The 56,855-nt window shown below is 65.4% G+C and carries 50 protein-coding genes (2 of these 50 cut by a window edge); 40 read left to right on the top strand and 10 right to left on the bottom strand.

The window, feature by feature from the left end:
• The 6 genes from AC27VE_RS10000 to AC27VE_RS09975 form a co-directional block, all read left to right on the top strand.
• Positions 1-1,114 carry the 3' portion of an amine dehydrogenase large subunit gene (locus tag AC27VE_RS10000; protein ID WP_006227549.1) on the top strand. It extends 80 nt beyond the left edge of the window, so only the last 1,114 of its 1,194 coding nucleotides appear in the window; its start codon lies beyond the left edge, outside the window; its stop codon occupies positions 1,112-1,114.
• On the top strand, positions 1,111-1,665 hold the full coding sequence (locus AC27VE_RS09995; RefSeq protein WP_006227548.1) for a MauE/DoxX family redox-associated membrane protein: 555 nt from the start codon (positions 1,111-1,113) through the stop codon (positions 1,663-1,665). The genes AC27VE_RS10000 and AC27VE_RS09995 overlap by 4 nt, the downstream gene beginning before the upstream one ends.
• Before the next feature lie 11 nt (positions 1,666-1,676).
• Positions 1,677-2,312 (top strand): methylamine dehydrogenase accessory protein MauD, encoded by a 636-nt coding sequence (mauD, locus tag AC27VE_RS09990; RefSeq protein ID WP_315136645.1) that lies wholly within the window; start codon positions 1,677-1,679, stop codon positions 2,310-2,312.
• The gene (locus AC27VE_RS09985; protein WP_006227546.1) at positions 2,296-2,829 is read left to right on the top strand and encodes a methylamine dehydrogenase light chain; all 534 of its coding nucleotides are present in this window, start codon (positions 2,296-2,298) and stop codon (positions 2,827-2,829) included. The genes mauD and AC27VE_RS09985 overlap by 17 nt, the downstream gene beginning before the upstream one ends.
• The gene (locus AC27VE_RS09980) at positions 2,826-3,359 is read left to right on the top strand and encodes a cytochrome C (protein WP_488703737.1); all 534 of its coding nucleotides are present in this window, start codon (positions 2,826-2,828) and stop codon (positions 3,357-3,359) included. Before AC27VE_RS09985 ends, AC27VE_RS09980 begins: the two co-directional genes overlap by 4 nt.
• Before the next feature lie 150 nt (positions 3,360-3,509).
• Complete coding sequence (locus tag AC27VE_RS09975; RefSeq protein ID WP_088590931.1) at positions 3,510-4,463, top strand: AraC-like ligand-binding domain-containing protein; 954 nt, start codon at positions 3,510-3,512, stop codon at positions 4,461-4,463.
• Positions 4,464-4,496: 33 nt separating this feature from the next.
• Here AC27VE_RS09975 and AC27VE_RS09970 read toward each other — a convergent pair whose 3' ends face one another.
• Both AC27VE_RS09970 and glnE read right to left on the bottom strand, forming a co-directional pair.
• Positions 4,497-5,171 (bottom strand): epoxyqueuosine reductase QueH, encoded by a 675-nt coding sequence (locus AC27VE_RS09970; RefSeq protein ID WP_006227543.1) that lies wholly within the window; start codon positions 5,169-5,171, stop codon positions 4,497-4,499.
• 54 nt (positions 5,172-5,225) lie between these two features.
• Positions 5,226-7,991 (bottom strand): bifunctional [glutamate--ammonia ligase]-adenylyl-L-tyrosine phosphorylase/[glutamate--ammonia-ligase] adenylyltransferase, encoded by a 2,766-nt coding sequence (gene glnE, locus AC27VE_RS09965; protein ID WP_488703736.1) that lies wholly within the window; start codon positions 7,989-7,991, stop codon positions 5,226-5,228.
• A 90-nt stretch (positions 7,992-8,081) separates the two neighbouring features.
• Here glnE and AC27VE_RS09960 point away from each other — a divergent pair, with 90 nt between their 5' ends.
• Positions 8,082-11,771: a YhdP family protein gene (locus AC27VE_RS09960; protein ID WP_488703735.1), complete on the top strand. Its 3,690-nt coding sequence runs from the start codon at positions 8,082-8,084 to the stop codon at positions 11,769-11,771.
• Between the two features lie 64 nt (positions 11,772-11,835).
• Here the strand turns inward: AC27VE_RS09960 and rho are convergent, their stop codons facing one another.
• Together rho and trxA are read right to left on the bottom strand one after the other, a co-directional pair.
• The gene (rho, locus tag AC27VE_RS09955; RefSeq protein WP_006218533.1) at positions 11,836-13,095 is read right to left on the bottom strand and encodes a transcription termination factor Rho; all 1,260 of its coding nucleotides are present in this window, start codon (positions 13,093-13,095) and stop codon (positions 11,836-11,838) included.
• A gap of 117 nt (positions 13,096-13,212) precedes the next feature.
• Entirely contained in the window at positions 13,213-13,539 is a 327-nt protein-coding gene (gene trxA, locus AC27VE_RS09950) for a thioredoxin TrxA (RefSeq protein WP_006218534.1), read from the bottom strand.
• Positions 13,540-13,866: 327 nt separating this feature from the next.
• Between trxA and parE the strand changes: the two genes are divergently transcribed.
• The 5 genes from parE to AC27VE_RS09925 all read left to right on the top strand — a co-directional run bounded on the left by parE (position 13,867) and on the right by AC27VE_RS09925 (position 20,783).
• Positions 13,867-15,828 (top strand): DNA topoisomerase IV subunit B, encoded by a 1,962-nt coding sequence (gene parE / locus AC27VE_RS09945; RefSeq protein ID WP_088590933.1) that lies wholly within the window; start codon positions 13,867-13,869, stop codon positions 15,826-15,828.
• Entirely contained in the window at positions 15,828-16,424 is a 597-nt protein-coding gene (locus AC27VE_RS09940; protein WP_006227539.1) for a YcxB family protein, read from the top strand. The genes parE and AC27VE_RS09940 overlap by 1 nt, the downstream gene beginning before the upstream one ends.
• A 45-nt stretch (positions 16,425-16,469) precedes the next feature.
• The gene (gene parC, locus AC27VE_RS09935) at positions 16,470-18,800 is read left to right on the top strand and encodes a DNA topoisomerase IV subunit A (protein ID WP_088590935.1); all 2,331 of its coding nucleotides are present in this window, start codon (positions 16,470-16,472) and stop codon (positions 18,798-18,800) included.
• A gap of 139 nt (positions 18,801-18,939) precedes the next feature.
• Positions 18,940-19,584 (top strand): TetR/AcrR family transcriptional regulator, encoded by a 645-nt coding sequence (locus AC27VE_RS09930; RefSeq protein WP_488703734.1) that lies wholly within the window; start codon positions 18,940-18,942, stop codon positions 19,582-19,584.
• The gene (locus AC27VE_RS09925) at positions 19,581-20,783 is read left to right on the top strand and encodes a DUF418 domain-containing protein (protein WP_488703733.1); all 1,203 of its coding nucleotides are present in this window, start codon (positions 19,581-19,583) and stop codon (positions 20,781-20,783) included. Before AC27VE_RS09930 ends, AC27VE_RS09925 begins: the two co-directional genes overlap by 4 nt.
• On the opposite strand, the gene AC27VE_RS09920 is transcribed toward AC27VE_RS09925, so the two are convergent.
• The 4 genes from AC27VE_RS09920 to AC27VE_RS09905 all read right to left on the bottom strand — a co-directional run bounded on the left by AC27VE_RS09920 (position 20,784) and on the right by AC27VE_RS09905 (position 27,027).
• The gene (locus tag AC27VE_RS09920; protein ID WP_488703732.1) at positions 20,784-23,447 is read right to left on the bottom strand and encodes a TRAP transporter permease; all 2,664 of its coding nucleotides are present in this window, start codon (positions 23,445-23,447) and stop codon (positions 20,784-20,786) included.
• An 85-nt stretch (positions 23,448-23,532) separates the two neighbouring features.
• A complete protein-coding gene (locus AC27VE_RS09915) occupies positions 23,533-24,537 on the bottom strand; it encodes a TAXI family TRAP transporter solute-binding subunit (protein ID WP_488703731.1) in 1,005 nt (334 codons plus the stop codon).
• Between the two features lie 158 nt (positions 24,538-24,695).
• A complete protein-coding gene (locus AC27VE_RS09910) occupies positions 24,696-26,036 on the bottom strand; it encodes an aspartate aminotransferase family protein (RefSeq protein WP_488703730.1) in 1,341 nt (446 codons plus the stop codon).
• A gap of 58 nt (positions 26,037-26,094) precedes the next feature.
• The gene (locus tag AC27VE_RS09905) at positions 26,095-27,027 is read right to left on the bottom strand and encodes a MurR/RpiR family transcriptional regulator (RefSeq protein ID WP_488703729.1); all 933 of its coding nucleotides are present in this window, start codon (positions 27,025-27,027) and stop codon (positions 26,095-26,097) included.
• Between the two features lie 257 nt (positions 27,028-27,284).
• Here AC27VE_RS09905 and AC27VE_RS09900 point away from each other — a divergent pair, with 257 nt between their 5' ends.
• The 20 genes from AC27VE_RS09900 (at position 27,285) to AC27VE_RS09805 (ending at position 48,692) form a co-directional block, all read left to right on the top strand.
• Entirely contained in the window at positions 27,285-27,836 is a 552-nt protein-coding gene (locus AC27VE_RS09900; protein ID WP_006227529.1) for a MarR family winged helix-turn-helix transcriptional regulator, read from the top strand.
• Entirely contained in the window at positions 27,833-28,393 is a 561-nt protein-coding gene (ectA, locus tag AC27VE_RS09895; RefSeq protein ID WP_006227528.1) for a diaminobutyrate acetyltransferase, read from the top strand. The genes AC27VE_RS09900 and ectA overlap by 4 nt, the downstream gene beginning before the upstream one ends.
• A gap of 124 nt (positions 28,394-28,517) precedes the next feature.
• Positions 28,518-29,825 (top strand): diaminobutyrate--2-oxoglutarate transaminase, encoded by a 1,308-nt coding sequence (ectB, locus tag AC27VE_RS09890; protein WP_006227527.1) that lies wholly within the window; start codon positions 28,518-28,520, stop codon positions 29,823-29,825.
• A complete protein-coding gene (locus tag AC27VE_RS09885; protein WP_006227526.1) occupies positions 29,822-30,226 on the top strand; it encodes an ectoine synthase in 405 nt (134 codons plus the stop codon). The genes ectB and AC27VE_RS09885 overlap by 4 nt, the downstream gene beginning before the upstream one ends.
• A 19-nt stretch (positions 30,227-30,245) precedes the next feature.
• Positions 30,246-31,172 (top strand): ectoine hydroxylase, encoded by a 927-nt coding sequence (gene thpD, locus AC27VE_RS09880; protein WP_006227525.1) that lies wholly within the window; start codon positions 30,246-30,248, stop codon positions 31,170-31,172.
• A 214-nt stretch (positions 31,173-31,386) separates the two neighbouring features.
• Positions 31,387-32,259: an MOSC domain-containing protein gene (locus AC27VE_RS09875; protein WP_488703728.1), complete on the top strand. Its 873-nt coding sequence runs from the start codon at positions 31,387-31,389 to the stop codon at positions 32,257-32,259.
• A 178-nt stretch (positions 32,260-32,437) separates the two neighbouring features.
• Positions 32,438-32,806 (top strand): aspartate 1-decarboxylase, encoded by a 369-nt coding sequence (gene panD, locus AC27VE_RS09870; protein WP_006224022.1) that lies wholly within the window; start codon positions 32,438-32,440, stop codon positions 32,804-32,806.
• A gap of 70 nt (positions 32,807-32,876) precedes the next feature.
• Positions 32,877-33,923 (top strand): CDP-6-deoxy-delta-3,4-glucoseen reductase, encoded by a 1,047-nt coding sequence (locus tag AC27VE_RS09865; RefSeq protein ID WP_488703727.1) that lies wholly within the window; start codon positions 32,877-32,879, stop codon positions 33,921-33,923.
• A 178-nt stretch (positions 33,924-34,101) separates the two neighbouring features.
• Positions 34,102-35,358: a D-amino acid dehydrogenase gene (locus AC27VE_RS09860; protein WP_488703726.1), complete on the top strand. Its 1,257-nt coding sequence runs from the start codon at positions 34,102-34,104 to the stop codon at positions 35,356-35,358.
• Positions 35,359-35,362: 4 nt separating this feature from the next.
• Entirely contained in the window at positions 35,363-36,703 is a 1,341-nt protein-coding gene (locus tag AC27VE_RS09855) for an extracellular solute-binding protein (protein ID WP_088590943.1), read from the top strand.
• 214 nt (positions 36,704-36,917) lie between these two features.
• Complete coding sequence (locus AC27VE_RS09850) at positions 36,918-37,733, top strand: TrbG/VirB9 family P-type conjugative transfer protein (protein WP_488703725.1); 816 nt, start codon at positions 36,918-36,920, stop codon at positions 37,731-37,733.
• Entirely contained in the window at positions 37,730-39,343 is a 1,614-nt protein-coding gene (locus AC27VE_RS09845; protein WP_488703724.1) for a hypothetical protein, read from the top strand. The genes AC27VE_RS09850 and AC27VE_RS09845 overlap by 4 nt, the downstream gene beginning before the upstream one ends.
• Before the next feature lie 9 nt (positions 39,344-39,352).
• Positions 39,353-40,672 (top strand): type IV pilus inner membrane component PilO, encoded by a 1,320-nt coding sequence (locus AC27VE_RS09840; RefSeq protein ID WP_488703723.1) that lies wholly within the window; start codon positions 39,353-39,355, stop codon positions 40,670-40,672.
• Positions 40,659-41,156, top strand: a complete 498-nt coding sequence (locus AC27VE_RS09835; protein WP_488703722.1) for a hypothetical protein — start codon at positions 40,659-40,661, stop codon at positions 41,154-41,156. The genes AC27VE_RS09840 and AC27VE_RS09835 overlap by 14 nt, the downstream gene beginning before the upstream one ends.
• The gene (locus AC27VE_RS09830) at positions 41,153-42,889 is read left to right on the top strand and encodes an ATPase, T2SS/T4P/T4SS family (protein ID WP_488703721.1); all 1,737 of its coding nucleotides are present in this window, start codon (positions 41,153-41,155) and stop codon (positions 42,887-42,889) included. The genes AC27VE_RS09835 and AC27VE_RS09830 overlap by 4 nt, the downstream gene beginning before the upstream one ends.
• A complete protein-coding gene (locus AC27VE_RS09825) occupies positions 42,886-43,977 on the top strand; it encodes a hypothetical protein (RefSeq protein WP_488703720.1) in 1,092 nt (363 codons plus the stop codon). The genes AC27VE_RS09830 and AC27VE_RS09825 overlap by 4 nt, the downstream gene beginning before the upstream one ends.
• A gap of 46 nt (positions 43,978-44,023) precedes the next feature.
• Positions 44,024-44,641: a type 4 pilus major pilin gene (locus AC27VE_RS09820; RefSeq protein WP_488703719.1), complete on the top strand. Its 618-nt coding sequence runs from the start codon at positions 44,024-44,026 to the stop codon at positions 44,639-44,641.
• Positions 44,638-45,720, top strand: coding sequence for a prepilin (locus tag AC27VE_RS09815; RefSeq protein ID WP_488703718.1), 1,083 nt, complete (start codon positions 44,638-44,640; stop codon positions 45,718-45,720). Before AC27VE_RS09820 ends, AC27VE_RS09815 begins: the two co-directional genes overlap by 4 nt.
• Positions 45,721-45,798: 78 nt before the next feature.
• Complete coding sequence (gene alaS / locus AC27VE_RS09810) at positions 45,799-48,423, top strand: alanine--tRNA ligase (protein WP_488703717.1); 2,625 nt, start codon at positions 45,799-45,801, stop codon at positions 48,421-48,423.
• Positions 48,423-48,692, top strand: coding sequence for a sulfurtransferase TusA family protein (locus AC27VE_RS09805; protein WP_006224009.1), 270 nt, complete (start codon positions 48,423-48,425; stop codon positions 48,690-48,692). Before alaS ends, AC27VE_RS09805 begins: the two co-directional genes overlap by 1 nt.
• Positions 48,693-48,782: 90 nt before the next feature.
• Here AC27VE_RS09805 and AC27VE_RS09800 read toward each other — a convergent pair whose 3' ends face one another.
• Positions 48,783-49,364: a hypothetical protein gene (locus AC27VE_RS09800; protein WP_088590953.1), complete on the bottom strand. Its 582-nt coding sequence runs from the start codon at positions 49,362-49,364 to the stop codon at positions 48,783-48,785.
• 436 nt (positions 49,365-49,800) lie between these two features.
• On the opposite strand from AC27VE_RS09800, the gene rpsP reads away from it, so the two are divergent.
• From rpsP to AC27VE_RS09760, 8 genes are all read left to right on the top strand, one after another.
• Positions 49,801-50,061, top strand: a complete 261-nt coding sequence (gene rpsP, locus AC27VE_RS09795; RefSeq protein WP_006224007.1) for a 30S ribosomal protein S16 — start codon at positions 49,801-49,803, stop codon at positions 50,059-50,061.
• An 84-nt stretch (positions 50,062-50,145) separates the two neighbouring features.
• Positions 50,146-50,763, top strand: a complete 618-nt coding sequence (rimM, locus tag AC27VE_RS09790; RefSeq protein ID WP_006224006.1) for a ribosome maturation factor RimM — start codon at positions 50,146-50,148, stop codon at positions 50,761-50,763.
• Positions 50,763-51,611, top strand: coding sequence for a tRNA (guanosine(37)-N1)-methyltransferase TrmD (gene trmD / locus AC27VE_RS09785; RefSeq protein ID WP_488703716.1), 849 nt, complete (start codon positions 50,763-50,765; stop codon positions 51,609-51,611). Before rimM ends, trmD begins: the two co-directional genes overlap by 1 nt.
• Positions 51,612-51,718: 107 nt before the next feature.
• On the top strand, positions 51,719-52,405 hold the full coding sequence (locus tag AC27VE_RS09780; RefSeq protein ID WP_427958685.1) for a helix-turn-helix domain-containing protein: 687 nt from the start codon (positions 51,719-51,721) through the stop codon (positions 52,403-52,405).
• A gap of 99 nt (positions 52,406-52,504) precedes the next feature.
• Positions 52,505-53,260, top strand: a complete 756-nt coding sequence (locus tag AC27VE_RS09775; protein ID WP_006224003.1) for an ABC transporter substrate-binding protein — start codon at positions 52,505-52,507, stop codon at positions 53,258-53,260.
• A gap of 122 nt (positions 53,261-53,382) precedes the next feature.
• Positions 53,383-54,036 carry an amino acid ABC transporter permease gene (locus AC27VE_RS09770; protein WP_006224002.1) on the top strand — a complete coding sequence of 218 codons (654 nt, stop codon included), beginning with the start codon at positions 53,383-53,385 and terminating at the stop codon, positions 54,034-54,036.
• Positions 54,033-54,764 carry an amino acid ABC transporter ATP-binding protein gene (locus tag AC27VE_RS09765; protein WP_488703715.1) on the top strand — a complete coding sequence of 244 codons (732 nt, stop codon included), beginning with the start codon at positions 54,033-54,035 and terminating at the stop codon, positions 54,762-54,764. Before AC27VE_RS09770 ends, AC27VE_RS09765 begins: the two co-directional genes overlap by 4 nt.
• Before the next feature lie 12 nt (positions 54,765-54,776).
• Positions 54,777-56,066 carry an NAD(P)/FAD-dependent oxidoreductase gene (locus AC27VE_RS09760; RefSeq protein WP_488703714.1) on the top strand — a complete coding sequence of 430 codons (1,290 nt, stop codon included), beginning with the start codon at positions 54,777-54,779 and terminating at the stop codon, positions 56,064-56,066.
• Positions 56,067-56,149: 83 nt separating this feature from the next.
• Here the strand turns inward: AC27VE_RS09760 and AC27VE_RS09755 are convergent, their stop codons facing one another.
• Positions 56,150-56,855: the 3' end of a valine--tRNA ligase gene (locus AC27VE_RS09755; RefSeq protein ID WP_424626173.1), read on the bottom strand. 2,189 nt of this gene lie beyond the right edge of the window; 706 of the gene's 2,895 nt are visible here — the last part of the coding sequence; its start codon lies beyond the right edge, outside the window; it ends in the stop codon at positions 56,150-56,152.

Here is a 56,855-nt window from a genome sequence, read left to right as displayed (position 1 = left end):
CCTGGCCTGGGCGGACCTGCCCGTGGAAGAACTCAAGGGCGGCACCCGCTTGCCCCCGGCCACGCCGCACCGGCTGTACGTGATGGATGCGGCCTTCAACCACCTGGTCGACAGCCGGGTCAACATTTACGACGGCGATTCCGGGAAATTCCTGGGGCTGGTGCCCACGTCATTCAACGGCCACATGACGGTGTCGGCAGACGGCCGCGATATTTATGTCATGACGACCTATTACGAACGGCTCAACCGGGGCAAGCGCACCGACGTGATCGAGGCCTGGGACGCCGAGACGCTGACTCCCAAGTACGAAGTGCCGATTCCGCAGAAGCGCGCGCAGGCGCTGAACTACCGCAACTACCTGCGCCAGAGCACCGACGGCGAACTGTTGTTCGTGCAGAACGCCACGCCTGCGACATCGGTCACGGTGGTGGACTTGAAGACCCGCCAGTTCGCCGACGAGGTCACGGCCGCGGCAGGGTGCTGGAGCATCATCCCGCTGCCCTCGCGTCCGCGCAGCTTTGCCACCATCTGCGGCGACGGCGGCCTGCTGACCATCGACCTGGATGCCGCCGGCAAGCCCGCCGGCCAGCAGCGCAGCAAACCGATGTTCGAGCTTGAGAAAGACCCCATCTTCACGCATACCGAGAACGTGGGCGATACCTTCTATTTCGTGTCCTACAACGGCAACGTCTACAGCGCCGACTTCAGCGGCAAGGAAGTCAGCTTCGGCGCCCCGTGGTCGCTGCTGGACGCGTCGGGCAAGGACCGCGGCTGGCGGCCCGGTGGCTACAACCTGCTGGCCATCAATCGGGCGTCCAAGCGGCTGTACGTGGGCATGCATCCGAATGGCGCGGAAGGCACGCACAAGACGCCCGCCGCCGAGATCTGGGTGTACGACCTGGCCACGCACAAGCGCCTGGCGCGCGTGCCCGGCAAGAACGCCTTGTCGATGTCGGTCTCGCAAGACGACAAGCCGCGCCTGTTCACCATCGACGGGGGCAACGTCAACATCTATGACGCGGCGCCCGTGGCCCCCGTGTTCAAGACCACGATCCAGGCGGCGGGCGAGACCGCGTTGCAAGTCGAACCGCAACCCACAGGAGGCCCGAAATGAACGATCCGGTCCTGCTCTATGGCGCTAGCGCCGCGTTGGCGTGCGTGCTGCTGCTGGGGGCGCTTGAAAAGCTGAAAGACCTGGCGGGGTTCTCCCGCGCCGTCGCCGCCTACGAGATCCTGCCTTCCAGCCTGAGCGGCGCGTTCGCGCGTGGGTATGCGCTGGCGGAAGCCGCGGCGGGCGCCATGTTGCTGATGCCCTCGCTCCAGGCTTGGGGCGCGGCGCTGGCCTTGCTGGTGTTGCTGGTGGCGACGCTGGGGCTGGCCTACAACCTGGCGCGCGGGCACCGCGACATCGATTGCGGCTGCGGCGGCCCCGCCTCCCGGGGGCGCGACGGCGCGCAGGGCGGCGGGCTGTCGTGGTGGCTGGTGCTGCGCAATGCGGTGCTGGCGCTATGGACGGCACCGGTGCTGATCGCGGCGGCTGGGCAATCGCGCCATCTGCAATGGGCGGACGCCGCTGCGGTTTTCGGCCTGGCGATGACCGCCGTGGGCCTGTACTTCACTGCCAATCACCTCTTGGCCTCGCATCTCAAGCTGCGGAATCTTTGAAGGAGTTTCATATGGATGCCTTGATCATTTCCAATTTCCTGTTGTGGGGCGTGGTGCTGTGCCTGGTGCTGGTCATCCTGGCCCTGTCGCGTCAGATCGGCGTGCTGTACGAACGCGTGGCGCCGATGGGGGCGCTGACGATGGACAAGGGGCCCGCTGTGGGCGAGGCCGCACCGCGCTTTGCGCTGCCCGACCTGCTGGGGCGCCGCATCACCATCGGCGAACGCGGGCAGCACAGCCAACTGCTGTTCTTCCTGTCGCCCACCTGCCCCGTGTGCAAGAAGCTGCTGCCCATCCTCAAATCGGTGGCCAGTACCGAAAGCGCCTGGCTGCGCATCGTGCTGGCCAGCGACGGCGAAATGCCCGAGCACCTGGCGTTCTACAAGCAGGCCGGGCTGGAACGGTTCCCGTATCTGCTGTCGACCGAACTGGGCATGAAGTTCCAGATCAGCAAATTGCCGTACGCGGTGCTGATCGACGAGTCGGGCGTCTTGCGCGCCAAGGGCCTGATCAATTCCCGTGAGCAGCTGGAAAGCCTGTTCACGGCCAAGGAACTGGGCGTGGCGTCGGTACAGGATTTCCTGGCCGCGGGCATGGACGAGACCCGGATTTCCCGCAAGGAGAGCGGCAATGCATTGGCTGGATAAACTTGGCGAGCGCGCTACGCGCTCCGTCGCGCACACCACGTCGCGCCGCAGCGTGCTGAACCGTATCGGCAAGCTGCTGGTGGGAACCGCGTTCCTGATGCCGGTGCTGCCGGTGGCGCGTTCGGCCCCTGCGGCGGGCAAGAAGCCGCAGATGGACGACACGGCCTGCGATTACTGGCGCTACTGCGCGGTGGACGGCTTCCTGTGCTCGTGCTGCGGCGGCAGCATGACGTCATGCCCGCCCGGCACGTCGCCGTCGGCCGTGTCATGGGTGGGAACGTGCCACAATCCGCTGGATGGCAAGGACTACCTCATCAGCTACAACGACTGCTGCGGTAAGACGGCTTGCGGCAAGTGCATGTGCGCGTCGGCCGAACGCGAACGTCCGGGCTACCAGATGTTCCTGCATAACGACGTGAACTGGTGCATGTCCAACGAGTCGTCGATCTTCCACTGCACGACCTCGGTGATCGTGGGGCTGGCCAAGCCACAACCCAAGGCAGCGCCCAAGCCATGAGGCCTTGGGGGCGGCCGTCGGCAGGATGGCGCGGGGGAATTTCCCTTGCCGTCCTGCTGTGCGCGATGCAGGGCGCGGCGGCGCAGGAAGGCGGCATTGCCGCCCGGGACGCCGCCGATGCTGAGCGTCTGCGGCAAGCCGTGCGCGCCGACTATGTGCTGCAGTGCGCAGGCTGCCACCGCGTGGATGGCCGGGGCAGCAGCCCGCATGGCATACCGGACTTCCGCCAATCGGTCGGCGCGTTCACGCATCTGCCGGCGGGCCGCGAATACTTGATTCGCGTGCCGGGCGCCGCGCATTCGCAACTGAGCAACGCCGAGCTTGCGGCGGTGCTGAACTGGGTGCTGGGCGAATTCAGCAGGGCCCAGTTGCCGGCGGATTTCAAACCCTATACCGAAGCGGAGGTTGCGGCAGCGCGGCCGAATCGCTACGACGACGTGGTGCCGGTGCGCCACGAACTGGCTGAAAAGCTCACGTCGATGGGATTCACGTTGTCCGAATACTCGTATGGCAGCGACAGGAAACCGTAGACCGGCAGGCAGTTAGGGGTTGTCACCGATACTCCCTCCCGACGCGCAGTGCTAGAAAGAGGCAGCATTTCCATTCAACGCTGTAGCTGTGCCGCCGGGCGGGCTGTCCACGGCACAAAAGGCACGCCGTTTCGAGACGCCGGAGTCGCCATGTCATCATCCCTTTTGCACAGCGCGCCCAGGCACTTCCTGGATTGCGCCAGCTGGCAGGAAAGTATCAGCAGCACGTTCGTGCCACTGGAAGTATCCGCTGTATTCCCCACGCGTTTTCGCAACAGCGTGGCGGTGGGCTGCCTGGGCTGGATGCAGGTCAGCGAATTGCACAGCAGCGCGCAACGCGTACGTCGCAGCAAATTGCTTGCGGCCCGTGCCGAGGAAGCCGGCTACAAGGTCACGCTGCAATTGGCGGGCCGCAGCGAAATCCGCCAATCGAATCGCACCGCCTTGCTGATGCCGGGGGAGTGGAGCATTTACGACACCACCCGGCCGTACGAGGTCGATGTGGATGACGGCGCGCATTTTTTGGTGATGCAGGTGCCGGGCAAGCAGACCGAGGCCTGGCAACCGTATATGCAGAACGCCGTGGCCCGCAATTTCAGCGGCCAGCATGGCTGTGGCCGCATGGCCATGGACCTGTTGCGCGTGGCGTTGGGCGAACACGCCCACTTGTCCGAAAGCGCGGCGCGCGATGCGGCCAATGCGGTATTGCAGATGATGGGGCTGGATATCAGCGAGCGGGCCGGGGGGCAGGCCGAGCAAGACCAGGCGGGCCTGAAGCAGGCGCAGTTGCGCCGCGTCCAGCAGCACATTCTTGAAAACCTGCACGATCCGGCCTTGTCGCCGGCATCCGCGGCCGCGGCGTTTCGGATGTCGCGGCGCTATCTGTACAACCTGTTCGCGCTGGCAGCCACCACGCCTGCCGATTTCATCCTCAGCGCCCGGCTGGAGCGCAGCCGGGAGGCGCTGTGCGACGCGACGCAGTCCGTGAGGCAGATCGGCGATATCGCCTACCGGTTCGGGTTTTCGGACGCAGCGCGATTCAGCCACGCGTTCCGCAAGCGGTATGGCGCGTCGCCCTCGGAATACCGCCGGCAGGCGCGCTAGGGTCCACCCGGCCGGATCACTGCTGCGCTGGGCTCAGAGCAGCTCTTCGTTGATCAGGTCTTCCTTGCCGTAGAACTTCACGCCGATATGGATGCGGTCGCGGCCTTGCGAACGGCGGTGGCGGTTGGTGTCGCGCAGGGAATAGACGCAGCCGCAGTATTCCTGCTGATAGAAGTTCTCGCGCTTGCTGATTTCGATCATGCGGGCGGAACCGCCGCCCTTGCGCCAGTTGTAGGTCCAGTAGACCAGGTCGTCGTAGCGGGCGGCGGCGCGTTCGCCGCAGCCGTTGATCTGGTTCATGTCCTTCCAGCGCGAAATGCCGAGCGAGCTGGTGATGGTGTCGAACCCGTGCTCGTGCGCGTACAGCGCGGTGCGCTCAAAGCGCATGTCGAAGCAGGCGGTGCAGCGTTCGCCGCGTTCGGGGGCGTTTTCCATTCCCTTGACGCGGTCGAACCAGTTGTCCATGTCGTAGTCGGCATCGATGAATTCGATGCCGTGCTGTTCGGCGAAGCGGATGTTCTCCTGCTTGCGGATCTCGTACTCTTTGACCGGATGGATGTTCGGGTTGTAGAAGTAAATCGCGTAGTCGATGCCGGAGGCCGTCATGGCTTCCATGACTTCGCCGGAACAGGGCGCGCAGCAGGAGTGCATCAGCACCTTGCTGCGGCCAGCGGGGAGGTCAAGCTTGGGGCGGACGAGTTCGGACATGGCTTGCAGGCAAAAAAGGCGGAAAACCCCTTATTTTACCGCGAGTTGCCGGGCTTAGCCCAGCACCGCGTCCCAGAGCTCGCGCACCGCAGCGCGTTCCTCCACCAGCTGTTCCGGCCCCACGCGCGCTTTCTCCACCCCCTGCATGCGCAGCTGATGCTGCACGCGGCGCAGGGTGCGGTAGGCGTCGGCGGCACGCGTGGCCAGTTCAGGCGCGATCAGGCCGGCCTCGCTGGCCAGGCGCAGCAGGGTGATGTTGCCCAGGTTACGCACCAGCACCGGGTGCGTTCCCGCGTAGCACAGCACCAGGTACTGCGTGACGAATTCCACATCGACCATGCCGCCCCGGTCATGCTTTAAGTCGAACTTCTGGCTGGTGTTCGGGTGGCCGGCATTGATTTTTTCACGCATGGCCAGCACTTCAGCGCGCAGCGCCGCCTGGTCGCGGGGCTGCACCAGGATGGCTTCGCGGATCTTCTCGAACCGGGCGCCCACGTCGGCATCGCCCGCAGCATGGCGCGCGCGGGTCAACGCCTGATGCTCCCAGGCCCAGGCATGCTTGTTCTGGTATTGCTCGAAGGCTTCCATCGAAACCGCCAGCAGCCCGGCATCGCCGTCCGGCCGCAGGCGCAGGTCCACCTCGTAGAGCCGGCCAGACGAGGTCATGGTCGACAGCCAGGACGTCATGCGCCGGCCCAGTTTCGCGTAGACCTCGGCCGCGTCCTCGCGCGGATCGTCAAACAGGAAAACCAGATCCAGGTCCGAGGCATAGCCCAGTTCCTTGCCGCCCAGCTTGCCATAGGCGATGACGGCGAAATGGGGCAGGGCGCCCGGCACCTTGTTCACGAGCGGCCAGGCGCGGCGGATGGTTTCGGCCAGCAGCAGGTCGGCTAGCGCCGACAACTGGTCCGCCAGTTTTTCGACGGTGAGCTCGCCTTCCAGATCCTGCGCCAGCAATTGGAAGCTGGCCTGGCGCTGCACGTCGCGCATCAGGTTCATCTGGCGCTCGATGTCGGGATCGCCGTCGGGCAGCTTGCAGGCGTCCAGGTCGGCGGTCAGTTGCCGGGCGATCTGTGCGAAGTCCAAGGGTTCGAACAGCGTGCGCCAATCGATCAGACTGTCCAGCAGCAAGGGATGCTGGGTCAGGTACTGCGCGGCCCAGGGGCTGGCGGCGACCATGCGCGCCACGCGCGCCAGCGTATCCGGGTATTCGGCCAAGAGCGCCAGGTAGGCGCTGCGCTGCGCGATCTTTTCGATCAGGTCAAACAGGCGGACGGCCGCGTCCAACGGCGCCGGGGTCTGGCGCGCGGCGCGCAGGGCGGCCGGCAGCAAGGCTTCCATGCGGCGGCGGCTGCTGTCGGGCAGGCTGCGCACGCGGTGGCTGCCCAGCAGGGTTTCGGTTCGGCGCAGCAGGTCTTGCGCTTCGTCGCCGAAGGCCTGTCGGATCTGTTCGGCAAGCTCGCATTCGTTGTCGGGCGTTTCGGGAGCGTCGTCGGCCGGCATGCTGGTGTCTTCAGCGTCGCCCATGCCCACCATGCGGAACACGTTGCGGAAGGTCTGCGAGACGAACTTGCGGTGCGCGGCAAGCGTGCTTTCGAATGCTTCCGGGCTCATGCCCAGGGCGGCGGCCAGCGCGGCGCGCTGGGCCGGATCGCCGGGCAGCAGATGGGTCTGCTCGTCTTCGCGGTACTGCAAGGCATGTTCGGTGCGGCGCAGGTAGCGGTAGGCTTCCTCCAGCCTCCGCGCGTCGTCTTCCGGTACCAGGCCCGCCAGTTGTTCGGCGTGCAGCGCTTCAAGCAGGCCGCGCTTTTGCAGCGCGGGCATCCGGCCGCCTCGGATCAACTGGGCCAATTGCACGACGAACTCGATCTCGCGGATGCCGCCGTCACCCAGCTTGATGTTGTTGGCGCTGTCGATGCCGTTGCGCGCCATGGCTCGCCGTTGCCAGTCCTGGCGGATGCGCTCGCGCAGCGCGCGCAGCGCGGCCAGCGCGTCGAAATCGAAATATTTGCGATAGACGAACGGCACGCGCAGGCTTTCCAACTGCCGGGCCTGCGGCGCGCTGTCGCTGCCTTCGAAGGCCTGGGCGGGCATCAGGCGGGCCTTCAGCCAGGCATAGCGTTCCCACTCGCGGCCCTGGCCAATCAGATAGTGCTCAAGCGCGTCCAGGCTCCAGGCCAGCGGGCCGGAGTCGCCGTCGGGGCGCAGGCGCAAGTCGGTGCGGAATACCTGGCCGTTGGCGTCCACTTCGGAAATGACCGGCATCATGCGCCGCGTCAGGCGGCCGTAGAACTCGTGATGGCTGATGCGGCGCGGGCCGTCGGTTTCGCCTTCTTCGCCGTACAGCATGATCAGGTCGATGTCGGACGACACGTTCAGTTCGCAGCCGCCGAGTTTGCCCATGCCGACGATCAGCATTTCCTGCGGCTTGGCGGTAGCCGGATCGCGCGGCACGCCGTGCACGGCCGCCAGCTCCGCCGCCACGCTGCGGTAGGCTGCGGCCACCGCGATATCGGCCAGCGTGGTCATCGCGCCGACCACTTCCTCCAGGTCTGCCTGGCCCGCCAGGTCGCGCACGATCAACGTGCTGAACACGCGCTCGCGCAGCTTGCGCAGCACCATGCGGCAGGTGTCCACGGGCAGCGTAGGGGTGGCGTCAGGCCCGGCCAATTCAGCCTGCCATTGCGCCAGGCGGGCCGGAGTAACTGGCTCTTGCACGGCGTCCGTCAGCCAGGCGGCCAGATCGGGATGGGCATCCAGGCGGCGGCGCAGGTGACCGGACCAGGCAAGGGCGGGGGCAAGCATAGGAGACGATGACATGGCGTAAGGGCGGGAGACGAATGGGCGCGTTTCAGGTATAAGTGGGGACGATACCGCAAGACATCTTCTCCTGCCCACCACACACGATCCGTGTCTGTTTCAAACACCGTCCCCACGCCGCACGCGCGTCGCGTGCTCTGCTGCCTGTTTTGGGTCGCGCTGACTATTTATGGCGTGGTGGCCATCGGTCTCCTGGGCGTACGTTACTGGGTTTTGCCGCGCGTGGATCAGTGGCGTCCGCAGATAGAGGCGTACGCCAGCCAGACGCTGGGCGCGCGCGTCACCATCGGCGGCATCCAGGCCAACTGGCAGGGGCTGAATCCCAAACTCGATCTTACTGCCGTACAGGTTTACGACGACGAAGCCGCACCGGTCCTGACCCTGCCTTCCGTCTCGGCCGTGCTGGCGTGGCGCAGCATCCTGGCGTTGTCGCCCACGCTGGTGCGCTTGCGGGTGGAAAAGCCCGAACTCACCCTGCGGCGCGACACCGCCAATCATCTGTGGGTGGCCGGGCAGGACATCGACCTGAATGCCAGTGACCATGAGTCCGACCTGAACCATCCGGCCCTGCGCTGGCTCGTTGCCCAGCGTGAACTGCTGATACGTGACGCGACCGTCGTCTGGCAGGACGATTTGCGTCAAGCGCCGGCGCTGACCTTGAACAGCGTCGATTTCCTGATGCGCAATGGCAGCCTGTCGCACCGCTTTGTGCTGCAGGCCTCCGCCGGCGAGGCCCTGGCCCGCAAGGTGGAGCTGCGTGGGGAATTCAACCGCAGCCTGTTCGCCGCGAACGCCGCCAATCCCGCAAACTGGAGCGGTCAGCTTTACGCCGAAGCCGATGACGTGGAGCCGCTGGCCTGGGCGCCATGGGTAAAGCCGCCCCAGGTTGCTGGCCGGATCGCGGGCCGGGCCTGGCTGCAACTGGACCGGGGTAAATTCACCGAATTGACCTCGGACATCGCCGTCAGGGGCGTGAACTGGTCGGCGGGCAAGGACGGCCCCGCGGTAAGCGGCGCTTCGGGCCAATTTCGCATACAGGGCCTGCCCGGCGACTTCATGCAGATCGACGACTTGCCGCTCGCACGCAGCCCGGGCGCGGCGGACGCGTCGATCAAGGGCGCGGTGCAGCAGCTGCGGGTGACGCTGCCGGGCGTATTCGAAGAACCCACGCTGGCGGCGCGCGAGCTGGCGCTGGATGCCCAGATCAAGGGGCCGGACGCCCAGAACTGGTTCGTGGACGTGGCGCAATTGCATGTGGTTAACGATGACCTGGAGGTGCGCTTGCAGGGTCAATGGCGGCGCGAGGGCAAGACGGCGGCGGGCAGCGCCGACATGCGCGGCACGATGGTGCGCGGTTCGATGCCGTCCATACACCGCTACCTGCCCCTGGAGGTTAATGCGGACGCCCGCGAGTGGCTGGCTACCGGCTTGCCGGCGGGCGAAATGCGTTCGGCCGCCATCACGCTGAAAGGGGACCTGGACGACTTTCCGTTCAATTCGCCGGGCGTCGCGGGTGAATTCGTGATCGCCGGCGCCTATGCCGGCGCCAAGGTCGACTATGCGCCGGCCCGGCCGCACCGCAAGGGCTGGCCCATGCTGGAGAACCTGTCCGGCAGTTTCCGCATCGACAAGGTAAGCCTGACGCTGGACAGCCCGGGCGGCGCCCTAATGCGCACTGGGGCGGGCCAGACGGTCAACCTGGGTGCCGTGACGGCGACGATTCCCGATATGGACCACAACGCTGAGCTGCTGCTTGATGGCGAGACCTCGGGCCCCGTTCCGGCCTATTTGGCGGTGGCCGCGAATTCCCCCTTGGGCGAACTGCTGGACGGCGCTTTGGACGAGGCTCGCGGCACGGGTGACTGGCGCCTGCCGCTGAAGCTGAAAGTGCCGCTGCTCAACACGGACGACACCCAGGTTCAGGGACGTATCGTGTTTTCGGAAAACACCTTCACCTTCATGCCCGAAATGCCCTTGCTGAGCCAGATGCACGGTGATCTGGAGTTTTCGGAGAAGGGCGTCCAGGCCAAGGATATTCGGGCGCAGTTCCTGGGCGGGCCGGTCAAGATTTCCGGGACGCTCGCGCAAGGGTCGGATGCCCTGCATTTCGACGGCACCCTGGCCGGCTCGGGCTTGTCGCAATTGAGCAATACGCCGTCCATGGCGCGTTTCAGCGGCAAGGCCGCTTACAAGGGCCGCGTGGGATACCAGAAGGGCGGTTCGGTCGAGATATCGATGGAGTCCGACCTGGCCGGCATGGCGATCGATATGCCGGCGCCAGCGGGCAAGCCCGCCTCGTCGTCCCAGTTGCTGAAGCTGCAATGGGGCGCGGCGCAGGACCGCGGCACCAAGGGCCGGCGCTGGTTGACCGCAAGCCTGGGCGAAAACGTCAATGCGCTGTTCGAGCGCGATCCGGGCGATGCAGCACCGTCTTACTTTGCGCGGGGCGCACTGGGCATCGGCCGGCCAGCCAGCTTGCCCGAGCGCGGAATGAGCCTGAACGCCAGCCTGCCGGAACTGGACATGGACGGGTGGGAAACCGTGCTGGATGGCTTTGACGCGCCCGCCGGCAAGAGCGGGGCCAAGAAAACAGCGGCCAAGCCGGTGTTCCCGGAACCCGAGCGCGTCAGCCTGGCGACCGGCCTGCTGCGCGCCAGCGGCTACACGCTGAACGACCTGACGCTATACGCGACCCGGCCGGGGCCGGCGCAGTGGCGGGTGGATATCCAGTCGCGGCAGGCGACGGGGTCGCTGGAGTGGCGGGAAGCCTCGGGTGCGATCGCCGGCCAGATCACCGCCCGCCTGAAGCACCTGTCATTTGGCGGCGCCGACGACACCAACGAGGCCGACAAGGCCCTGGCGTCCGGCAACGACTTGTCGGATATCCCGGCGATCGACCTGCAAGCCAAGGAGTTCTTCCTGTATGGCAAGAACGTGGGCGAGCTTCAAGTGGTGGGCACCAATCTGGAACGCGGCCACCAGTGGCGCCTGGATAAATTGTCGATCACCAACGACGCGGCCAATCTGAACGCCACGGGCAACTGGCGGCTGGAGGGGCCGGATCGGGGACTGACGGTGGATGCCACGGCCAAATTCGTCGACCTGGGCAAGTTCTTGAATCGGATCGGCTTCGAGAACATGGTGTCCGGCGGCGAAGGCTCGGCGGTCGGCAAGGCGACATGGCGGAATCTGCCCTGGACCCACAACATCGCCGACGTGGCGGGCGAAGTCGATGTCAGCCTGGACAAGGGCCGTTTCATGCATGTGAACTCCCGCACGGCGCGGCTGCTGGAGTTGCTGTCGCTCCAATCGCTGCAGCGGCTGGCCCGGCTGGACGTGAACCCGACCAACCTGCTGCGCGACGGCTTTCCGTTCGACACCATCCGGGGGCGCGTGAAGATGGCGGACGGGCAAATGTCCACCGAAGGCTACAAGATCACCGGCCCCGTGGCCACGATCGTCCTGGCGGGCGGGGTCAATATCATCCGCGAGCGCTGGGACCTGAAGGCAGTGGTGATTCCGAACCTGGACGCCAGCGGCGCGGCCATGGTGACGGCGCTGGCCGTGAACCCATTAATCGGCCTGGGTGCGTTCGTCACGCAATGGCTGCTCAAGCAACCGTTGGCGCGGGCGATGACCATGGAGTATTCGGTGACGGGTAATTGGGACGATCCCCGGATCGAACCGATCGACGGGTCGGGCAAGGAGCCCGACAAACAGACGCCGCGGCCGGCCGATGCGGCGCCCCGCGGCCGCATGCCCCAATACATCGAGCACTGAGCCAGCCATTGGCCAATAAAAAAACCGCCGGATGGCGGTTTTTTCATGGCGGGCAAGACCTGTCTTACTTCTTCTTCATCATGTCGAAGAATTCGGCGTTGGTCTTGGTGGCGCGCATCTTGTCCAGGATGAATTCCATGGATTGCACTTCGTCCATGTCGTGGATGAACTTGCGCAGCACCCAGACCTTTTGCAGCAGGTCCGGGGCGATCAGCAGTTCTTCGCGGCGGGTGCCCGACTTGTTCAGGTTGATCGACGGGTAGACGCGCTTTTCAGCCAGACGACGCTCAAGGTGGACTTCGGAGTTGCCCGTACCCTTGAATTCTTCGTAGATGACTTCGTCCATGCGGCTGCCGGTTTCGATCAGCGCGGTACCCAGGATGGTCAGCGAACCGCCTTCTTCCAGGTTACGGGCTGCGCCGAAGAAGCGCTTGGGGCGTTGCAGAGCGTTGGCGTCCACACCGCCGGTCAGCACCTTGCCGGAGGCCGGCACCACGGTGTTGTAGGCGCGGGCCAGACGGGTGATCGAGTCCAGCAGGATCACGACGTCCTTCTTCATTTCGACCAGGCGCTTGGCCTTTTCGATGACCATTTCGGCCACTTGCACGTGACGGGTAGCGGGTTCGTCGAAGGTCGACGCCACCACTTCGCCACGCACCGTGCGTTGCATTTCCGTCACTTCTTCCGGGCGCTCGTCGACCAGCAGGACGATCATTACCGCGTCGGGATAGTTGGTGGTGATGGCATGCGCGATGTGCTGCATCATCACCGTCTTGCCCGACTTGGGGCTGGCGACGATCAGGCCGCGCTGGCCCATGCCGATCGGGGCGAAGACGTCGAGGATACGGCCCGTCAGGTTCTCTTCGCTCTTGATGTCGCGTTCCAGACGCATCGTCCGGTTCGGATGCAGCGGCGTCAGGTTTTCGAACATGATGCGATGCTTGATCGCTTCGGGCGCCACGCCGTTGACCTTGTCCACCTTGACCAGCGCGAAGTAGCGCTCGCCGTCTTTCGGCGTGCGGACTTCACCTTCGATCGAGTCGCCGGTGTGCAGGTTGAAACGGCGGATCTGCGACGGCGAAATGTAGATGTCGTCCGTGCTGGCCAGATACGAGGTCTCGGGCGAGCGCAGGAAACCGAAGCCATCGGGCAGGACTTCAAGGACGCCGTCGCCAAAGATCTGCTCGCCTTGCTTGGCGCGCCGTTTCATGATGGCGAACATCAATTCCTGCTTGCGCAGGCGGTTGGCGTTCTCGATTTCCAGGCCAGCGGCCATTTCCAGCAGCTGCGAGACATGCAGCGCCTTCAGTTCGTTGAGGTGCATCGCGGTGATTGGTGGGGGAAAAGTAAAGGAGGGCTCTGGCGGCGCGCCACGGACGGGCTCGCGCGGTATTGAATGAGCGCCGCCTCCAGGGCGGCGCCTTCGTTCACAGCACGCAGTTTACAACGCGCCGTCCAGGAATGCGGTGAGTTGCGACTTCGACAGCGCGCCAACTTTGGTGGCGGCGGCTTGGCCGTCTTTAAAGAGCATAAGGGTCGGAATGCCGCGAATGCCGTATTTGGTGGCGGTACCCTGGTTTTCGTCCACGTTCAGCTTCGCGATCGTCAGGCGACCTGCGTACTCGGTGGCGACTTCTTCCAGGATCGGGGCAATCATCTTGCAGGGGCCACACCAGGCAGCCCAGTAGTCCACCAGCACCGGCTGGCCGGATTTCAACACATCGGCATCGAAGCTTGCGTCACTGACGTTCTTGATTTGGTCGCTCATGATGGTGATTCTCGGTTCGGCAGCAAAAGGCGCGAAAAAAAGGACGCGCCTTGCCGTTGTTCTTGTATGTGGAATGGATTAAAGCATACCACTGTCAATAACAACAGGCATACCACTGTTAATAACAACAGGGTTTGCTGGTTTTGTGTAGGATGTTGCGGCGCAGTCGTCGTGATCCGGGTGATTGAACCCTGACGCGCGGGCTGTGACTGTCATCATCCTACCGAATTCGAGGCTGGTCAGGTCGTGCGCATCCTACTGGGAGCCGCGCAGAATCTAGGCTTATCCGTAAAATGTCGGTTTTTTTCCACAGATGTTGGGGATAACTTGGCCACTCCACGTTACACCGAGGCGTCCATTCGCGTCCTGAAGGGGCTGGAGCCCGTGCGCCAGCGCCCGGGCATGTACACCCGCACCGAAAACCCGCTGCACGTTGTGCAAGAGGTCATTGATAACGCCGCAGACGAGGCCTTGGCCGGCTACGGCAAACAGATCCAGGTCACGCTGCACATTGATGGCAGCGTGTCCGTCGAGGACGACGGACGGGGCATCCCCGTCGGCCTGCATCCCGAAGAAGGCGCTCCCGTTGTGGAGCTGGTCTTCACCCGCCTGCATGCGGGCGGCAAGTTCGACAAGGCAGGCGGCGGCGCCTACGCCTTTTCCGGCGGCCTGCACGGCGTGGGCGTGTCCGTCACCAACGCGCTGGCCACCCGGCTGGAAGTGGTGGTGTGGCGCGACGGCGCGGTCAACCGACTGGTGTTCAAGGGCGGCGATGTCGCCGAACCCCTGGCGCCGTACGCCGAGGGCGGCCGCAAGAAGTCCGGCACCCGCGTGCGCGTCTGGCCGGATGCGAAATACTTCGACAGCCCCAACATCCCGTTGGGTGAACTGACGCACCTTTTGCGCAGCAAGGCCGTGCTGTTGCCGGGCGTGAAGGTCACGCTGATCAACGAGAAATCCGGCGACACCAAGACCTGGCAATACCAGGACGGCCTGCGCGGCTACCTGGCTGAAGCGCTGACCGGCGCCGAGCTGATGGTGCCGTTCTTCGAAGGCCAGCAGTACGCCGGCGCCGACCACGAGAACTTCGCCGAAGGCGAGGGCGCGCAGTGGGTGGTGGCCTGGACCGAAGACAGCAACGCCGTGCGCGAGTCCTACGTCAACCTGATTCCGACGCCTGCCGGCGGCACCCACGAATCCGGCTTGCGCGAAGGCCTGTTCGGCGCGGTCAAAGGCTTTGCCGAACTGCACAGCCTGCTGCCCAAGGGCGTGAAGCTGCTGCCTGAAGACGTGTTCGCGCGCGCCAGCTTCGTGCTGTCGGCCAAGGTGCTGGATCCGCAATTCCAGGGCCAGATCAAGGAACGCCTGAACAGCCGCGACGCGGTGCGCCTGGTGGGCGGCTTCTCCAAGAGCGCGCTGGACCTGTGGCTGCACAGCAATGTGGAATACGGCAAGAAGCTGGCCGAATTGGCGATCCGCCAGGCGCAGGCGCGCCAGCGTTCCGCCCAGAAGGTCGAAAAGCGCAAGAGTTCGGGCGTGGCGGTGCTGCCCGGCAAGCTGACCGACTGTGAATCCAGTGACGCGACCCGTACCGAAGTCTTCCTGGTCGAGGGCGACTCCGCAGGCGGTTCCGCCAAGATGGGCCGCGACAAGGAGTTCCAGGCCATCCTGCCGCTGCGCGGCAAGGTGCTCAATTCCTGGGAAGTGGATCGCGACCGGCTGTTCGCCAACAATGAAATCCATGACATCTCCGTTGCGATCGGCGTGGATCCGCACGGCCCCGGCGATACGCCGGACCTGTCGGGCCTGCGCTACGGCCGAATCTGCATCCTGTCGGACGCTGACGTCGACGGCTCGCACATCCAGGTGCTGCTGCTGACCTTGTTCTACAAGCACTTTCCCAAGCTGGTCGAAGCCGGGAACGTCTATGTCGCCAAACCGCCGCTGTTCCGCCTGGACGTGCCGGCGCAGGGCAAGCGCCCGGCCCGCAAGATCTATTGCCTGGACGAAGGCGAGCTTGAGGCCGCGCAGGACAAGCTGCGCAAGGAAGGCGTGCGCGAAGGAGCCTGGGCGGTCAGCCGCTTCAAGGGCCTGGGTGAAATGAACCCGGAACAGTTGTGGGAAACCACGATGAATCCGGACACGCGCCGCTTGCTGCCCGTGGGCTACGGCGATCAGACGCCGGAAGACACCACCCGCATGTTCGACATGCTGATGGGCAAGGGTGAGTCCTCGCAACGCCGCGCCTGGATCGAAGAAAAGGGCAACCTGGCGGAGCTGGATATCTGATGACGTCCGCCACGCCCGGCCAAGCCCGGATGACCGTCGACATGACGGCCGACGACTACGCGGAGTTCGCGGCGTACGTATACAAGCGCCCTGAACTGCGCCGCCGCCGCTACCGTTCCCACCTGCGCTTCGCGGTCCTGATGATCGTGGCCTTGCTGGCCTATCTGATCTGGCAGACCTGGGATGGCAAGGGGCCAGACTGGGGACGGATACTGCCCGTGTATTTCCAGGGCCTGGCCGTGGGACTGGGCATCCTGGCGCTGCTGGCGCTGGCCTACGAGTTCGCCTTGCCGCCGCTGGTCAGGATGAACACGCGGCGCATGCTGAAAAAGCAGCCTGACGACCTGTTCCTGGGCCGGCATCAGCTGGACTTCGGGCCCGAGGGCATCTCGGACACGACCGCAACCGCCTCGGGGCGCATGGAGTGGTCCGACATCCGCCGGGTGGAAGAGACCCCGCAGCACCTGTACGTCATCCTGGGCACCTTGCAAGGCGTGATCATTCCCAAGCGCGGCCAGGACGCCGCTACGTTGGAGGCGGTGCGCGCCCAATTGCGCGCGCACGTCGACGATACGCAGCTGGCGCCGTCCGCCTGAGGCGCATTGACGCCGTTTCGATGAATTTGTCTACCTGAAACCATCATGACCGACAGCAATCAACCCGGCTTGTTCGACCCCACTCCGCCTGACGGCGATGGCGACGCCAACGCGGCCATCACGCTGGCGCGCTATGCCGAACAGGCCTATCTGGACTACGCGGTTTCCGTCGTGCGGGGCCGTGCCTTGCCCGACGTCGGCGACGGGCAGAAACCCGTGCAACGCCGCATCCTGTTCGCCATGCAGGCGATGGGGCTGGCCGCAGGCGCCAAGCCCGTGAAGTCCGCGCGCGTCGTGGGCGACGTGCTGGGTAAATACCACCCGCACGGCGACCAGGCCGCCTACGACGCCATGGTGCGCATGGCGCAGGATTTTTCGCTGCGCTATCCGCTGATCGACGGCCAGGGCAACTTCGGTTCGCGCGACGGCGACAACGCCGCGGCGATGCGATACACCGAAGCGCGCCTGACGCCCATCGCCAAGCTGCTGCTGGACGAGCTGGACGAGGGCACCGTGGACTTCGTGCCCAACTACGACGGCAGCCAGCAAGAGCCGCAGATGCTGCCGGCGCGCTTGCCCGTGATGCTGCTGAATGGCGCCTCGGGCATCGCGGTTGGCATGGCCACTGAAATCCCGTCGCACAATCTGCGTGAAGTGGCCCAGGCCTGCGTGGCGCTGATCAAGCATCCGCAATTGCCGGACGAAGAACTGCACGCCATGATCCCCGGCCCGGACTTCGCCGGCGGTGGCCAGATCATTACGCCCGCCGCCGATATCGCGCAGATCTACCGCGCGGGCCGCGGTTCGCTGAAGGTGCGCGCCCGCTGGCAGTTCGAGGAAATGGCGCGCGGCCAGTGGCAACTGGTGATCACCGAGCTGCCCCCGGGCACGTCGGGCCAGAAGGTCCTGGAAGAGATCGAGGAAATCACCAACCCGAAGGTCAAGTCCGGCAAGAAGAGCCTGACGCCCGAGCAGACGCAGGCCAAGGCGGTCATGCTGAACCTGCTGGACGCCGTGCGCGACGAATCCGGCAAGGACGCCGCGGTGCGCCTCGTCTTCGAACCGAAGACCTCGCGCGTGGACCGCGACGAATTCGTCAATACGCTGCTGGCGCAGACCAGCATGGAAAGCAGCTCGTCGATCAACCTGGTGTGCATCGGCACCGACGGCCGGCCGCGCCAGAAGGGCCTGCGCGACATCCTGGTCGAGTGGGTGGCGTTCCGCACCAACACCGTGGTGCGCCGCACGCGCTTCCGCCTGGATAAGGTCACCGACCGCATCCACGTGCTGGAAGGCCGCATGCTGGTCTACCTGAACGTGGACGAAGTCATCCAGACCATCCGCGAATCGGACGAGCCGCGCGCCGCGCTGATGGAACGCTTCAAGCTGTCCGAACGCCAGGCCGAAGACATCCTGGAAATGCGCTTGCGTCAATTGGCCCGTCTTGAAGGCTTCAAGATCGAGCAGGAACTGGCTGACAAGCGTAAGGATCAGATCTCGTTGCAAGAGCTGCTGGACAACCCAAACACGCTCAAGCGCCTTTTGATCAAGGAAATCGAGGCTGACTCCAAGCAGTATGGCGACGACCGCCGCACCCTGATCGAGACGGCCGAACGCGCTGTGCTGGAAACCAAGGTGCTGGACGAGCCGGTCACGGTCATCGTGTCGCAAAAGGGCTGGCTGCGCGCCCGTCAGGGACATGGCCACGACGCCTCGCAATTCGGCTTCAAGCAGGGCGACGACCTCTACGGCGCCTTTGAGTGCCGCACCACCGACACGCTGATTGCAATGGGCGACAACGGCCGGGTGTATTCCGTGCCGGTCGGGGGGCTGCCTTCGGCGCGTGGCGACGGCCAGCCGGTCACCACCATGATCGACCTCGAGTCCGGCACGCGCATCGTGCATACCATTGCTGCGGCGCCGGACACGCGTTGGCTGTTGGCCACCCGCGGCGGCTACGGCTTTGCCGCCAAGCTGTCCGACATGGTCAGCCGCCAGCGCGCCGGCAAGCAGTTCATCACCCTGGAAGAGGGCGACGAGATGTTGCGCCCGGTGCCGTTGTTCGACGGCGCCACGCAATTGGCCCTGCTGTCTGCCAAGGGCAAGTTCCTGGTCTTCGGCCTGGACGAGTGCAAATCCCTGTCCGGCGGCGGCCGCGGCACCATCCTGATGGGCCTGGACGCCTCGGACAAGCTGGACCAGACGGTGCCGATCGGCGCCCGCGGCCTGCGCGCCACGGGCATCTACCGCAATAAGCTGACCGAAGACATCCTGGTCGGCGACGCGCTGGCGCCCTATGTGGGCAAGCGTGCGCGCAAGGGCCGGCAGTTGGACGTGCGTCCCAAGCAGCCGGTGCTGTCGCCCGTACTGGGGTGATGGCGGGCCGGCAGGGAGCGAATCCGCTCTCCGCCGCCTGGCGACAAGGAAGGGCGGGCCGCAGGGCTCGCCTTTTTTTCTTGACCGGATCCAGGGTGCTGCTATTTAATAGATAGATCAGTCAGTCTATTAATTATCCATGCGCAAAACAGATCCCATCAAGCAGCAAGAACGCCGCCGCCATATCCTTGACGCCGCGGCGCATTGTTTTGCGGAGCACGGTTTCCACGCGACCTCCACTGCGCAGATCTGCGAGCGGGCGGCGATGAGCCCCGGCAATCTGTTCCATTACTACGCCAGCAAGGCCGACATCATCGAGGCGCTCGTCGCCTCCGACACCGACGACATCCGGTCCCGCATGCAGGCAGCCAGCGCGGCGCCCGATGCGCGCCAAGCGCTGCGTGAATGGGTCGACGGTCAACTGGCGCTGTATCAGGACCCGGTGTTTGTGCGCCTGGGCATGGAGGTGCTGGCCGAGGCAGTGCGCAATCCGCGCGTGCACGCATTGGTGATGGCAAACGAGGCCGAGCGCAAGACTGGCCTGCTGACCCTGCTGGAGGCGGTCTGGATGGGGCAGGCTGCCCCGCAGCCGCTGGCGGCCATGGCAGACGTGTTGTTGCTGCTGTTGGACGGCGTCTTCAGCCGGTCGGTGGTGGATCCCGCCTTCGGCGCCCGCGCCGCAGCCGACCTGTTGGGCGAGGCCGTGGAACGCAGCCTGCCGCCAGCCGCCTCGGCGGGCAACCGCGCCCCGCGCCGCCCGCAAGCGGGAAGGGGCCGAGCATGAGCGCCGCCCGTCAGGACCCCGGCCGCCTGGCCCACGTGGACGCACTGCGCGGCTTTGCGCTCTTTGGCATTTTGATCGTGAACATCGGCGTTTTCTCGTCGCCGTTCTACGGCGCAGGAATGGCCGATCCGGCCTATTCCCGCCCGGTGGATCTGGCGGTGCGCTGGCTGATCGCGTGGCTGTTCGAAACCAAGTTCTATCTGCTGTTCTCGTTCCTGTTCGGCTATAGCTTCACCTTGCAGATGTCGGCGGCCGAACGCAGCCAGGCGGCGTTCGCGCCGCGCTTCCTGCGGCGGCTGGCGGGGCTGGCGCTGCTGGGCCTGGCGCATGCCGTGCTCTTCTATCAGGGCGACATCCTGCTGACCTACGCGCTGTTGGGCCTGGGGTTGCTGCTGTGCCGCAGGATGGACCCAAAACGCGCCTTGCGCGCCGCATTGTGGTTGATCGTACTGGCCGCGTCGGTCTGGGCGATTCTGGGCTTCTTGAGTTTCCTGGACCCGGTGCCCGCCGGCTACCAGGCGCTATACAAGGCCGAGGCGCTGGCCTCCATCGAAGCCTACCGCGGCACCATCAGCACGACCATCGCGCAGCACATCAAGGAACTGACCGAGAGCGTCTGGTTCATGGTGCTGTTCGTGCAGGGGCCGTTCGCTTTTGCGATGTTCCTGGTCGGCTATGCGTTGGGGCGTCGCAATGCGCTTGCGGATCCCTGGCAGCAGCCGCGCGCTCTGGGGCTGTTGTGCGCATTGGGGGTGTTGCCGGGTCTGGCCGGGTCAGCGCTGTATGCGACGTCGTCGCTGCCGTTCGCTGGCGCAGCCTGGGAGCTTCCAGGACTGGCGGCGGACCTGCTGACCGCACCGTTGCTAAGCATGTCCTACGCCGCCGCCTTCTTGCTGGCCCTGCGGACAAGGGTTTTCGGGGCCGTGGGCGCATGGCTGGCGCCTGCCGGCCGGATGGCGCTGACGAACTATCTGATGCAGTCCGTCGTTTGCGCCTTCCTGTTCACGGGCTGGGGCCTGCGCCTGTTCGCGTCGGTGTCGCCCTTGGCGGCAACCGGCATCGCCGTAGCCATCTTCGCCGCGCAATTGCCCTTGTCCGCGTGGTGGATGCGCCACCACGCCTATGGCCCGGTGGAGTGGTTCCTGCGCGCGCTCACCATCGGGGCCGTGCCGCCTTGGCGGCGCGCGCGTGCAGGCTGATCAGGCCGTTCCCGGCCGCAACCGGCCAACCGGGGAGCCGCCGTCCCGGCGCCCCTGCCGCATCCACATGCCTGCCAGCAACAGCAGGGCGGGCAGGTAGACCCAGTGGTCTGACCAGCGCTGCGGGTTGGGCGCTTTGACTTCCAGCACGTCCCAGCCTTGCTCCCAGCCCGAGCGTTGGGCGCGGCTGCCGAAACGCACGCCGCCGATCTGGGTCTGGTCGCCCAGGCTCATCAGCGTCAGCCCGGCATCGGCCAGGCGCTGGCGTCCAACGGCAGGCGATGCGACCTCAGGCGCGTCGGCGCTCGACGCAGCGGCGCCCGACGCATCGGCGCCTGGCTCCAGCGCGGGCAGCGCCACGGCGACGGTCTTGGTCAGCTCGTCGCCTTCCAGGTTGATCCCCCGCAGCACCACGGTCAGCCGGCCGTTGTCCGGCATGGCGGCGGCGATCGTCAGCATGTCGGAGGCGGGACGGCTTTCGTATTGCGGAGCAAAATGGTCCATGAACCAGTCCGGGCGGAACAGCATGAACGTCGCCAGCAGCAGCACGCCGACTTCAGCCCACGTGCAGCGCGAGCGGAACCAGCGCATGGTGGCCGCGGCAAACGTCAACGACGCCAGGGTGGCGCCGGCCACGACCAGCGCCAACTCCCATCCGTAATTGACGTCGATCAGCAGCAGCGCAGGATTGAACACGAACATAAACGGCAGGATGGCCGTGCGCGCCGCGTAGGTGACGCCCTGGATGCCGGTCTTGATCGGGTCTTCGCCCGATATCGCCGCCGCGGCGAACGTGGCCAACCCGACGGGCGGCGTGATGTCGGCCATGATGCCGTAATAGAACACGAACATGTGCACGGCGATCAGGGGGATGACCAGGCCGTTCTGCGCACCCAGCTCCACCACGACCGGCGCCATCAGCGTCGCCATCAGGATGTAGTTTGCGGTCGTCGGCATGCCCAGCCCCAGGATCAGGCACACGAGCGCGGTGAAGATCAGCATCAGCAGCACGTTGCCCATCGACACCAGTTCGACGAATGCGGTCATGCGCAGGCCCAGCCCCGTCAGCGTGATGGCGCCGACGATCAGGCCGGCGGTGCCGCAGGCGATCGCGATACCAATCATGTTGCGCGCGCCGTCCTGCAGGCCGCCGATGGCGTCGCGCCAGCCCTGGCGCCAGGCCGGCGCCGCGTCCTGCTTGCGGAACCAGGCCATCAGCGGGCGCTGCGTCACCATCTGGAACAGCATGGCCATCGCCGCCCAGAACGCCGACAGGCCCGCGGACAGTTCCTCCACGCTCAGGCACCACACCAGGATGCCGATGGGGATCAGGAAATACAGTCCGGCGCGCACCGTGGGCCAGGGTTGCGGTCGCACGGGATGATTGATGTCGATGTCCTGCGGCAGGTCGGGATGCGCGGCGGCAACGCGCAATAGCCACAGGTAGAGCGCCGCCAGGATCGCCAGCAGCACCCAGATGGCCGCGGCGCCCGCCACGGCCTGTACGCCGGTGCCGATCCAATAGGCCGCGCCCATCACCAGCAGCGTGCCGCTGATCCCCATGCCCCAGCCCGCCAGTTTCTGCAGCGGCGTGCGAGCGGGGCCCGTGGCCATCATCGGCTGGATGCCCAGCTTCAGCGCTTCAAGGTGGACGATATAGAACAGCGCGATGTAGGAGATCGCCGCCGGCAGGATCGCGTGGCGGATGATGTCGGTGTAGGGGATGCCGACGTACTCGATCATCAGGAAGGCCGCGGCCCCCATGACCGGGGGCATGATCTGCCCGTTGACCGAGGATGCGGTCTCGATCGCGCCGGCCCGCACACCGCCATAGCCGGCCTTCTTCATGAGGGGGATCGTGAAAATCCCGCCGGTGACCACGTTGGCCACCGACGAGGCGGACACCAGCCCGTTGACTGCCGAGGACACCACGGCCACCTTGGCCGGTCCGCCGCGCAGATGGCCCAGCAGCGCGAACGAGACCTGCATCATGTAGTTGCCCGCACCGCACTTGTCCAGCATCGAGCCCAACAGCACGAAGATGAAGATGTAGGACACCGAGACGCCCAACGCCACGCCATACACGCCTTCAGTCGTCAGCCACATGTGCGACATCAGGCGCTCAAGCGACGCGCCGCGGTGGGCCAGCACGTCAGGCAGCCACGGACCCGCCAGCGCATAGGCGACGAACACCAGGCCGAGCACGGTCATGGGCAGGCCGAGCGCGCGGCGCGTGACTTCCAGCAGCAGCGCCAGGCCAATGACGGCCGTTGCTACATCCATCGGCGTGGGCTGTCCGGGGCGGCCGGCCAATTCGTTATAGAAGACGTACAGGTAGCTGCCGCAAAACCCGGCGGCCAACGCCAGGATCCAGTCGTACCAGGGCATGCGGTCGCGCGCGGCGCGTTTGCTGGCCGGATACGCCAGATACCCCAGGAACATCGCGATGCCCAGATGCAGCGCGCGGGCTTCCGTGTCGTTGAAGATGCCCCAGTTGAACGAGAACGGCAGCGGCGATGCATACCAGAGTTGGAAGATCGACCAGATCAGCGCGCCGGCCGCCAGCGTGGCGCCGGCGACGCCGCCCACGTTGCGGCCGCCGCGGTCGGTGTCGGCGACAAGCTGTTCCAGGTCCGGGGCCGGCGTGTGCGGCGCTTTTGTCATGAAATTCCCCTACGAGTCATGGCGCGCGCCGGCTAAGCGGCGCGCGTTGAATGCTGGCGCGCGGCGAGCGCGCGCTGGCCAGGCCTTAGAGCAGGCCCTTTTCCTTGAAGTACTTCTCGGCGCCCGGATGCAGCGGCGCCGACAAGCCGTTCTTCACCATGTCCGCCGGCTTCAGGTTCGCAAACGCAGGGTGGAGCTTTTTGAAGTCGTCGAAATTGTCGAACACCGCCTTGACCACGGTGTAGACCGTGGCGTCGGGCACATCGGCCGATGTGACGAAAGTGGCGGTGACCCCGTACGTCTTGGTTTCGCCGGGGTTGTTCGGATACAGCCCCGCGGGAATCGTGGCGTGGGCGTAGTAGGGGTACTTTTCCACCAGCTTGTCTACCGCGGGCCCGGTCAGCGAAACGAGCTTGGCGCCGCAGCTCGTGGTGGGGTCCTGGATGTTGGCCGAAGGATGGCCGACGCCGTAGAAAAAGCCATCGATCTTGCCGTCGCACACGGCGGAACCGTGTTCGTCGGGGCGCAGTTCCGATGCCAGTGAAAAGTCCTTCAGCGTCCAGCCCATTGTTGCCAGCAGTTCCTCCATCGACGAGCGCGTGCCCGAGCCCGGATTGCCGACGTTGAAGCGCTTGCCCTTCAGGTCCTCGAAGCTCTTGATGTTCGCGTCTTTGCGCGCAACGACGGTGAAGGGCTCGGGGTGGATCGAAAACACCGACCGCAATTTCGGATAGGGTCCGGCCTGCTTGAACTGGCCCTCGCCGTTGTAGGCGTTGAAGCCGACGTCGGACTGCACCACGCCCAGGTCAAGTTCGCCGGCCTTGATGGTGTTGGCGTTGAATACCGAGCCGCCGGTGGATTCGACCGAGCAGCGGATGCCGTGCGTGGCTCGGTCTTTATTGACCAGGCGGCAGATGGCGCCGCCGGCGGCATAGTAGACGCCGGTGACGCCGCCCGTGCCGATGCTGACGAACTTCTGTTGGGCGGCGGCGGGTGCCGGCGCCATGGACAGCAATGCCGTGGCCACGCTGGCCGCGGCGAGCGTCCAGGCGTTGCGATGGCCCAAGGGATGTTTGACGGACGTGGTCATGCAAACTCCTTATGGGGTTTTTCCCCGTGATTTGCCGGTCTTTGCCGGCGGTTGGTCCACCCCGCGAGCCTGCGAGGCGTCCTGTACGAATCATCACGTGCCCGTGGGTGGCGGGCGGCGCGCGGCGGATCCCCTCGCTGCGCGCATGCAGGCCGGCGCTAGGCGCGGGCCTGTGCAATGGCGGCGTCGATGGCGCCAGCCAGGCGTTCGGTCAATTGGTCCAGTTCGTCGTTGGAAATGATGAAGGGCGGGGCAAGCAGCACGTGGTCGCCCTGGCGGCCGTCGATCGTGCCGCCCATCGGGTAGACCATCAGGCCGCGGGCCATGGCTTCGCGTTTGATCCGCGCATGCAGCGTCAACGCAGGGTCGAAGGTCTGCTTGGTCTCGCGGTCTTGCACCAGTTCGATGCCCATGAAGAGGCCCCGGCCGCGGATGTCGCCCACGTGCGGATGCGCGCCCAGCGCCTGTTCCAGCCGCTGTCGCAAGCCTGCGCCCTGTTCGCGCACCCGCGCCAGCAGGTTGTCGCGGCGGATCACGTCCTGCACGGCAAGCGAGGCGGCGCAGGCGATGGCGTGGCCCAGGTAGGTATGGCCGTGCTGGAAAAAGCCGCTGCCTTGCTGCATGGCGTCCACGATGCGCTGTTGCGCCATCACTGCGCCGATGGGCTGATAGCCGCCGCCCAAGCCCTTGGCGATGGTGATCAGGTCCGGCACGATGCCTTCCTGCTCCACCGCGTAGAGCGTGCCGGTGCGGCCCATGCCGCACATCACTTCGTCGGCGATCAGCAGTACGCCATGGCGGTCGCAGACTTCACGGATCCGGCGGAAATAGCCGGGCACGGCCGTCACGGCGCCGGAGGTGGCGCCCACCACCGGCTCGGCTACGAAAGCCATCACGGTGCCGGCGCCCAGCTTTTCAAAGGTCTGATCCAGTTCCAGGGCCAGCCGCTCGCCGTACTGTTCGCCGCTTTCGTCCGGGCGCTGGTCGCGATAGGCGTAGCAAGGCGAGACGTGTTCGACCTCGATCAGCAGTGGCGCGAATTGGGCGCGGCGCCAGGCGTTGCCGCCCACGGCCAACGCGCCCAGCGTATTGCCGTGGTAGCTCTGGCGGCGCGCCACGATGTGGCGGCGTTCGGGCTGGCCGGTTTCCACGAAATACTGGCGCGCCATTTTCAACGCGGCCTCGACGGCTTCGGAGCCGCCCGAGACGAAGTAGGCGTGCGAGATGCCGGAGGGCGCGTCGGCGACCAGGCGGTCGGCCAATTGCTCGGCCACTTCGGTCGTGAAGAAGCTGGTGTGGGCGTAAGCCAGCGCGTCGATCTGTGCGTGCATGGCGGCCTGGATGTCGGGGTGGTTGTGCCCCAGGCACGACACGGCGGCGCCGCCCGACCCGTCGAGATAGGCGCGGCCCGCGCTGTCGTGGATCCACACGCCCTGGCCGCGTACGGCGACAGGCGGCGTCTGGCGTAGGGAACGATGCAGGACGTGGGTTTGGCTCATGGGGATTCCGGGATGCGTGAGTGGGCGGTGGGAAATGGCGATGGTTGGACGGGAGCGCTCAGCCGGGCCGCCGCGCTGCAGGGGCGGTCCAGTAGACGTTGTCGGTGCGCAGGCGCGCTTCGACTTCCGTCAGGCGGTTCAGCACGTCGGCGCCGCCGCGGGCGGTCAGGCGCGCGATCAGGTGCTCGGCCAGGCCCAGCAGGCCTGCAGTGGTATGGAAGAACGAGCCGGGCCCTTGGCGCGCCGGGCGCGCCTGGACGCCATCGCGATCGGGCGGCGCGAAACGCAGCGTATGGCGGGCTTCCACGGCTAGCGGCGACAGTGGGTCGTCGGTCAAGGCGATCAGTGCGACGCCGCGCTGTGCGGCCTGGCGGGCCAGTTGCACGGTGGCCGTGGGGTAGGGCGCCTGAGAAATCACGATCAGCGCGTCGCCGGCGTCCAGGTTGTCGGCCTGTTCGGCGGGGGCGCCGCCCAGGCCGTCGATCAGCACGCTGTTGCGGCGCACCAGCTGATACGCATAGCGCATCTGGAACGCGATGCCGAACGCCGAACGGGTGCCCAGGAATCCGACCTGGCGGGCGTTCAGCAAGGTCTGCACCGCGGCGTCGAATGCGCTCGACGGGTTCAAGGCGCATACCGAGCTCATCGCCTGGATCTGGTATTGCGTCAGCACGTCGTGGCCGGGCGCCCCGGCGGTGCCCTCGGCAGCCTGCAAGGCGGCTGCACGCTCACGCAGTCCGGGGTTGTGCGGCCCCGCAAGGGCCTGCTGGAACGGCTGACGGAAATCCTCGTAACTGGAATATCCGATTGCCCGCGCCAGCCGCAGCATGGTGGCGGGCGCCACGCCCAGCGCCTGGGCTTGCCGGCGCATGGACCACAGGCCGACTTCAGCAGGATGCGCCACCACCCAGTGCGCTGCGCGTTGCAGCTCGGGCGGCAGGGATTCCAGCTTTTCCTGCAGGTTCAGGATGACGTCGGTGGGCAGGGGCATCGTGGGTATCGGCAAAAAAACAAATGATAAATCCTGATAAAAAGAAAAAACATATGTTTTATCTAAGGATTTCCACTAGTCCATCCGGTGCGCGCACCCCCTTGTGAGGCCGCCGCCAAGTCCAGCAATCCTGCGGTCATCTTCTGCAATTCCGTGTTTATTTATTTACATCATGCAGGGGGTTTTTGTTTGACTCGAATAAATCGTGCGCATATCATTTGTGTAGAAATCAATTTTGATCGAACCTTTTAATTTCCATGAACAACGCCGCGCAATCCGATCCGACACAGCAGTACGACCTGCGCATTTTGCGAGCCCTGCGCCGCATCACGCGCTCGATCGCATTGCATTCGCGCCAGTTGTCCGCGGTCAGCCACATCACCGCGCCCCAACTGATGTGCTTGCGCACGGTGATGGCCAATGGCCCCATGACGGCCACCGCCATCAGCCGCGAGATGCACGTCAGCCCCAGCACGGTAGTCGGCATCCTGGACCGCCTGGAAGACAAAGGGTTCATCCGCCGCGAGCGCGGCCGTGAAGACCGCCGCATCGTCTTTGTCACGGCCACCGACACCGGCCGTGAACTGGCGCAAGGCGCGCCGTCGCCGTTGCAGAAGCACCTGGCCGACGCGCTGAACGCCTTGCCTGAACTTGAGCAAGCCACGATCACACTGTCGCTGGAACGCATCGTGGCGCTGATGGAGCAAGAAGGCCAGGCAGTCGCCGCGGAAGCGCACGGTGACGTGTCGTCGCCCATCCTTGAAGTGCCCACGGGCGGGGCACCCCCAGAATCGGGAATCGTTGCATGAAGACAATCGAACTGGATACAACAACTCTCTCAAGTGCCGTGGCGCCGGCGGTTCGCGCGCAGACCCATACGATGCGTCTGCCCGACCGCAAAGACGGCGCCGCCATTCACCGCCTCATTTCCGAGTGCCCGCCGCTCGACCTGAATTCCCTCTACGCCTACTTGCTCCTGTGTGAGCATTTCAGCGACACCTGCGTCATCGCCGAAAGTGCCGGCGGACGTATCGACGGTTTTATCTCCGCTTATGTGATCCCGACCCGGCCCGACGTGTTGTTCGTCTGGCAGGTCGCGGTGCACGCCCGCGCACGCGGCCACCGGTTGGCCCGCGCCATGCTTCGCGAACTCTTGCAACGCAAGGGGCTCGCGCATGTTCGTCATCTTGAAACCACGGTGGGGCCTGACAACCAGGCATCGCGCCGCAGCTTTACCGGCCTGGCCGGCGAGCTGGGCGCCCACGTGTCCGAACAGCCGTTCTTCGACCGGCAATTGTTCGGGGGCGCGGACCATGACGACGAGATGCTGTTGAGGATAGGCCCGTTCGCATTGCCTGCCCCGTAGGGCGGCGCAACCCCAGCGGACTTATCGAAATACCGGGATGGCTTTGCCGATCCGAATGCGACCACGCATCCGGAGGGGAGCTGGCCGTCTGTCAACTTATGAGATGAAAGGGAGGATTAATCATATGGACTTGAAAATCTTTGACCGGATGGAGTCGGAGGTGCGGGGCTACATTCGGTCGTTTCCCGTGATATTCAGCCAGGCCCGAGGCTCGACGCTGATTGATGAGGACGGCACCGAATACATCGATTTCTTCAGCGGCGCAGGCACGCTGAACTACGGCCATAACAATCCTGTTCTCAAGGAAAAGCTGCTGGAATATGTACAGTCGGACGGCGTCGTCCACGGACTGGACATGGCCACCAGCGCGAAGAAGCGTTTCCTGGAGACGGTGGATCGCGTGCTGCTCAAGCCGCGCAACTGGCAATACACGCTGCAGTTCACCGGCCCCACCGGCACCAATGCCGTGGAAGCCGCGCTGAAGATCGCGCGCCAGGTCAAGGGCCGCCCCAATGTGATTTCGTTCACCCATGGTTTTCACGGCGTGAGCGGCGGTTCGCTGGCCGTGACGGCCAACATGAAGTTCCGCGATGCCTCGGGCTACGCGCTGGGCAACACGACGTTCATGCCCTATGACGGCTACTTCGGTCCGGACGTGGACACCATGGCGTATCTGGAACGCATGCTGGAAGATCCCAGCAGCGGCATGGACAAGCCCGCCGCCGTCATCGTGGAAACGGTGCAAGGCGAGGGCGGCGTCAACGTGGCGACGCTGCGCTGGCTGAAAGAGCTGGAAAAGCTGTGCAAGCGCCACGACATGCTGCTGATCGTGGACGATATCCAGGTCGGCTGCGGCCGCACCGGTACGTTCTTCAGCTTCGAGGCCGCCGGCATCCGTCCGGACATCATCACGCTGTCGAAGTCGCTGTCCGGTTTCGGGTTGCCGATGTCGCTGGTGCTGATGAAGCCCGAGCTGGACATCTGGAAGCCGGGTGCCCACAGCGGCACGTTCCGCGGCAACAACCTGGCCTTCGTCACGGCGACGCAGGCGCTGGAAACCTATTGGGCCAACACGGCGTTCACCGCCGAGATCCAGCGCAAAGAGCGCCAAGTTCGCGATTGGCTGGAAAACCTCGTCCACAGCTATCCCAATGCCGGCTTGTCGGTGCGCGGCCGCGGCCTGATCCAGGGGCTGGTGTGCAACACGACGCCCGCCCTGGCCAACCGCATCGCGCAGAACGCTTTCAAGAAGGGCGTCGTCATCGAGACCTCGGGCGCGCACGACGAAGTGCTGAAGCTGCTGCCTGCGTTGACCATCGAGGAGGAGCTGCTCAGCAAGGGCCTGGACGTGATCGAGGCCAGCGTGGCTGAAGCGCTGGCCGAAGAGGGGCAGTCTGCCCGCATTCTGAAATTTGGAGGAAAACGCCAATGATCGTACGCAACGTCAAAGATGTGATCGGCACCGCCGACGAAGTCCGCACCGACACCTGGGTCAGCCGCCGCGTGCTGCTGAAGAAGGACGGAATGGGCTTTTCCTTCCACGAGACCACCATCTTCCCGGGCGGCCGTACGCACATCCACTACAAGAACCATCTTGAAGCGGTGTGGTGCATTGAAGGCGACGGCTCCATCGAGACCATCGCCGACGGCAAGAAGTACGACCTGGGCCCCGGCGTGGTCTACGCCCTGAACGACAACGACGAGCACTGGCTGTGCGGCGGCAAAGAGCCGCTGCGCGTCATCTGCGTCTTCAACCCGCCGCTGACGGGTCAGGAAGTGCATGACAAAGAGGGCGTCTACGCCCTGCCTGAAGCCCAAGCCAAAGCGGCCTGAACAAGACAAGGAGGTTCGCATGATCTCACCTGCACAGGATCCGTACGCCTCCCGTACGGATCGAAGTTCCGCCATCATCGCCCGTCAGGATCCGGTGGTCTACGAAGACGGCCAGTACGCCAACGCCCTGTCCGGCGAGCAAGTTGGCCAGTACGAGCGCGACGGTTTCCTCTTGCTTGAAAACCTGTTCTCGGAAGCCGAGATCCGCGCCTTGTCGTCCGAGGTCGAGCGCATGACGCGCGACCCGTCGATCATCCGGCGCGAAGAGTCCATCACCGAGCCCGGCAGCAATGCCGTGCGTTCCATCTTCATGGTGCATGTGCTGAACCCCGTGCTGTCGCGCCTGGTGCGCGACCCGCGGCTGGTCAATGTGGCGCGCCAGATCCTCGGGTCCGAGGTCTACATCCACCAATCGCGCGCCAACATGAAGCCGGGCTTCAAAGGCAAGGAGTTCTACTGGCACTCCGATTTCGAGACCTGGCACGTCGAAGACGGCATGCCCTCGATGCGCGCGCTCAGCTGCTCGGTGCTGTTGACCGACAACAACGAGTGCAACGGCCCGCTGATGCTGGTGCCCGGTTCGCATCGGCAGTTCATTTCGTGCGTTGGCGAAACCCCGAACGAGCATTACAAGCAATCGCTGAAGAAGCAGGAGTATGGCGTGCCGGACCCGGTCAGCCTGCAATTGCTGGTGGAGCAGGGCGGCATCCGCTCCATGACGGCCAAGGCCGGTTCGGTGGTGTTCTTCGACTGCAACACGATGCACGGCTCGAACAGCAACATCTCTCCGTGGCCGCGCGCCAACGTGTTCATGGTCTACAACAGCATGGAAAACACCTTGAATCCGCCCAAGTACGGGCTGACGCCGCGTCCTGAACATATCGCGACGCGCAAGGGGTTCAAGGCGGTGACGCCGCTGGATACCTTGAAGCTGGTCGGCGGCTAGGCTGTACAGCCTGCCGGCGCATTCGGAACCCGGGCCTGTGCGCCCGGGTTTTTTCATTGCCGAGCCGCCTCAAGATGGAAACGCCCCCTGGGGCCGCAAACCGGAGGCGCAGCATGGGGGCATTTTTCCTGCCCGCGCCTGGGGCAGATCCCAGGGCGAAGGGGGGACGCTCTCTGCTATCCTTTCGCGCATTCTTCGCTGACTTTTCGCCGCCATGTCCGCCCGTATCCTCAGCTTGCATATCTACCCGATCAAATCCTGCGCCGGCATCAACCTGGCGGAATCCCCCATCGACCGGGCGGGCCTGGCCCAAGACCGCCGCTGGATGCTGATCAGCGCCGACGGCCAATTCATGACCCAGCGGCAATGGCCCGCGATGGCGCTGATCCGCACCGCGCTTACGGCCGACGCGTTGCGCCTGTCCGCGCCGGGCATGGCTGACCTGGATGTGCCGTTGGATGGGTCCGGCCTGGAGCCGGGGGTGGAAACCGTGGCGGTCTGGAGCGACACCATTTCCGCCCAGCGCGAAAGCGCGGCAGTCGGGCAGTGGTTTTCCGATTTCCTCAAGACGCCTTGCCGCCTGCTCAAGGTGGACACGGCTGCCCAGCGCAACGCCAAGCCCGACTGGGTGTCCCGCTGGGTCGACGCGCATCCCGATCTGGCGGAGACGTTCGCCGGGGAACACCACTTCGGCTTTGCCGACGGCTTTCCCCTGCTGATCGCCAACCAGGCCTCGCTTGATGATTTGAACGTCCGCTTGCAAGCCAAGGGCGTGGCGCCCGTGCCGATGGACCGTTTCCGGCCCAATATCGTGGTCGAGGGCGAATGGGAACCCTTCGAGGAAGACCATACCGCCATGATCACCGCCGGCGGGGTCCGGATGGCGTTCGTCAAACCCTGCACGCGGTGTTCGATCCCCGATATCGATCAGCGTACAGCCCAGCAGTACGACGAGCCCGGGCGCACGCTGGCGGGCTACCGGAATCTGGAAATCGGGGTGGTGTTCGGCCAGAACGCCATTCTGGATGCGCCGGCCGGCGCGCGTCTGAAGGTCGGCGACGCGGTCGAGATCGAACTGGATTTCTAGGCGCGTGGGCGGGCGCTGTTTCCGCCTCTGCTGCGAAGTCCGCCGCCAGCGCGGTGGCATGGCGGACGTCCCGGTGCGGCAAAAATTATAGAATACCGGGTTCCAACGGCAATACCGGATGCCGGGCATCACTTAGCAACGCTTCGCGGACCGGGCCGCGAACCAGGATATTTCTATCATGCAACGCATCATGCTGCGGGCAAAGCTGCACCGCGTCACGGTCACCGAAGCCGACCTTCATTACGAAGGGTCTTGTGGCATCGACGAAGACCTGCTGGACGCTGCCGGCATGCGCGAGTTCGAACGCATCGAACTCTACAACGTCACCAACGGCGAACGTTTCGACACGTACATCATCAAGGCGGCCCGCGGTAGCGGCGCCATCTCGCTGAACGGCGCAGCGGCCCGTCGGGCCCAGGTCGGCGATCTGCTGATCATCTGCACCTACGGCCCGATGTCCGAAGCCGATTCCGCCACGCATAAGCCGCAAGTGGTGCTGGTAGACGACGCAAACCGCGTCAAGGAAATCCGCAAGTTCCCGGCCTGACGCCGGGCCGGGCGCAGCGCCGCTTCCGGTCAGGCCGGAAGACGCTGCGTCAACTCAGAACCGTTTCATCATGAGCTTCCAGGTCACCATTCAACCCAGCAAGCATCAATTCCCGGTCGAGCCCGGCCAGACCGTGCTCGACGGCGCCTTGGCTGCCGGCATCGTGCTGCCTTACAGCTGTCGCAACGGCGCGTGCTCCACCTGCAAGGGCAAAGTGGTGTCCGGGGAGTTCGACGCCGGGCAATATCCTGCCCAGATCCTGTCGCCCGAGGAACTGGCCGACGGCTATACGCTGTTCTGCCAGGCCCGTCCCGGGTCGGACATGGTGGTCGAATCCACCGAAGTCCGCCTGGCCAGCGACATCCAGATCCGCAAGCTGCCGTCGCGCGTGCAGACGCTTGAGCGCGTGGCGCCCGACGTCACCGTCATCAAGCTGCAGCTGCCGGCCTCGGAACAGTTCCGCTATTACGCGGGGCAGTACATCGAAGTCATCCTGAAGGACGGCCGCCGCCGCAGCTATTCCATGGCCGGCGCCCCGCACACCGGCAGCCCGCTGGAACTGCACATCCGGCACATGCCGGGTGGGCTGTTCACCGACCACGTCTTCGGCGCGGGCGACACGCAGATGAAAGAGCGCGAGATCCTGCGCCTGGAAGGCCCGTTCGGCTCGTTCTTCCTGCGCGAAGACAGCGACAAGCCGATCGTGCTGCTGGCCAGCGGTACGGGGTTCGCCCCGGTGAAGGCCATCGTGGAGCACATGATCCACAAGAACATCAGCCGCCCGGTCACCCTGTACTGGGGCGGCCGCCGTCCGCGCGACCTGTATATGGACGCGCTGGCGCAATCCTGGTCGAGCCTGCTGCCGTGGTTCACCTATGTCCCGGTCGTGTCCAACGCGCTGCAGGAAGACGGTTGGACGGGCCGCACCGGTTTCGTCCATGAGGCCGTCATGCAGGACATCGCCGACATGTCCGGGCACCAGGTCTACGCCTGCGGCACGCCGCTGATGGTTGACGCCGCCCGCCGCGAGTTCAGCGCGCAGAACGGCCTGCCGCCGGAAGAGTTCTACGCGGACGCCTTCACGTCCGAAGCCGACCTGGCGAAAGCCGCGTCGTAACTGGACCAGCACGAAGCAAGGGGGTGGAATTCACAAGCGGAAAAGCTTCGTGACTTCCGCCCCTTTTTTATCCATAGGCGAAGGCAAATCGGCGGGGTAAACTGCCCTGGCAGCGGCTTGCCAAGGGGGCGGACATCGGGTCCGTGAGCCGATTTGGCACGCAAGGAGCAATGCGGGCATGAAAGTAGCGGTATTGGGTAGCGGCATTATCGGAATCTCCAGCGCCTGGTGGCTAAGCCAGGCCGGCCATGACGTCGTGGTCATTGATCGCTGCACCGGTCCCGCGCAGGAAACCAGCCTGGCCAACGGCGCGCAGATCTCGGTCTCGTATGCCGAACCCTGGGCCAATCCGCAGGCTCCGCTCAAGCTGCTCAAATGGATGTTCCAGGATGACGCGCCGTTGCTGTTCCGCCCGCAACTGGATTGGCGGCAATGGATGTGGGGCTTGGCGTTCCTGCGCGAATGCCTGCCCAGCCGCCTGGCGCCGAATATCCGCGCCATGGTCCGCATGGCGGAATACAGCCGCGCCACCCTGCGCGGCATGCGCGCCGAGCTGGGCATCGAATACGACCACCTTGAACGCGGCATCCTGAATTTCTACCGCGACCCGCACGAATTCGAAAATTCCCAGCGCGCCGCCGGGCTGATGCGCGATTTCGGCGTCGAGCGCCGTGTGGTCTCGGCCGACGAGGTCATCGCCATCGAACCCGCCCTGGCGCCGCATCGGCAAACGATCGTCGGGGGCGACTACACCCCCGAAGACGAAAGCGGCGACGTGCACCTGTTCACGGTCGCGCTGGCCGAACGCTGCGCCCGCGCCGGCGTCGAATTCCGCTACAGCACGCGGGCGACCCGCCTCTTGACCCAGGGCGGCACCGTGCAGGGCGTCGAGGTCATTGAACCCGATGGCCGCTACGGTTCGGTCTTGGCCGACGCCTACGTCGTAGCCATGGGCAGTTTCAGCCCCAACATGCTGCGTCCGCTCGGCATCCCCTGCAACGTCTATCCCGCCAAGGGCTATTCGGCGACCTTCCCGGTGTTGAAACCGGAAGCCACGCCCACGGTCAGCCTGACGGACAGCAGCCACAAAATCGTGTTCTCGCGCCTGGGCGACCGGCTGCGCATGGCCGGCACGGCAGAGCTCTCGGGATACTCCCGGGGCCTGAACACCAGCCGTTGCGAAGCCTTGACCCGCCTGGCGCAAGAACTCTTTCCCGACGCGCTCGATTTCGGGCGCGTCAGCTATTGGTCGGGCTTGCGCCCGTCCACTCCCTCGAATGTGCCCATCATCGGCCGTAGCCGTATCCCCAATTTGTATATCAATACGGGACACGGTACGCTTGGCTGGACGATGGGTGTTGGCTCGGGCCGGGCATTGGCCGATCTGCTTAGCGGACGGCGGCCAGAACCGGAATTCCCTTTTCTTGGTCTGTGAACCTATGAAGAATCTGCAATTGGCGGGCGTTGCCCGCGCGATGTTCGCCAGCCGGCGTGCATGGGTGTTTGGCGCCGCCATGGCAATGGCAGGCGTGGCGAACGCCGCTCCCGTGGAAATCCAAGTCTGGCACACGCTGTCCGACGCGAATAAGGCCGAGTTCGAAAAGCTGGCCAAGCAATACAACAAAGAGCAGGACCAGGTCAGCGTCAAGCTGCGCGGGTTCAACTCGCAGGACGCGCTTGAGCAAGAGGCCGCTACGGCCGTCAAGGCCAAGAACGCTCCCAATTTGGTGCAGCTGACCGATAACCACTCGCCGGAAGTCGTGGCCCAGCACAAGGCCATCCTGCCGATGTACGAACTGCTGGCCAAGTACCCGATCAAGGACCTGAACTGGTTCGTGCCGGCCACCAGCAGCTTCACGCGCGACGGCAAGGGCCGTCTGCTGGCCTTCCCCTGGATGGCCGAGGTGCCGGTGATGTTCTACAACACCGCCGCCTACAAGAAGGCGGGCCTCGATCCCAACAATCCGGCCCGCACCTGGAACGGTCTGCAAGCCGAACTGCTGAAGCTGCGCGACGTGGCGGATATCGATTGCCCCTACGCCTCCAGCGATCAGGTCACGGTGCACCTGGAGAACCTGGCGCCCATCAACGGCCAGCAATTCACCAGCAACAACAACGGGTTGGACGCGGTCACTAAGAAGAGCGCGGCGCCTGCCATGCAGTTCGACACGCTCTACATGCGCCACATTTCGCTGATGGTCAGCTGGAAGCGTTCGCTGCTGTTCATGGCGCACACGGGCGACGCCTCGGCCGACAAGCTGTTCGCCAAGGGCGAATGCGCCGTGCTGACGGCCAATTCGGGCGCCTTCGGCACCTTCCTGACCACCAAGTCGCTGTCGTTCGGCGTGGCGCCGGTGCCTTACTACGATCAGGCCACGAAGACCGCCGGCCAGCCGTTTGTCAGCGGCTCTGCCCTGTGGGCGCTTGAAGGTCGTCCGCAGGCCGAAGAAAAGGCCACCGCGCAATTCCTGGCCTGGCTTTCCAAGCCGGTGATCGCCGCGGAATGGCATCAGCGCACGGGGTTCCTGCCCCTGACGGAAGCCGCATTCCGCGCGTCCGACGTGTCGTTCTACAAGAGCATCCCGGGCGCGCAAGCCGTGATCGCTTCGATGAGCTCGCGTCCGGCCAGCAACAGCCGTGGCTTCCGGATGGCGAACTACAACCGCATCGAGCCCGTGCTGAACCAGCAACTGAACGATGCCTTTGAAGGCAAGGTGCCGCCCGTGTCGGCCCTGAACAATGCGGCGACGCAAGCGCGCAGCATCGCCACGCAACGTTGATCCTCCTGGCTTGAACCGGCAGCGCTGACGCCTGCCGGTTTCGCCCGCAAGAACCCGGTCCCACGACCGGGTTTTTTTTCGTCCGCAGATCGGGTTGGCGCAAGGTGGATCAAAGCATCCATGCGTACATGCCAGTCTGGCGGGGCGCCCGCCCGTCGTCCACCATGCCGTTCACGCGTACCGCTTCGGGTGCGCCCTTTGCTTGCGGTGAGGCATGGTTCGAATCTTCTTCCTGGTGGCAAGCCTGTCCGGCCTGGGCGCTTGCACAAGCTGGCCAGCCAATGGCGGCCCTGGCGCGTCGTGGCAGGCGGCTGAGCCCGCCGCAGGTGGCTTCCGATTTGACTGGCGCCTGTCGGGCGATCCCACGGTTGCGCCCGTGCAGGTGTTCGATAACGGCCGGGAAGTCTGGCTGCAGTTTGCGCCGGGCCAGGCCTTGCCCGCCGTTTTCGGCGTGCGGGGCGACGGCGAACATGCCTTGCCCTATATGCGCCGCCATCCTTATGTGGTCGTGAAAGGCGAATGGGCCGTGCTGCGCTTTCGCGGGGGCCGCTTGGCGGCAAGGGCAGAGCGTGAGGACGACTTGGCGAACATGGCAGCAGTGCCCGCGCAATCCGAGCCGGTGGCGATGCCCGGCGTCGGTGCGTTGGCCGCTGAGGGGCCGCTGGCCGTCAATGGCCCGGCGGCGGTCGCTGCGCCGGAACCTGTGATTTCCCCGCCGCCTGCCGTGTTGGTTCCGCAATTCCGGGCGGCCCCGCCGGACGCCACGCTTCGCGCTGTGCTGGCGCGTTGGGCGGAGGGTTCGGGGTGGACGTTCCAGCCGCAGCATTGGGCGGTGGACGTCGACATTCCGTTGTCCGCATCGGCGGATTTCTCGGGCGACTTCAAGTCCGCCGTCCGCGAATTGCTCGGTGCAACCGAACTGGCCGAGAAGCCCTTGCAACCTTGCTTCTACGGCAACCAGGTGCTGCGCGTGGTGCCGCTCGCCCAGTCCTGCTCTCGCACGGCATCACTGCAAGGGGGCGGAGCATGACGATCAAACGCGTGATGTGCGTGGCGGCGTGCGGGATGCTGGGCGGGGCGTTGAGCGGGGTGTTGAGCGGTTGTGCGGCATCGGACCAGGCGGCGGATCTGACCCGGGCCGCGAACCAGCGGCATGCGGTGCTGGCTGGCCGCCACCAGGCATTCGCGGACCGCTTGACGGACCGCCAGGCGCGCATCGCCGCGCAGGAAGTCGCTGCGCCCTGGATCGCGGGCAAGCCGCAACCGCTGGCGCGCGCCGTGTCTTTGCCGCCTGCGTTGCGGGAAAACGTGCCCACGACACTGATGCTGGCCGACGAGGCGGATCTTTCCTCCCTGGCTCAACGCCTGGGTGCCGCCACCGGCATCCCGGTGCGGGTGCGGCCCGACGCCTTGCTCCCGCTTGAGCAGTTCCTACCACGCCTTGCCGTGGATACGGGGCTGGCAGCGCCGTCCCCGGTACGGCTTGAAGTCCGGGAAGGGCCCTTGCCGCTGGCCGATCTTTTGGATGCGTTGGCTGCCCGGTTCTCGGTGCACTGGCGCTATGTGCGAGATGCGCTGGAGTTCTACCGCACCGAAACCCGCGTGTTTGATGTGCGGGCGCTGTCGTTGGCCAGTGCCGTCGATGTGCGCTTGGGCCGCTCGGGTAGCGAAGACGGCGAGGGCTTCGAAAGCACCTCCAACACCACCTTGTCGGCGAAGGAGCACAACGCGTTAGCGGTTCTGCGCGCCAGCATCGTCCCCTTCCTGACACGCTCGGGCCTCGTCGCGGATGCCGTGGACGGCGCGTCGTCACTGGTGGTCACGGACACGCCCGAGGCCCTGGAACGCGTCGCGCACTATCTGGAGCGCGAGAACAAGGCGATGACGCGCCGCGTGCGGCTCGTCTTCGAGGAAATCACCGTCATCCTCAAACAATCGGCGTCGGGCGGCGTGGACTGGAATGCGCTCTACGCCGCGGCGGGCGCATCGGCGCGCCTAGCCTTGCCCGGGGCTGCCCCGCTAGGCGCGGGCATGCTCGAGGCCGATGTCGATCGGGGGCCGTTCGACGGATCGCGCGCGGTCGTCTCCGCGCTCAGCACGATGGGCGCGATCGTGCGCCACCGCAAGGTTCCCGTCCTGACCTTGAACCGCCGGCCGGTCACGCATGCGATCCGAACCACGTTTTCTTATATCGATCGGGTGCAGAGCACCGCCGTCCCGGGCACGACGGCTGGCGGTGCCAATGGTTCGCTGCCCGCGGTGTCGATCACGCAGAAGGAGGAAACCGTCGGCTCGTTCCTGACGCTGTTGCCTGACATCCAGGAAGACGGGCAGATCCTCTTGTCCGTCGCCTATGACAACGCCGTGGCGCAACCGCTGAAGACCATTACCTTCGGAGAGCGCGGCAATCAGGTCCAGGTCCAGCAGATCACGATCGATGGCAATGGCACCGTTCAGCAGATCGAGTTGCGGCCAGGTCTGCCCGTCATCCTGTCCGGTTTCGACCGCAGCCAGGACCAGCATGATCGTCAACGCGTGGCGCCGGGCCTGCCGCTGATCACTGGCGGCCAGGACAGCGCCGCCCAGGAACGCGAGACCACCCTGGTGCTGGTGACGGCGCAGGTCGAAGAAGGCTATTGAGGGCGCGCCATGAATCGAGCCCCCCATTTCATTCTGGTTGATTGCGCAGGCGCTGACCGCAAGCTGGCATTCGGCCTGAGCTGGCAGGTGCTGATCGGCTCCGATGTTGCCGGATTGGCGCGCGCCCGCGGTCGGCGGCTGCGGGCGACCCACCTTGTCGTTGGCGGTTCGCCCGCGACGGTAGCCGGGTATGGTCGGGCGCGTTCGTCCTGGCGCCGGGGTTCGCCGGCAACGGCACCTCGGCGCCGACACACACCGCATATCCAGGCCGCCGCGCAACTCTACGCATTGCGGTATCCCGAAGGCGGCATGTGCCTGGTCCCGCTTCCGGAAGGGCGCTATTGGTTGGCTGCGGCGCAAGATGGCAGCATGCTGTCGCAGGCGGACAAGGTGTTTGCATCGCACCGCGATGCCTTGCATGCGCATGCGCGCTTGCGGGAGCAACGTCCCGCCTTGCCAGAGCACGATGCCGACGCGGTGTGGGCCACATTGCAGCAGGCCGTGGAGCCCGGCGCGCGACTGGTGGCGCTGCCGTCCCGGTGGGCCGCGATGCCGCTTGCCTTACGTCTGTTTCTGATATGCGTGGTGTTGTCCGCGGCCATGCCGCCGCTCTGGAATGGCCTGTCGACGTGGATCTTCTCCCGGAACCCCGAAGTGCTTGATCAAGCGACGGCAGAACCGGTGGATCCCTATCTGGCAATGCTGGAAGCGACGCCTACGCATGCTCCTGCGGATCTCTTGCGTTTGCTGGGTGCCGTAGGGAAGCTGCCCATCCAGGTGCAGGGGTGGGCGCTGCGCCACGCGCAATGCGATGCCGGGCCAAGGGCCTGGAACTGTTCCGCGCGCTACACGCGGGCGCATCCGTTCGCCACGAACCAGTTGCTGCACGCCCGGTTGCCTCCCGGCTGGCACGTGTCCTTCAAACCGCTGGACGACGCCACGCTGTCCTGGTGGGTGGCGTCGGATGCCGTGCCGTTGGCGCGTTTGGCGCTGCCCAGCGCGTTGCGCGTGGATACCGAATTGGTCGCGGCGCTTCAGCGCTTGCAGCCGGCGTTCTCCTCCGTCGCATTGGATCCGGCGGTCGCATTGCCGCTACCGCCGTCGCTCACGACGGAATCGCCTGCGTTCACGGCGCCGGACCCGCCGGCCATCCGACGCCGCGCCTTGCGTATGGCCGGGCCATTGCGTTCATTCGCGTTGTTACCCGGGCCGCTTCCCGCAGTGCGGTGGTCGCGCCTGACGCTGGATGTGCAGCCGCAACGCCAGCCCAGCCTGGTTGCCAGCACGCTGGTCGCCGAATTGCACGGAGAACTGTATGAGCAGGAATGATTTTGCATCCGGCCGCGTGGCCTTCGCGGGTGGTGTCGCATGGGTCCTGGCCGTGGGTTTCGTCCCCCTGTCGGCCGCGGCGGCCCAGGCATTGCCGCCACAATCCGACGCCGCGCAAGAATGGCCAGAAGTGGAAACCGTACGCACGCTGTTGCTCGCCGATGCCGCCGCCGCGTTGGCCGATTGCCGGATACCGGGCATTTGCCCCGCTGGTGCGACGCCGGTCGTGGCCGGCGAGCCCAGGGTCCGGCCGCGGGATGATATCCGCGTGGCTGCGATATTCGGGCTGGCCAGGCGGCTTAGCGCCGACATCGTCGTCAACGGCGCGTTGCTGCGCTACCAGGCGGGCCGTGCGGCACCCGTGGCGGGGAACGTCTCGGCAGGCGCCTACCAACTGCTTGCCATCGAAGGCGCTTGCGTGCGCTTGCGCCGGGACGCCGCAGACCATACCGCCTGCCTGGCGGGGGGAAGGGCAGAGCCATGAACGGCCTGGTAACGTCGACGCAGACCCTGCTGCCCCGCGAACTCCGTACCGCCGACGACATTTCCCGCCTGGCGCCTGCCTTTGTCCGTGCCTTGGCCCGGGAATTCGACCTGGCCGCATTGGCCGGCCGGTTATGCCCCGTGCTGCTGGAAAGCGGCGATGTGACCATCTTCGCTGTCAAGGAATACCTGCAGGGCGATCCCATCGACGAGGTCGAGCGCCTGGTGCGTTCGGGAGGATACCGGTTGGCGCAACCGTCCCGATACGCGCTGCCGGCGCCCTTGCTGCTGATGGTCGCCCGCGGGCAATTGACGGCGGCGGGCCTTGCGTCCCAGGGCACGGGGCGGCAAGCCGAGCGCACCTCTGCGCTGGCGGCGCTCTTTCTGGACATCCTGCGGTGGGGCGTCGCCCAAGGCGCGAGCGACGTGCACATCAATGTGAACCGCCGCCGCGAGACTTGCGACATCCGCTACACCATCAACGGCGAATACGTCACCACCGAGCGGTTCTCCGGCTTGTCCAATACGACGCTGCTCGAGGTGTTGGCGGTGGCATGGATGGATGTGCGCGGCGGCAATGGCGCCGTGTTCGATCCAGCGCTCGAGCAGCAGGGGCGCATCGCGCTTGATGTGGACACCGTCCCGCTCGTGCTTCGTTGGGCGTCTCTGGCCACCGATGCGGGGCCGTCGGTCTGCCTGCGCATCTTGCGCCTGGACGCCGCCGCCGATGGCGACCTGCATGCGCTCGGCTACCTGCCTGCGCAGATCGAGACCTTGCTGCGCGCGCGCGAACGCGAAGGGGGTGCCATCGTGCTGGCGGGCGTCGTGGGGTCGGGCAAGTCCACCACCATTGCGACGCTGATGCGCGGCATCGCCGCCACCCGCAAAGTCATCACGCTGGAAGATCCGGTCGAATACGTCATTGCCAATGCCTTGCAGAACACGCTGGGCAGCGCGTTGGCCGAATCCGCGTGGCCCGCGTTCGACGCCAAGCTCAAGACCATCAAGCGCTCGGCCATGAACGATCTGCTGATCGGTGAAATCCGCGACGTCGATACCGGCCGCGCCTTCATGGATCTGGCCGGCTCGGGCGTCAGCCTGTATGCCACCACGCACGCGGGCGCGGCAGCCTTGATTCCGGAGCGCCTTGCCTCGGATGCAATCGGCGTGTCGCGTGACTTTCTTGCTACGCCGGGCATTCTGAAGCTGCTGGTCTATCAAACACTCTTGCCCCGCCTATGCGCAGCCTGCGCATTACCGGTGGACAGCTTGTGGCGTGGGCATACGCAAGCATCCGATGGCTTGCGGGATTGGCGGGCCTGGGCCGGTTGGCTGCAGCGGGCGTACCTGCTGGAAGCCGACGCGCTCAAGGTCAGGAATACGGCGGGGTGCGCCGCTTGCCGCCGGCCCCAATTGCCTGAGCTCAACGGCACGGCAGGGCGCAGCGTCGCGGCCGAATTGATCGAACCCGAGCGTGTGGACGGCTTCCTGGAGCGCGTACGCAAGCGCGACAACCTGGGTCTTGCCCAGTGGGAAGAAAGACCGGAAGCGGCCGGCGGTTGGCGCGAGGCGGACGGGCAGGGCTTGCGAGCCCTGCACTGCGCATTGCATAAAGTGAACGCCGGAGAAGTCGACCCTCGGGTGCTGCTGCGCCGTTTCGATCTCGCCGTGTCGCCGCACACCGTGCGCGTGAGGCCTGTGGGGGCGCGCGCCGGACGAGGGGTGCCGGCATGACCCCCCATTTGCTTGCCCTGGATGCGCTGCGCTTCCGCACCCAGCGCGCGGACTATTACGAGTATCTGGCGGACCTTGTTGAAGGAACACAAGGGCGCAAGAGCTTGCGCGACATTTTCGATGACGATGCGCGCCGCTACGGGCGGCGCACCGTGCGGGGGCGCCTGTCGTACCACTGGGCTGGCGCCTATCTGGAGGCGGGGGGCGACCTTGGTATGGCGTGGTCCGGCACGCTGCCTGCCGAAGAATGTCTTCTGCTGAGCTGTGTCCAGGAAGAGGGCGGTGATCTGGCCGAGGCGCTGCGCGACTTGGCCCGCGCAGTCCGGCTGGGCGGGGAAGCCTGGGTTGCCGTGCTGTCGGCGGGGGCAGCCGGCGTGGCAGCAGCAGCTGTGGCGCTTGCCCTGTTGTGCGCCATCCCGTTCTTCAGCGTGCCGCGTTTGCAGCAGGTTTTTCAGATGGTGCCGGCAGAGGACTACGGGCGTCTGACGCGCGGGCTGTTTGCCTTGGCCCAGGGGTTGCGGCAGTGGTTGCTGCTGTGGCTGGTGCTGGGCTTGGGCATGGTCTTGCTGAGCTTATGGTCGCTTCCGAACGTCGCAGGCACATTCCGCGCGGGACTCGACCGCTGGCTGCTGTGGCGGCTCTACCGCGATTTCCAGGCGATCCGCTTTCTTTGCCTGCTTTCGGTGCTGGTCCGGCAGCACGGCGCGGCTGATACCCGCTTGCGCCATGCGTTGGCGGTCCAGGCGCGGGGCGCGCGGCCGTGGATGCATGCGCATCTTCAATCGATGCTGAGCCGTCTGGACGGCGGCGCCAGCGGTCCCGAGATATTCAGCACTGGGCTGCTGGACGAGCAAACGTGGTGGTACCTGGCCGACATGATCGATGCACTGGGGCTGGAGACCGGACTGGCGAGGGTCCGGCATCGCGTCGAATCGCAGTTGCTGGTCAGAGTCCGGCGGCAGGCCGCCGCGTTGCGATGGGTGCTGCTGATCGCCTCGTTGGCGACCGTGCTTGGCGTCACGCTCTGGCACTACGCCGTCATGGATGAACTGCGCCGGGCCCTCACCAACTTCTATGCAAGCCAATAGCGGTGTCCTGTTCACCCCTGTCCTGTTTCACTTAACGGAGGTAATGATGCAACAGGTGAATCAAGTCCATTCCGGCGCGGCGCGCCAGCGGGGATTTTCCTTGATGGAGGTGTCCATCGTGACCGCGATCGTGTTGTTGATCGCGATCGTCGGCATCCCTGCGATCGGGGCTTATGTCATCGAAAACAAGGTGCCCAAGGTCGGCGAAGAGCTTCAGCGCTTTGTCGCCAGCATGAAAATCAATTCCCAGGGCGGGGGTGCCACGCCCTATACCGGGCTGGATACCGGCGCCTTGGCCAACGCCATGCGCGACTCCAGCGTGCTGGCCGTGCAAGGCGCGGGGGCGTCCGCGCGCATCATGCATGGCTTGGGTGGTAGCGGATCGGGCCGCAGCGGCGTCGTCGAGGTCGCTGCCGCGACCCTGGGCGGCGCAGGGTTGGGCTCGGCGTTCACGCTCACGCTGACCAACGTCAGCCATGCTGCCTGCCCGGCGCTGGCTTCCGTCATGCAGCGGGTCTCGGAAACCATTTCGATCGGAGGCAGTTCCGGCGCCAAAATCGTGAAAGACACGCTTGCGACGCCCGCCGTGCCATACCGTGCCGCGCAAGCCCAGGCCCTATGCAGCCAGGGCGAGGTCAACACTTTCGTGTTCACCGCCAGATGACGGGCGTCTCCCTGTTCCATTGCGCCGCGCCCCGCCGCCGGCGCCAGGGCGGCTTTTCATTGGCGGGTCTGGCGCTGGCATTGGCCTTGACCTCCCTGATCGCCCTTTGGGCTTCCAATCAGCTTGTCCAACGTATCGAGGATGCCGCGGCGCGCTCGGCGGGCGTGTGGATGGCGCAGGTCCGGCAGGCGGCCGCAGGCATGCTTGCGCGTCATTTTGACGCGCTGGCCAAAGGGGCTGTGCCGCTCGACCACACGGGCGCAGCGCTGTTCGCGGATCCGCTATCGCCCACCGTGGCGGAATTGCGCGCCCTGGCGCACCTGCCGGCCGACTTCCCCGAAAACTCGGCCCTGGGCTTCGGCGCGCAGGTCCGGGTGCTAAGAGGAGGGGGCTGCCCGGGCGAGCGATGCCGGGTCGATGCCTTGGTCTATAGCGCCACGCCGGTCTTGAAGCCGGGGACGCGGTCGCCTGACCTCATCAGCCTGGCGTCCGTCATCGAAGCCGCAGGCGGCTATGGCGGCGCCGTCTGGCCCGAAACGCCGACGCAGGCTCGGGGCGCCGCATTCAGCTTCAGCAACCCGCTCATGCCGGGTGCGCCCGCCTATGCGCCCGGCACGCTGGCGCTTTGGGCGGGGGCGGGGTCCGAACTAGGGTCGGATCCCGCACCGGCTTTCCCCGACCTGGAACCCTTTGTTCGCATTGGTGATGCGCGCGATCCCACGCTCGCCGGGTCGTTGAGCGTTGCGGCCTCCGTTGCCGCGGGTGCCTACCTCAGCGTGGGGGCGCGCGGCCTTCCGGGGCATGCATGCGGTCTGGTCAACGGCACCATGGCCAGCACGGATGCTGGCGAGCTGCTGGCGTGCCAATCCGGCGTCTGGCAACCCGCCAGCGGCGGGTTCGGCGGCGCATTCAGCACCAACAACCGGTTCGGATGCCGGCATTATTCCGGCCAGTCGACGGCGAATCCTCGCACGGGAGATTGTTCGTGTCCCGCGGCCTACCAGCCCGTTATCGTGTCGGCGGGCGGGAAATGGACCGAAACCGAGGGCTGGACAACCGGCTATGTCTGCGTCCGTTAGCCTTGCCGCCCCTTCGTTCCGCGCTTTTCCGCCAACCCTCTATAATCAAAGATTCGCCTAAATCCTGCGTCATCCACGATGAAATCCTCTGAGATTCGCCGCCAGTTCCTGCAATTCTTCCAGTCGAAGGGACACACCATTGTTCCTTCCTCGTCGCTCGTCCCCGGCAACGACCCGACCCTGCTCTTCACCAATTCGGGCATGGTCCAGTTCAAGGACGTCTTCACCGGCAAGGAATCGCGGTCGTACACGCGCGCCACGTCGTCGCAGCGCAGCGTGCGCGCCGGCGGCAAGCACAACGACCTGGAGAACGTGGGCTACACCGCCCGCCACCATACGTTCTTCGAAATGCTGGGCAACTTCAGCTTCGGCGACTACTTCAAGCGTGATGCCATCCAGTACGCCTGGGAACTGCTGACGCAGGTCTACAAGCTGCCGGCCGAAAAGCTCTGGGTCACCGTGTACCAGGAAGATGACGAGGCCTATGACATCTGGGCCAAGGAAGTCGGCGTGCCGACCGAGCGCATCATCCGCATCGGCGACAACAAGGGCGCGCGCTACGCCTCCGACAACTTCTGGCAGATGGCCGACACCGGCCCGTGCGGCCCGTGCTCGGAAATCTTCTTCGACCACGGCCCGGAAATCTGGGGCGGCCCCCCGGGATCGCCCGAGGAAGACGGCGATCGCTACATCGAGATCTGGAACCTGGTGTTCATGCAGTTCGAGCGCGACGCCGCCGGCAACATGCCGCGCCTGCCGCGCCCCTGTGTCGATACCGGCATGGGCCTGGAGCGTATCGCCGCTGTCCTGCAGGGCGTGCATTCCAACTACGAAATCGACCTTTTCCAGAAACTGATCCACGCTGCCGCTCGCGAAACCGGCATCAAAGACCTGGAAAACAATTCGCTCAAGGTCATCGCGGACCACATCCGCGCCTGCTCGTTCTTGATCGTGGACGGCGTGATCCCCAGCAACGAAGGCCGCGGCTACGTGCTGCGCCGCATCGTGCGCCGCGCGCTGCGTCACGGCTACAAACTGGGTCAGACCAAGCCGTTCTTCCACCGTCTGGTGCCGGATCTCGTCGCCGAAATGGGCGAGGCCTATCCGGAACTGGCCGCCATGGCCGACCGCGTGGCCCAGGTGCTCAAGCAAGAAGAAGAGCGTTTCGGCGAAACGCTGGAACACGGCATGCGCATCCTGGATACGGCCCTGGCCAATGTGGCCAAGGGCGGCGTGCTGGACGGCAACACGCTGTTCACGCTGTACGACACCTACGGTTTCCCGGTTGACCTGACCGCCGACATTTGCCGCGAACGCGAAGTCGAGATCGACATGGCCGGCTTCGAGGTCGCCATGGAACGCCAGCGCGACCAGGCTCGCGCCGCCGGCAAGTTCAAGATGGCCGAAGGCCTCAGCTACGAAGGCGCCGACACGCGCTTCGAAGGCTATGAAAAGCTGGAGCTGGACAACGTCAAGGTCACCGCCTTGTACGTGGACGGCACCCAGGTGCAGGAAGTGAAGGCCGGCCAAAGCGCCGTGGTCGTGCTGGACGCCACCCCGTTCTATGCGGAGTCGGGCGGCCAAGTCGGCGACACGGGCTTGCTGGAAGCGGACGGCGTGCGCTTCGCCGTCGCCGACACCCTGAAGATCCAGGCAGGCGTTTTCGGCCACCATGGCGTACTGGAATCCGGTTCGCTGTCCGTGGGCGACACCCTGCTGGCGCGTGTTGACGCGGTCCGCCGCGCCCGCACGGTCCGCAACCACTCGGCCACCCACCTGATGCACAAGGCCTTGCGCCAGGTGCTGGGCGCGCACGTGCAGCAGCGCGGCTCGCTGGTGGACGCCGACAAGACCCGTTTCGACTTCGCGCAAGACGCGCCGATGACCGCCGAACAGATCGCGCGCGTCGAGGCCATCGTCAACGCCGAAGTGCTGGCCAACCAGCCCACGGTGGCCCAGGTCATGGCCTACGACGATGCGGTCAAGGGCGGCGCCATGGCGCTGTTCGGCGAAAAGTATGGCGATACCGTGCGGGTGCTGGATATCGGTTTCTCGCGCGAACTCTGCGGCGGTACGCACGTCAGCCGCACGGGCGATATCGGCCTGTTCAAGATCGTTTCCGAAGGCGGCGTGGCCGCGGGTGTGCGCCGTATCGAGGCCATCACCGGCGACAACGCGCTGGCTTGGGTGCAGAACCAGAACGCCTTGCTGACCCAGATCGCGAGCATGCTGCGCAGCACGCCGGCCGATGTGCCGGCCCGCATCGCGCAGGTGCAGGATCAGGTCAAGGCACTGGAAAAAGACCTGGAACAATCGCGCAACAAGCTGGCCGCCAGCGCGGGCAACGACCTCGCCACCACCGCCGCGGTGGACGTCAAGGGCATCAAGGTCCTGGCCGCCAGCATCGGCGACGTGGATCCGAAGGCCTTGCGCGGCATGGTCGACAACCTGAAAGACCGCCTCAAGCCGGCCGTTGTGCTGCTTGCCACCGGCTCGGCCGATGGCAAGATCAGCGTGGTGGGTGGTGTCACGGCTGACCTGACCGACCGCATCAAGGCCGGCGACCTGGTGGGCTTCGTGGCCAGCCAGGTGGGCGGCAAGGGCGGCGGCCGCCCCGACATGGCCATGGGCGGCGGCACCGACCTCGCTGCCTTGCCTGCGGCGATCGCCGGTGTGCAGAAGTGGGTGGGCGAGCGTCTCTGATGGGCGGCGCGGATACCGGCCTCGATGCGGGCGCGCAAGCGCCTGCTTTCGAACAGGAAGTGGATGCCAGCGGCCTGACTTGCCCGTTGCCCATTCTGCGCGCCAAGAAGGCATTGGCACAGATGGCCAGCGGCGAGGTCTTGCGCGTCATTACGACGGACCGCAACGCTATCCGCGACTTCCAGGCTTTTGCTCGGCAAACCGGCAACACGCTGGTCTTGCAGCAAGAGGATGACGGCCGCGGCGTGCATTACCTGCGCCGGCGATGATCCTCCAGGCGGGCCGCGGCATGGCGGCGCACCCCGCACCAACAAAAAGGCCCGCTTCATGCGGGCCTTTTTTCGTCGACGCTGGCGTGCTTACTTGTGGATGGCTGCCGCGACAGCCTGAGTGATGGTGAAGTCCACCAGATCGCCTTCCTTGAGCTGCTGTAGACGCGCCTGCAGGGCGGGGTCCTTCACCTGGATCGTGCGCATGCCGCCTTGCGGGCCTTTCAGCGTGACCAGGTTGGCGCTTTTGTTGATGTGCCAGATCTCGGCGGTGATCGTCGTCTGGCGGCCCACTGCACCACCCGGCTTGGCGCCCTTGGCGCTGCGGTTGGCGGCGGTCTCGGTCACCACTTCCGGGGCGCCCGAACCGGCCGGGCGCACATCGACCGCGACGGACTCGTAATAGTCCAGTGTCAGCGTGTCGCCTGGCTTGATCTGTTGGAAGTTACGGACTTCCGGGCCCGCCAGCACGTCAACGGTGTTGCCGTTGGCGCCTTGCAGCGTGATGGTGCGGGTCGCGGGGTCGACGGCCGTGACCTTGCCCGAAGCGGTGGTCAATGCCGCGCCTACGACACGGGCGGAGGCCGCAAGCGGCATTGCCAGCGTGCCCAGCAGCAGGCCGGTCAGAGCAAGGCGCGCGACGGGGGCGAAGACGGATTTCTGGTTCTTCATGGTGTGGCACCTCTCCAATAGAGGAAGTGTTGGGAAAAAACACGGAAAAAACGCGGGGAAAACCGGGGCAGGAAAAAGGGGGGATGGTCCGCCCTCAGTGCGAGGGCTTGGAAGCAGCAGAAGGGCGGCGCCGTAGCGGCGTAGCCGGGGGGAGCAAAGCGTCAGGTCTTGCGCAGGTCGACATAAAACCGATCTCTCCAATCGGGTTATTCTTCACACGCACTCAGGTTCAACCGCACAAAGGCAGACGCGAAGCGCGGCTGGGGGCTACACTTTCACCTGCGGCGGGCTCCGGCCCGTATTTGTAGAATACCCGGATGTGGTGTTTTAGGATACAAATTGCGCCGCCACGACTGATTCAGCACCTGCATTTGCCAGCCGGCTTGTTTAAGTGCTAGAATTTCCCGTTTTTCACAACTAATTCAAGGGATTACCTATGGTGGTGATTCGCCTGGCCCGCGGTGGGTCCAAGAAGCGTCCGTTTTACAACCTGGTGGCCACCGATTCGCGTAACCGTCGCGACGGCCGCTTCATCGAGCGCGTGGGTTTCTACAACCCCGTCGCTAGCGAAGGCACGGAAAACCTGCGCATTGCGCTGGATCGCGTGCAGTACTGGACCGGCACTGGCGCGCAACTGTCGCCCGCTGTCGAGCGTCTGGTCAAGGACTACTCGGCCAAGGTTTCCGCCGCAGCTTAATTGCCTGCGTCGTACAGCCAAGCCGTTAGTTCAGCTGTAAAGCTACCATTCTTAGCTGTTTCATCATTACGAAGAGCGCGATACATGTCTGATGCCGCAACCTCTAACGCGGCGCCTACGGATTTGATCGAGCTGGGCCGCATCAGTGCAGCCTACGGTGTGAAAGGCTGGGTTAAGGTGCAGCCACATTCGGCCAATGCCGAAGTGCTGCTCTCAGCGTCTCAATGGTGGTTGACTCGCCCTGTGCCTGAATTGGCGCGGGGCGCTGTCGCGTCTGCGCCTGTCGCAATCAAGGTTCTGCAAGTCCGTTCGCAGGGCGCCACCGTGGTGGCCCAGCTGGCAGGCATTGCGGATCGCGATCAGGCGGAAGCCTTGCGCGGATACTCCGTGCAAGCGCCGCGCGGTTCTTTTCCCGCGCCCAAGGAAGACGAATACTACTGGGTCGACCTCATCGGTTGTTCGCTGTATACCAGCGCCGCCGGTGAACCCGCGCTGATTGGCGTGGTGGACGAAGTCCTTGATAACGGCGCTCACGCCGTTTTGAAGGTCTTGTGCCAGAAGGTGGGGGCCGAAGGGCCCGAACCTATCCTGAACGCCAAAGGCCGACCCGCCGAAATGCTTGTTCCGTTCGTACGCGCGCACATACACGCCGTCGATTTGGCTGCTCGCCGCATAGACAGCGACTGGCCGGCGGATCTTTGATGCGATTTGACGTCATTACGCTCTTTCCCGAAATGTTCGGGGTGGTGCGCGATCTGGGTGTCACCGGCCGGGCGCATGCCCAGGGCCGGTGGTCCTTGCACGCCTGGAATCCCCGCGATTTCACGCAGGACGTCCATCGCACCGTGGACGACCGCCCTTATGGCGGCGGCCCCGGAATGGTCATGATGGCGGCCCCTTTGGAAGCCGCTGTCAATGCCGCCCAGGAAGCGCGTGCTGCGCAAGGCCTGGGCCGCGCCCCCGTGGCGCTGCTGGCGCCTGTTGGCCAGCGCTACGATCAAGCGGGTGCCGAAACTTTGGCCGCAAGCGACGGGATCATCCTGATTTGCGGCCGCTACGAAGGCGTGGACCAGCGCTTCATTGAACGCTGCGTCACGCATGAAATCTCGCTGGGCGACTTTGTGTTGTCCGGCGGAGAGATCGCCGCCCTGGCGGTGATCGACGCCGCTGTGCGCCTCGTGCCCGGCGTGTTGAACGATGGCGATTCTGCCTTGCAGGACTCGTTCAACGACACCTTGTCCGGCTTGCTGGACAGCCCCCATTACACGCGCCCCGAAGTCTATGAGGGCGAATCCGTGCCCGCGCCGCTGCTAAGCGGCCACCACGCCAACATCGCCCGCTGGCGACGCGAACGCTCGCTTGCGCTGACGGCCGCCCGGCGTCCCGAGCTGATCGAATCCGCCCGCGCCAAAGGCTGGCTGAACAAGGCGGACGAGCGCTACCTGGCCGAATTGGCCGGCACGTACGACCCCGCTACCGACGCGCCCAAACGCCGGCGCAAACCGTCGGCCAAGCCCGCCCAGCCGCCCAAGACGTCCGACGCGTCCTAAGCGGTTTCCCTGCCTGATCCGGTCCGCAACCGCTAGGGATGTTCCTAGGTTGTGGCCGTTCCGGCTGCTCCTTAGTATTGAAAATTACATGCAAATGAAATTTTCATATGACCCGATCCTCTACCGGCCGCGCCGCCTCTGAACGCCGCACCGCCTTGCCGCCACAGGCAAGCGCGCTGGCGGGCAGGCCGGAATCCGCCGTCGATCTGTGGCTGGGCCAGCAATTGCGTCAACTACGCAAGCAGCAAGGGCGTTCCCTGGCTGAGGTCGCCCGCGCTTGCGGCATGTCGCTGGGCTTGTTAAGCCAGATCGAACGTGGCCTGAGTTCCGCGTCGGTAAAGGTCCTGCACCTGCTGGCACGCGAATTCAACGTATCCGTGAATTCGTTGCTGCGCAACGCCGAGCACACGCAAAGCGAAGACGGCGGCCGCGTCGCCCGCGCGGGTACGCACCGCTATATCGATCTGAGCGAAAAGGGCATCAGCAAAGAGGTGTACACGCCGCCAGCGTGCCGCAGCATGGACCTGTGCCGCGCCACCATCGAACCCGGCGGCTCGACCGGGCAGGAGCTTTTCGTGACGGGGCAGGGCGAGCAGATCGGCGTGGTGCTCAAGGGCTCGCTGGAGCTTTGGGTGGGCGACCGCGTCATGCTGCTCAATGAAGGCGACAGTTTTTGCTATGCCAGCAGCACACCGCGCCGCTGGCGCAATCCCGGGTCGCAGACGACCGAGGTCATCTGGGCCATCTCCAACATCACTCAACCCGCGGGAGACGACACGCAACAGGCGCCCTAAGCGCATAGCTTCCATAGCGGCGCGATGACTCAGGGGATCGTCGCGCCACCGGGCACGCCGCGCGTTGTCCGGCCTTCTTTGCCACGACGAGGATATGTCATGAAATTCAAGACTCTGGTTGTCTCGGTATTCGCAGCATTGTCCATGGCCGCGGGCGCGCACGCCCAGACGGTGTTGAAAGTGGGGTCCACACCCACCGGCAGTCCTTTCACCTTTCTCGATACCAAAACCAACAGCATCGAAGGGGTGATGGTCGACATCGTGAAGGCGGTCGGCAAAGAAGCGGGATTCGAAGTGCAGATCGAGCCCATGGCGTTCTCGGCGCTGATCGGCTCGCTGACTTCCAAGCGCATCGACATCGTGTCGGCCGCCATGTTCATCACGCCGCAGCGGCAGCAGGTCGTCAGCTTTTCGGACCCCGTATATCGCTATGGCGAAGGGTTGATGGTGCTGAAGACCGATAACAAGGAATACAAGTCCTTCGCCGACATGAAGGGCATGACGGTCGGCGTGCAGGTCGGCACCGCGTTTGTCGAGCCGATCCAGAAAAGCGGCATGTTCAAGGAAGTGAAGCTCTACGACAATCCGCCCGACATGATGCGCGACGCCAACGCCGGCCGCATCCAGGGCGGTTTCATGGACTTCCCCATCGCGGCCTACATCCTGACGCAGGGCAACTATCCCAACTTGAAGATGGCGTCGTCCTACCAGCCGACCATCATGGGCAGCCTGGGCCTGGCAACGCGCAAGGAAGACTCGGCCTTGCTTGATCGCATCAACAAGGCGCTGGTCAAGCTGAAGGCAGACGGCGCGATCGACGCCATCCTGAAAAAGTGGGGTTTGTCCGGCGGCTGATGCCGGCCTGATCTCACGCAATCAAGCGTTATTGCATCGACCTGGCCGGCGCGTGTCCACGCGCTGGCAGGCCGGGCGCACCCCGCGTGCCAGCGCGCGGTCTTGTCGGGATGGGTGAAGTCATGACGGAATTCTTCAAGGACTCGGCGGAGTACCTGCCGATATTGCTGCAAGGGGCGAAGCTGACGATCCTGGTGACGCTGGGCTCGCTCGCGTTGTCGACCGTGCTGGGCCTGGTGTGGGCGCTGATGCGGGTCTCCGGGAATTCGTTCCTGTCCAAGCTCAGCGGCGGAATCATCAACTTGCTGCGCGGCATCCCGATCATCGTGCTGCTGTTCTACATCTACTTCGTGATGCCCGACATGGGAGTGTCGCTGACGGCCGTGCAAGCCGCCATCATCGGCCTGGGCGTGGCGTATTCCGCCTATCAGGCCGAGAACTTCCGCGCGGGCATCCAGGCTATCGACCGTGGCCAGATCGAAGCTGCTATGGCGATGGGCATGAGCTGGAGCATGACGATGCGGCGCGTGGTGCTGCCGCAAGCCGTGAAAATCGTGCTGCCGCCTTACGGCAACATCATGATCATGATGCTGAAGGATTCGTCGCAGGCCTCCACCATCACGGTGGCCGAACTGGCCCTGCAGGGCAAGCTGATCGCCGTCTCGACGTTCAAGAACGCCACCGTGTTCTCGCTGGTCGCGCTGATGTACCTGGTGATGTGCGTGCCGCTGATCCTGCTGGTCCGGCATCTGGAAAAAAGGAGCGCCACGAAATGATCGAGCTCAAAGGAGTCCGCAAGAGCTTCGGCCCGCTTGAGGTGCTCAAGGGCATCGACGCCGAAGTCACCAAGGGCGAAGTCGTGTGCGTGATCGGCCCGTCCGGTTCCGGCAAGTCCACCATCCTGCGCTGCATCAACGGGCTTGAGCGCTACAACGCCGGGCGCATCACGGTCGATGGCGAGCTGGTCGACGCCGACGCCCCGTCCATCGTGTCCATCCGCACGCAGGTGGCGATGGTGTTCCAGCGCTTCAACCTGTTCCCGCATCGCACCGCGCTGGAAAACGTGATCGAGGGGCCGATCTTCGTGAAGAAAGAGCCTCGTGCGCAGGTGCTGGAGCGCGGCCGCGAGCTGCTGGCCAGCGTGGGCCTGGCCGACAAGGCGGACGCGCACCCGAACCAGTTGTCGGGCGGGCAGCAGCAACGCGTGGCCATCGCGCGCGCGCTGGCGATGCAGCCCAAGGCTATCCTGTTCGACGAGCCGACGTCCGCACTGGATCCCGAGCTGGTGGGAGACGTGCTGGGCGTGATGCGCAAGCTTGCCGAGGTCGGCATGACCATGGTCGTCGTGACCCATGAAATGAGCTTCGCGCGCGAGGTCGCCGACCGCGTCATGTTCTTTGACGGTGGCGTCATGGTCGAACAGGGCGCCGCCCGAGAGCTCCTGAATCATCCGCAGCACCCCCGCACGCAGGATTTCCTGCGCCGTGTGCTGCATCCCATGTAGGAAGGAACCATCATGCAGCAAGTGCCGTTTCCTCTTTCCCCCTCGTTATGGGCAGCGACCGCCGCGGCGCCTCCGTCGACCCAGCCGCTTGCAGCCTCCGTGCAAGCGGATGTGCTGGTCATCGGCGGGGGGTACGCCGGCCTGAGCACGGCGCTGCATCTGGCCGAGCGCGGCGTGAATGCCGTGGTGCTGGAAGCGCGCGAGATCGGGTTTGGTGGTTCGGGCCGCAATGGCGGCCAGGTGATTCCGGGACTGAAGTACGACCCGGATGCCTTGATCTCGATGTTCGGCCAAGAGCGTGGCGAACGGCTGCTGCGGTTCGCGGGCTCGACCGCGGACGCGGTGTTCAACCTGATCGACCGCCACGCCATGGATGTGCCGCACGTCCGCAAAGGCTGGATCCAGGGTGCTCACAACGCCGACGCGCTGCGTATCGCGCACGACCGCGCGGCGCAATGGGCGCGCCATGGCGTGGATGCGCAACCCCTGGATCGTGCGCAGGTGGGCCGCTTGCTGGGCACGGACCGCTATCTGGGCGGATGGGTGGATAACCGTGCCGGCGCGGTGCAGCCGCTGAGCTATGCGCGAGGGCTGGCGCGCGCCGCGCTGAATGCCGGCGCCACGATCCATACGGATACACCCGTCACCGCCCTGGCCCGCAACGGCGGCAAATGGGTAGCGACGACAGCCGGTGGCGCGACGGTCACCGCTGACCGGGTGGTGATGTGCACCAACGCCTATGGGGGCGACCTGTTGCCCGGGTTGAAGACGTCCATCATCGATGCCAACACCTTCCAGGTGGCCACGGCGCCGTTGCCGGAGACAGTGCGCGCGGGCATCCTTCCCGAAGGGCACGTCAGCTCCGACACCCGCAACCTGTTGCTGTATTTCCGGCTGGACCATCAGGGCCGGTTGCTGATGGGCGGGCGCGGCCCGTTCCGTGAACCCAAGGGGCCGCAAGACTGGGCGCACTTGGAACGCGTGATGCTGAAGCTGTTCCCGCAGGTGGCGGGTACGCCGTTCGAGTACCGCTGGTGTGGGCGCGTCGCCGTTACCCGCGACTACCTCCCGCATCTGCACGAGCCGCAACCGGGCCTGCTGGTGGATATCGGTTGCCAGGGGCGCGGGGTGGGGCTGCAGACCAGCATGGGCCGCGCCATGGCCCAGTACGTGGCAACAGGCGACGCCAGCGCGCTGCCTCTGCCCTTGTCGCCGGTTGTGCCGTTTCCGATGTACGGCCTGCGGCGGCTCTACGTCAATGCGGTGGTGACCTGGTATCGCATGACGGACGGCGGCGTCTGACTGTTGCGGCCTCTGTTGCGCATGAAATGAAAAACCCCGGAACCAGTCCGGGGTTTCTCGTTTCAGCCGGGCAGGGCGGCCGTTCAGTCGCCCAGCTTGGCGCGCTGTTCACGCACCTTCTGCAGGGTTTCGCCGAACTGCGCCATGCGCGCCTTCTCCTGTTCGACGACCGCCGCTGGGGCGCGTTCGACGAAGCTGGCGTTCGACAGCTTGCCGTTGGCCTTGGCGATTTCGCCTTCAAGGCGCGCAATTTCCTTGTCCAGGCGAATGCGCTCGGCGGCCACGTCGATCTCGACGTGCAGCATCAAACGGCTGGCGCCCACGACCTGGACCGGCGCGCCGGCGTCCGGCAGGGTGTCCAGCACGTCGACCTGGCTCAGCTTGGCCAGCGCGGCCAGGTAGGGCGCGTTGCGCGTGAGCGTGGGCGCGTCGCCCTGGGCGCACAGCGGCACCTTCTGGGCGGGCGACAGGTTCATTTCGCCGCGCAGGGCGCGCACGGCTTCGACCTGGGCCTTGAGCTCGGCCACGTCGGCCTCGGCGGCGGCATCCACCGCGGCCGGGTTGGCTTGCGGGTAAGGCTGCACGCTGACGCTGTCGGCGACGCCTTCCTTGCGCTTGCCGGCCACCACCGACACCTTCTGCCAGAGTTCTTCCGTGATGAACGGAATGATCGGGTGAGCCAGGCGCAGCACGCATTCCAGCACGCGGATCAGCGTACGGCGCGTGCCCAGCTGCTGGGCAGGCGTGCCGGTCTGGATCTGCACCTTGGCCAGTTCCAGGTACCAGTCG

Source organism: Achromobacter sp. 18P8.1.1, assembly GCF_057799415.1.
This window is presented reverse-complemented; position numbering and strand designations above follow the sequence as displayed.

Excerpts from the sequence above, each read along its gene's own strand:
- AC27VE_RS09995 (WP_006227548.1), top strand. The coding sequence starts at position 1,111 with ATGAACGATCCGGTCCTGCTCTATGGCGCTAGCGCCGCGTTGGCGTGC.
- mauD (WP_315136645.1), top strand. The coding sequence starts at position 1,677 with ATGGATGCCTTGATCATTTCCAATTTCCTGTTGTGGGGCGTGGTGCTG.
- AC27VE_RS09985 (WP_006227546.1), top strand. The coding sequence starts at position 2,296 with ATGCATTGGCTGGATAAACTTGGCGAGCGCGCTACGCGCTCCGTCGCG.
- AC27VE_RS09980 (WP_488703737.1), top strand. The coding sequence starts at position 2,826 with ATGAGGCCTTGGGGGCGGCCGTCGGCAGGATGGCGCGGGGGAATTTCC.
- AC27VE_RS09975 (WP_088590931.1), top strand. The coding sequence starts at position 3,510 with ATGTCATCATCCCTTTTGCACAGCGCGCCCAGGCACTTCCTGGATTGC.
- AC27VE_RS09970 (WP_006227543.1), bottom strand. The coding sequence starts at position 5,171 with ATGTCCGAACTCGTCCGCCCCAAGCTTGACCTCCCCGCTGGCCGCAGC.
- glnE (WP_488703736.1), bottom strand. The coding sequence starts at position 7,991 with ATGTCATCGTCTCCTATGCTTGCCCCCGCCCTTGCCTGGTCCGGTCAC.
- rho (WP_006218533.1), bottom strand. The coding sequence starts at position 13,095 with ATGCACCTCAACGAACTGAAGGCGCTGCATGTCTCGCAGCTGCTGGAA.
- trxA (WP_006218534.1), bottom strand. The coding sequence starts at position 13,539 with ATGAGCGACCAAATCAAGAACGTCAGTGACGCAAGCTTCGATGCCGAT.
- AC27VE_RS09940 (WP_006227539.1), top strand. The coding sequence starts at position 15,828 with ATGACGTCCGCCACGCCCGGCCAAGCCCGGATGACCGTCGACATGACG.
- parC (WP_088590935.1), top strand. The coding sequence starts at position 16,470 with ATGACCGACAGCAATCAACCCGGCTTGTTCGACCCCACTCCGCCTGAC.
- AC27VE_RS09930 (WP_488703734.1), top strand. The coding sequence starts at position 18,940 with ATGCGCAAAACAGATCCCATCAAGCAGCAAGAACGCCGCCGCCATATC.
- AC27VE_RS09925 (WP_488703733.1), top strand. The coding sequence starts at position 19,581 with ATGAGCGCCGCCCGTCAGGACCCCGGCCGCCTGGCCCACGTGGACGCA.
- AC27VE_RS09920 (WP_488703732.1), bottom strand. The coding sequence starts at position 23,447 with ATGACAAAAGCGCCGCACACGCCGGCCCCGGACCTGGAACAGCTTGTC.
- AC27VE_RS09915 (WP_488703731.1), bottom strand. The coding sequence starts at position 24,537 with ATGACCACGTCCGTCAAACATCCCTTGGGCCATCGCAACGCCTGGACG.
- AC27VE_RS09910 (WP_488703730.1), bottom strand. The coding sequence starts at position 26,036 with ATGAGCCAAACCCACGTCCTGCATCGTTCCCTACGCCAGACGCCGCCT.
- AC27VE_RS09905 (WP_488703729.1), bottom strand. The coding sequence starts at position 27,027 with ATGCCCCTGCCCACCGACGTCATCCTGAACCTGCAGGAAAAGCTGGAA.
- AC27VE_RS09900 (WP_006227529.1), top strand. The coding sequence starts at position 27,285 with ATGAACAACGCCGCGCAATCCGATCCGACACAGCAGTACGACCTGCGC.
- ectA (WP_006227528.1), top strand. The coding sequence starts at position 27,833 with ATGAAGACAATCGAACTGGATACAACAACTCTCTCAAGTGCCGTGGCG.
- ectB (WP_006227527.1), top strand. The coding sequence starts at position 28,518 with ATGGACTTGAAAATCTTTGACCGGATGGAGTCGGAGGTGCGGGGCTAC.
- AC27VE_RS09885 (WP_006227526.1), top strand. The coding sequence starts at position 29,822 with ATGATCGTACGCAACGTCAAAGATGTGATCGGCACCGCCGACGAAGTC.
- thpD (WP_006227525.1), top strand. The coding sequence starts at position 30,246 with ATGATCTCACCTGCACAGGATCCGTACGCCTCCCGTACGGATCGAAGT.
- AC27VE_RS09875 (WP_488703728.1), top strand. The coding sequence starts at position 31,387 with ATGTCCGCCCGTATCCTCAGCTTGCATATCTACCCGATCAAATCCTGC.
- panD (WP_006224022.1), top strand. The coding sequence starts at position 32,438 with ATGCAACGCATCATGCTGCGGGCAAAGCTGCACCGCGTCACGGTCACC.
- AC27VE_RS09865 (WP_488703727.1), top strand. The coding sequence starts at position 32,877 with ATGAGCTTCCAGGTCACCATTCAACCCAGCAAGCATCAATTCCCGGTC.
- AC27VE_RS09860 (WP_488703726.1), top strand. The coding sequence starts at position 34,102 with ATGAAAGTAGCGGTATTGGGTAGCGGCATTATCGGAATCTCCAGCGCC.
- AC27VE_RS09855 (WP_088590943.1), top strand. The coding sequence starts at position 35,363 with ATGAAGAATCTGCAATTGGCGGGCGTTGCCCGCGCGATGTTCGCCAGC.
- AC27VE_RS09850 (WP_488703725.1), top strand. The coding sequence starts at position 36,918 with ATGGTTCGAATCTTCTTCCTGGTGGCAAGCCTGTCCGGCCTGGGCGCT.
- AC27VE_RS09845 (WP_488703724.1), top strand. The coding sequence starts at position 37,730 with ATGACGATCAAACGCGTGATGTGCGTGGCGGCGTGCGGGATGCTGGGC.
- AC27VE_RS09840 (WP_488703723.1), top strand. The coding sequence starts at position 39,353 with ATGAATCGAGCCCCCCATTTCATTCTGGTTGATTGCGCAGGCGCTGAC.
- AC27VE_RS09835 (WP_488703722.1), top strand. The coding sequence starts at position 40,659 with ATGAGCAGGAATGATTTTGCATCCGGCCGCGTGGCCTTCGCGGGTGGT.
- AC27VE_RS09830 (WP_488703721.1), top strand. The coding sequence starts at position 41,153 with ATGAACGGCCTGGTAACGTCGACGCAGACCCTGCTGCCCCGCGAACTC.
- AC27VE_RS09825 (WP_488703720.1), top strand. The coding sequence starts at position 42,886 with ATGACCCCCCATTTGCTTGCCCTGGATGCGCTGCGCTTCCGCACCCAG.
- AC27VE_RS09820 (WP_488703719.1), top strand. The coding sequence starts at position 44,024 with ATGCAACAGGTGAATCAAGTCCATTCCGGCGCGGCGCGCCAGCGGGGA.
- AC27VE_RS09815 (WP_488703718.1), top strand. The coding sequence starts at position 44,638 with ATGACGGGCGTCTCCCTGTTCCATTGCGCCGCGCCCCGCCGCCGGCGC.
- alaS (WP_488703717.1), top strand. The coding sequence starts at position 45,799 with ATGAAATCCTCTGAGATTCGCCGCCAGTTCCTGCAATTCTTCCAGTCG.
- AC27VE_RS09805 (WP_006224009.1), top strand. The coding sequence starts at position 48,423 with ATGGGCGGCGCGGATACCGGCCTCGATGCGGGCGCGCAAGCGCCTGCT.
- AC27VE_RS09800 (WP_088590953.1), bottom strand. The coding sequence starts at position 49,364 with ATGAAGAACCAGAAATCCGTCTTCGCCCCCGTCGCGCGCCTTGCTCTG.
- rpsP (WP_006224007.1), top strand. The coding sequence starts at position 49,801 with ATGGTGGTGATTCGCCTGGCCCGCGGTGGGTCCAAGAAGCGTCCGTTT.
- rimM (WP_006224006.1), top strand. The coding sequence starts at position 50,146 with ATGTCTGATGCCGCAACCTCTAACGCGGCGCCTACGGATTTGATCGAG.
- trmD (WP_488703716.1), top strand. The coding sequence starts at position 50,763 with ATGCGATTTGACGTCATTACGCTCTTTCCCGAAATGTTCGGGGTGGTG.
- AC27VE_RS09780 (WP_427958685.1), top strand. The coding sequence starts at position 51,719 with ATGACCCGATCCTCTACCGGCCGCGCCGCCTCTGAACGCCGCACCGCC.
- AC27VE_RS09775 (WP_006224003.1), top strand. The coding sequence starts at position 52,505 with ATGAAATTCAAGACTCTGGTTGTCTCGGTATTCGCAGCATTGTCCATG.
- AC27VE_RS09770 (WP_006224002.1), top strand. The coding sequence starts at position 53,383 with ATGACGGAATTCTTCAAGGACTCGGCGGAGTACCTGCCGATATTGCTG.
- AC27VE_RS09765 (WP_488703715.1), top strand. The coding sequence starts at position 54,033 with ATGATCGAGCTCAAAGGAGTCCGCAAGAGCTTCGGCCCGCTTGAGGTG.
- AC27VE_RS09760 (WP_488703714.1), top strand. The coding sequence starts at position 54,777 with ATGCAGCAAGTGCCGTTTCCTCTTTCCCCCTCGTTATGGGCAGCGACC.